The sequence below is a fragment of the Methylobacterium longum genome (genome assembly GCF_022179385.1).
In the GTDB taxonomy this organism is placed as follows: domain Bacteria; phylum Pseudomonadota; class Alphaproteobacteria; order Rhizobiales; family Beijerinckiaceae; genus Methylobacterium; species Methylobacterium longum.
The window spans coordinates 1-54,408 of the sequence record NZ_BPQS01000017.1 but is presented as its reverse complement, the minus strand read 5'-3'; the positions used below and the strand labels follow the sequence as shown (position 1 = coordinate 54,408).

Genomic DNA, 54,408 nt, shown 5'->3' with positions numbered 1-54,408 from the left:
GTCGTGAGAAACAAGGCGGCATTGCAAGATGCGACTTGATCGGCCGGTACGGCAAGCCGTGTGCGACGACGGCCGCCTCATTGATGCATGTGCCGCCGTCAGGGCCCGGAAACGGATGTGAGCCGCGCTTCAGCGTCCAGTTCAGGATGTGGTCGAAGTTGCTCATGCAACGACTCCGCAATGCTCAAGAAGCGATGTTCCTCCTAAGGGCGCGGTTCTGTCAATGGCCGCCGAATTAGAAAGATAAGCTTCGCTGCGAAAGCTTAGCTTTGAAGTCGAAGGCACGGGACTGGCAGCGTCGATGCGCCCCCTCGCTCCCGCTACCGAGCGCAGCTTCGCTGGATAGACTTGGCAGCTAAGCTCCGACGCGATCCCCGCGGCTGGACGATGCGAAATGCTTCCGCCCTTTGATTGAGGTCGAGCGCCCAGCTAGGTAGCCGATAGCGGCTACAGCAGCGCAGACGGTGCAAGCCCGTGCAACTCTGCCCAACGTCAGTTTGCCCGATCTGCGACTGTATCGTGCCCTCAAGGTCTGCATCTTCGCACGAACGAAGGCGTGGGCGGCGGCATCGACTTGCGTTGAAGAGAGAAGCTCTCGAGCCGCCGGAATCAGCTCCTGAGTGTAACGGCGAAGGTGCTGGCCGATCAGGGCAACGTCGAGGACCATGCCCGGTTGCGGAACAAAGTCGCCCTGCCGCGATCTCGCGAGGGCATCGAGTTGCCCGATGAACTGCGCATGCTCACGGTGCAGGTCTTCGGCCAACTGCCGCGTCCGATCCAGTTGGCGCAGCGGCGCATAGAGACTGGCTTCCAACGCTTCGGCATGAGCAGCAAGCTCATCGATCAAGCCGGCCAGCACCTCCTCACGGTCATGGATCACCGATCTACCGAAGGTGTACCGGCTCTCCGCGATCAAGTGTGCAAGGTAGGCATGATCATGGGCGATGAGCTGCCAGACGTTCATGCGCCGGATCACCTCTGCGGCTGGCCCTGGCCAACCCGGAGAAGGTCGGCTCGTTCCCAACGGACGAACCGTTGATCTGGCGTCGCGGTATCCGTGGTCGGCGTGGCAGTGCAGGGACTATGGGATCTGTTTCCAGCCTCGCGCCGGGTCAATCAGCACGAGAAGCGCGACCGGCTCCCATCGGCGGCGGCGCTTGCTCGGGCGCGCGAGCCGATCCTGACGTGGTGGCGTGCGGCCTGGGATGCTGCGGCGCTTGCCGACCGGTTCTGGGCCGAGGCTCGGGCAGCGCTGCCGATTGCAGCAGACACCTCATACGAAGCCGCGTTCGCCGGGCTGGAGTGGCGTCGCCTGCGCGTCAGCCAGGATCAGCAGCCGCCGGAATGGTCAGGACGAACGGCCGCTGGCCCATAAATTATTGCGACTCAGAAGCGTTTATCCAATCCGCAAGAGGCACAGTTTCATATGACCCAGCAAGTTTCGCCCTCGCGCGCGTGAGGCCGCAGTGTCCATCGTAGTCCGGGGACAACCGGTACAAGCCGTTCAAAAATGTGGGTTGCAAAGTGGGTTATGCCAGCAGGCCAAAACAGAAATATCATTCTGAGCAATGATTTATCGCGACTAACCGGCGGAGCCCAGGACCGCCTTCCGGAAATCCGGGGCGCTCCCGGCACGGGGAGCGACCGCGCCGGCCTCGTCCGGCCGCCTGGTCGGGGCTACGGGCCAGCGACCCGCGAGACGGCCGCCATCCTTCGGGGCGCGAGGCCCCGAGGGGAGGCGGACGGGTCCCTTCCCCGTCCTCAGCGAGACATCAGGCAGCAGACGGAGGCCTCCTCCAGCAGGTCGTGCGTGACCCCGCCGAAGAACCACTCCCGCAGGCGGCTGTAGCCGTAGGCACCGGTCACGAGCAGGTCGGCGCCGAACGCACGGGTCGTGCCCCTCAGGTCGTCGGCGACGGTCCAGCCGGAGGGCTTGGCCAGGTGCGCGCTGGCATTCACGGCGTGCAGGGCGAGGTAGCGGACCACGTCCTCGACTTCGGGGCGGTCCTCGCCTGGGCCGACCCGGAACACCTGGACCGCCTCGGCCCGACGCAGGATGGGCAGGGCGTCGGACACGGCGCGACGGGTCTGAAGGGTGTTCTTCCAGCCGATGACGACGCGCTTGGCCTCCAGGTGCTCGAGGCCGGCCGGAACCACCAGGACAGGCCGGCCCGACCCCATCAGCGCGTCGCCGACGTCGGCCGCCATGCCCCGCGTCACGCCCTCGTCGGCGTGGCGCCCGACAACGACGAGGTCCGCCACCCGGGATTGTCCCTCCAGGAACGGGCGCGGGGCCGCCACGTCGGAGCGCCATTCGACCCGGTCGATCAGGCAGGCCGCCGTGCGAAAGGCCTGCTCCGCCTTGTCGAGCCTGCCGAGGGCGGCCCGACGGATCTCCTCGATGACCATTCCCATGGGCACGGCGGTCTCGCCGTACCCCCGCGGGTAATCGGGCACGCAGGCGGCGACGCCGACGACGCGGGCCCTGTAGCGCTCCGCGAGCCCCGCGGCGAGCCGGACCCGAGCCGGGGCATGCAGCCCGTCGTCGACCGCGACCATGATGCTGGCAAAGGACATCGGAGCCTCCCTCGGCCCGGACTGGGCGGCCGTCACGGTGCGAGCACCCGGCCGGGACGGTGTTGACCTGCCTCAATCCGCCGGCCCCGGACCACGGCGGGGCGGAGCGTCGGCGTGACCCTCGATCCTCCGGTGACCGGGATCAGGGCGCGGCCGGCAGGATCAAGCTCGCCGGGCGTCAGGCTTGAGGCAGGTCAACGCCGCCCCCGGGAAGCTCGGGCACGATCCCCCGACCCCCGAGGACAGAAGCCATGTTCGTCGTCCTGGCCGCCAGCATCGTCCTCGTCATCGCCACCATCATCGTTCTCTACGAGACCCTTCGCCTGACTTCCGAGCACCTCGCGGCGCTGCCGGTGCCACCGCGCTGGCGCATCGTCGTCGTGGTCCTCGCCGCGTTCGCCGGGCACACGGCCGCGGTCTGGATCTACGCCGCGGCCTACTGGCTGCTCGTCCTGCAGCTCGGCCTTGGCGCCTTCTCGGGCGTTCCTGTGACGTCCCTCGAGGACTGCGCCTTCGTCTCCGTGGTCGCCTACTCCTCGCTGGGCTACGGCGACCACGCCCCCGTCGGCCATGCCCGCCTGCTCACGGGCGTCGAGGCGCTCAACGGCCTCCTCCTGATCGGCTGGTCCGCGTCGTTCACCTACCTCGCCATGGAGCGCTACTGGCCGCTGCACGGGAAGGCGCACGCCCACCGCGCCGCGACCGCCCGCCACCCGGCGGACGGGGAGGCCGGTCGCAAGCCCCTCTCCCCGCCGGCGGCCGGCACATGAGCCCGTCGGCACCCTTGCGCTGGATCAAGGCCGGCCGGCCCGGCGGGTCCCAGGGTGCCCCCCGACCGGCAAGCGGAGGCGAGCGATGCGCGAATACTTGGTCACCTTTCACAAGACCGTCCCGGACGACACCGGGCACGACCATCGCGTCCTGCAACGGCAGGCGGTCGTCGTCGCCTGCTCGGACGTCGCCGCCGCCTACACGGCCAAGGCGATGCTGTGCGAGGCGGACGGCGTCGTCGACTGGCGGCTGCGGGCGGACACCTGCGAGGTCTCCGAACTCAGCGAGCGGGCGGCCTGAGGAGGCGCGGATGGGCCATGGACTGACCGAACCCGTGCACTGGCAGGGGCGACAATGGGCCGTCACCGGCTACGGCATCGAGGCGCTCGGCGGGAGGTACCACATCCCGTTCGCCGACCTTCCGGATACCGGGACGGCGCGACCGGATTGGCTGGACGCCCTCTTCCGACGCTACGGCACCGACGGGGACGACCTGTCGGAGGCCCTGAAGGTCGCGCGTACGGTCCGGTCTGGAGCGAAGGCCACGGCATCGAAGCCGGCGGCATGAGTGCCCCGTCCCTCACAGTCGAGGAGGCGGACGACCCCGAGGCTCAGAGCCCCGCCGTCGGCCCCTCGAAGCCGCGCCTGCTCCGGGTGCTCGGGCCCGGACTGATCACCGGCGCCTCCGATGACGACCCGAGCGGCATCGCCACCTACGGGCAGGCCGGCGCCCAGTTCGGCTACGGCCTGTGCTGGACCATGCTCTACACCCTGCCGCTGATGGCGGCGGTGCAGATGGTCTCGGCCCGGATCGGCCGCACCACCGGCCACGGCATCGCCGGCGTCCTGCGCGAAACCTACCCGAACGCCCTGCTCCAGGGCGTGGTGCTCCTGCTGCTCGCTGCCAACGTCCTGAACCTCGGGGCCGATCTCGGCGCCATGGCGGATGCCCTCGCCCTGCTGCTGCCGGGCCCGCGCTGGCTGTACGTGGCCCTCTTCGCCGGCACCTGCGCGTTCATGCAACTCGCCCTGCAATACACGCGCTACGTCGCCGTCCTGAAGTGGCTGACGCTGAGCCTGTTCGCCTATCTCGGCGTGGTGATCCTGGCCCGGGTCTCCTGGTGGGACCTCGGCGTGGCCCTGGTGGTGCCGCGCATCGACCTCGGCGGCGGCGGCCTCACCACGCTGGTGGCGCTCTTCGGGACCACGATCAGCCCCTACCTGTTCTTCTGGCAGGCGGCCGAGGAAGCCGAGGACCTGCACGCCTACCCGCGCCGGCGCGATCTCCTGCACGCGCCAGAGCAGGGCGGGGGCGCCCTGCACAGGATCGAGGTCGACACGCTCGTGGGCATGACCTTCTCGAACCTGGTGGCGCTCGCCATTCTTCTGGCAGGCGGCCGAGGAAGCCGAGGACCTGCACGCCTACCCGCGCCGGCGCGATCTCCTGCACGCGCCAGAGCAGGGCGGGGGCGCCCTGCACAGGATCGAGGTCGACACGCTCGTGGGCATGACCTTCTCGAACCTGGTGGCGCTCGCCATCATGGTGACCACGGCCGCCGTCCTGCACGCGAACGGCGCCACCGACATCCAGACCTCCGCCCAGGCCGCGGAGGCGCTCCGCCCCCTGGCCGGCCCGTTCTCCGCGACGGTCTTCGCCCTCGGCGTCATCGGCACCGGGCTGCTGGCGGTCCCGGTTCTCGCGGGCTCCGCGGCCTACGCGGTCGGGGAGGCCCGACGCTGGCCCGTCGGCTTCGGCCGGCGCCTGCTGGAGGCGCGCGCCTTCTACGGCACGATCGCGCTCGCGACCCTGGTCGGCATGGCCGTCAGCCTCGGCGCGGTCGACCCGATCCGGGCGCTCTACTGGAGCGCGGTCGTCAACGGGGTCATCGCGGTCCCCATCATGGTCGTGATGATGCTGGCGGCGGCGCGCGTCGACGTCATGGGCGCCTTCGCCGTGCGGGGATGGCTCAAGCTGCTCGGCTGGGTTGCCACGGCGTGCATGCTGCTCGCGGTCCTCGCCATGCTGGCGACGGCCGCGCTTCCCCTGATCTAGCGCGCCGCGGCCCGGCGACCGCCCGTCAACCGCGTCCCGTTCCAACGGGGTTCGGGCGACGGAGAGGGAGCGCGTGAGAGCCGATCGTGCTGCCCGCGCAGCCGCGGGCGCTGCCCGGCCTGCGCGGTTGGCGGACGTCCTCACCGACGCCGCCTGCCCCCCGACCGGACGGATCGCGGCGGGCAAGGCCGTTGCGCTGGATCAATGTCCCTCCGCCCGCCGGGCCTAGCGTCTGCCGAGACCAGGCATGACCGAAGCCGGATCGAGGAGACGAGCGATGGGCGACCAGCAGATCCGCCAGAACATCATCGACGAGCTGGACTTCGACCCGAGCATCGACGCCGCCCATGTCGGCGTCGCCGTGGAGAACGGCATCGTCACGCTCACCGGCCATGTCGGCAGTTACACGGAACGGGTCGCCGCCGAGAAGGCCGCCCAGAAGGTGCGCGGCGTGCGCGGCGTGTTCGAGGAGATCAAGGTCCGCTTCGGCGACGAGACGCCGCCGCGCGACGAGGACTTGGCGCGACGCGCCGTGCAGATGCTCGACTGGTCGGTGACCGTCCCGCAGAACGCCGTGCAGGTGAAGGTCCAGGACGGCTGGGTGACGCTGTCCGGCACGCTGGGCTGGCAGTACCAGAAGGAGGAGGCCGGTCGGGCGATCCGGCGCCTCGCGGGCGTGGCGGGCATCGTGAACACCATCGCGGTGGCCCCGGAGGCGAGCGTTTCCGACGTGCGCGCGAAGATCATGGCGGCGCTCAAGCGCAGCGCCGAGATCGAGGCGGACGCGATCAAGGTGACGGTCGAGGACGGCAGGGTCGTCCTGGAGGGCAAGGTGAACGCCTGCCACGAGCGCCGGCTCGCCGAGAGCGCCGCGTGGTCGGCCCCGGGCGTGCGCGCCGTCGAGGACCACCTCACGCTGGCCTGAGCCGGATGGGCCCGGCGGCGCCGCAAGCCGCGCCTGTCCGGTGAAGGCGGTCCGATCTCGATATCGATCAGGCTGGAGAGATCCATGTCCTACACGAGCGTCATGGTAGCGGTCGATCCCGGCGAGCCTGCGCGGGAACGCGTCCGGCTGGCCGCGCACGTCGCCGACGACTTCCAGGCTCGCCTGATCGGCCTTGCGGCCGAGAGGCCTGCCTATGAGCCTGCACCCGCAGGCCCCACCCCGGGTGGCGGGTACTGCATCGCCTCGGTCCAGGAAGCCGCCCTGAACGACCTCCGGCTGGCACACGCGGCGTTCAAGGAAGCCGTCGGGGGCCGAAGCCGGGTCGAATGGCGCTCCACGCTCGCCTGTCCCTCGGCATTCCTCGCGGCTCAGTCGGCCGCCGGCGACTTGCTGGTCACGGGGCGGGGCGACGTCGGCGGCCCGCTGACGTCGATCGACCCCGGGGATGCCGTGATGCGGCTCGGCCTGCCGGTGCTGGTCGTTCCGCCCAAGGTCGAGCACCTCGAAGCCCGGCGTGTCGCGGTGGCGTGGAAGAACACCCGTGAGGCGCGTCGCGCCGTCCGCGACGCGTTGCCATTCCTGAAGCGGGCCTCGCGAGTCGTCCTGATCTCCATCGACGACGGGAAGGGAGCTGACGACGCGCGGGACCTGATCGGTCTCCTGCAGTCACACGACGTCGACGCCACGGCGGTCCAGAGAGACGCCTACGGCGCTTCGACCGCCGAGGCGTTGGTCGAGGCGGCTTCCGAGCAGGCCGCCGACCTCATCGTCGCCGGCGGCTACGGGCATGGCCGGCTTCGGGAATGGGCCTTCGGCGGCGTCACCCGCGACTTGCTGGCGGATTGTCCCGTCTGCTGTCTGATGAGTCATTGATCCGGCGCAGGCCCTCATGGGAGCCGCGCACGGAGCGGGTCGGCGACAGCCCGCGCCGGCGGGCCGGATGAAGCGCCGCGGGCCGGCGCCCGTCGGTCGTGCGGTTGGGACGGCAGGCGTCGGCATCCCTCGAGGGTCCGCCCACGAGGCCTGTCCTTGTGCGCGGATCGACCGCGTGCGCTGATCGGTCGAGCTGGGGCCGATCGCCTAACCCCGCGTCCGGCCGCCCGCCTCCCCGGGTGATCGCCCGCCCGCGCCCGTCGCCGGCCCGGATCTGGCGTTCCCGCTCCCCAGGGGGGCGGCCAGCCCGCGATCCCCCATGCGGCCCGGTCCAAGATACCGGCCGGGTCACGGCCGAGAGCAGGCTCTCGGTGCCGGGGCGGCGCACCAGAAGGCCGGTGTGGCAACGCTCGGTGGAATGCTGCCGGGCGCGATTCGCTATTTCTCCGGTGATTTGCCCGGCCGCCGAAGCCCTCTCCGGACGCCCCCTTGAGCCGGCGCCGGAGTTCGAAACGGCAGCGGACGCGAGGACAGGGGTGACGCGCAGCGCCGACGCAGGGAGAGAGGGTACGGAGCCGCAGAGCAAAGCGCCTGCGCAGTCCCCATCTGAGGGAAACAGGCAGTCCACGGAGGAGCGATATGGGGACCGAGAGAGCGGTGTTGGCAGGCGGCTGCTTCTGGGGCATGCAGGATTTGATCCGGCGCCGGGAAGGCGTGGTATCGACCCGGGTCGGCTACACGGGCGGCGACGTGCCGAACGCGACCTACCGCAACCACGGCACGCACGCCGAGGCCATCGAGATCACCTTCGACCCGGAGCGAACCAGCTTCCGACGCATCCTGGAATTCTTCTTCCAGATCCACGACCCGACCACGCCGAACCGGCAGGGCAACGACCGGGGCCTCAGCTACAGGTCCGCGATCTTCTACGTCGACGACGCCCAGCGTCGCGTCGCCGAGGACACCATCGCGGACGTCGACGCGTCCGGGCTCTGGCCGGGCAAGGTGGTCACCGAAGTGGCGGCGGCCGGGCCGTTCTGGGAGGCCGAGGCCGAGCACCAGGATTACCTGGAGCGTCGTCCCGACGGTTATACCTGTCACTTCGTCAGGCCTGGCTGGATGCTACCGGTCCGCTCACCAGCCAAGCAGGAAAGCTGAGGCTGGGCCCTCCCGGTCCCGAGGGGTTTGTCCAGAATCGGGGGCACGGCTGCGATGTCGCGGCCGCGCCCCCGCCAGGCTGACCGAACTACGTCCCGCAGCAGAACGCCTGCTTCGTCGCGGGGAGGCTCGGCGGCCCGCGATGCGGGCGAGAATCCGGCGTGCCAAGGCTGACGCCGGCTCCGCCCCAGATCGCGCATGCGGGGGCGAAGCCGGTCGGACGGGCCTGTCCGGTGAAGCGATCACCCCGGCCGTTCGGGAATTCCGGCTGCGCTGCGTGCCTCAGGCCGGCGCGGCCGGATCGATGCCGTCGGTGACGGCGCTCCTCCTGGCACGCCCCTCCTTCGATGCGGCGAAGCGGGCCCTGGCCTCCAGCCTCCCCGGCGCTTCGATCCCGGCGAGCCGCGCCACCCCGTCCTTCCCGCTGTCCGACGCCATCCGGTACCGGGCCTGCAGGTGGGACGCGGCCGCAGGTCATCGGGCCGGCGCCCCGCGGTGCGCAGCCCCGGCCGAAGCCCCGGCCGGAGGCTCGCCTGGCCGCGGCGTGCCGCCCGCCGACCGTCGTCGCGGCGCGATCAGCGGACGAGGCAGGGCTTCTTCGGATCGAAGGTCCAGCCGGGGATCAGGAACTGCATCGCCGCCGCGTCGTCCCGGGCGCCGAGCCCGTGATCGCGGTAGAGGGCGTGCGCCGCCTCGACGGCCGCCCAGTCGATTTCGATCCCGAGGCCCGGCCGCTCCGGCACCTGCACGAGGCCGCCGCGGATCGCCAGGGGTTCCCTGGTGAGGGGCTCGCCGTCCTGCCAGATCCAGTGGGTGTCGATCGCCGTGACGTTGCCGGGGGCCGCCGCGGCCGCGTGCGTGAACATGGCGAGCGAGACATCGAAGTGGTTGTTCGAGTGCGAGCCCCAGGTCAGGCCGTGGTCGCGGCAGAGCTGGGCCACCCGGACCGAGCCGGCGAGCGTCCAGAAATGCGGGTCGGCCAGCGGGATGTCGACGGCGCCGAGCTGGATGGCGTGGTTCATCTGCCGCCAGTCGGTGGCGATCATGTTGGTCGCCGTGGGCAGGCCGGTGGCGCGGCGGAACTCGGCCATGATCTCGCGACCGGAGAATCCGCCTTCGGCTCCGCAGGGGTCCTCCGCGTAGGCCAGCACGTGGCCCTGCCCCTTGCAGAGCCGGATCGCCTCGGCGAGGGACCAGGCGCCGTTCGGGTCCAGCGTCACCCGCGCCTTCGGGAAGCGCGCGTGGATGGCGGTCACGGCGGCGATCTCGTCCTCGCCGCGCAGCACGCCGCCCTTCAGCTTGAAATCGTTGAAGCCGTACTGCGCGTAGGCCGCCTCCGCGAGGCGGGCCACGGCCTCCGGGGTCAGCGCCTCCTCGTCGCGCAGCCGGAACCAGCCGTCCTGGGCGCTAGGCGCCCGGTAGCCGAGGTCGGTGCGCGTGCGGTCGCCCACGTAGAACAGGTAGCCGAGCATCTCGACCGCGTCGCGCTGCTGGCCCTCGCCGAGGAGGGCGGCCACCGGCACCCCGAGGAACTGTCCGAGCAGATCGAGGAACGCCGTCTCCACCGCCGTCACCGCGTGGATGGTGATGCGCAGGTCGAAGGTCTGCAGGCCGCGCCCGCCCACGTCGCGGTCGGCGAAGCGGGTCCGCATGGCGTTGAGGACCGCGTTCCAGGCCCCGAGCGGCCGGCCGATCACGAGGTCCCGGGCATCCTCCAGGGTCCTGCGGATGGCCTCGCCGCCGGGAACCTCGCCGAGCCCCGTCGCGCCGGTGGAATCGGTGAGGATCACGAGGTTGCGGGTGAAGAACGGGCCGTGCGCGCCCGAGAGATTGAGGAGCATGCTGTCGTGGCCGGCAACCGGCACAACCTTCATGTCGGTGACCGTCGGCGTATGGCGCGCGGCGTGGCCCTGATCGTTCAGCATGGCGTCCTCCTCAAAGCATCGGGTCGGGGAGCGGCACGGCCGGTCTCCGCCGAGCGCGCGCAGCAGGGGCGGAACGGGACCGGACCGTCCTGGGACCGGTCTCGTTCCGACGGTCAGCTCGCCTTGAGCTCGACGCGGCGGATCTCGCCAACCACCACAAGGTAGCAGAAGCAGGCCACCAGGGCGTTCAGGCCCACGAAGACCAGGGCCCCGTCGAACGATCCGGTCGTCTGCACGATGTAGCCGATCACGATCGGCGTGGTGATGCCGGCGGTGTTGCCGAAGGTGTTGAACAGGCCGCCCGAGAGGCCGCCGCTCTCCCGCGGGGAGGTGTCGGCGACGACGGCCCAGCCGAGCGCACCGATGCCCTTCCCGAAGAAGGCGAGCGCCATCAGCCCGACCACGACCGCGTCGGTCTGGACGTAGTTGCAGCCGATGATGCTCATCGAGAGCAGCATCCCGCCCACGATCGGGATCTTCCGGGCCGCCGTCAGCGAGAAGCCGCGCCGCAGCAGCAGATCGGAGATCACGCCCCCCAGGATGCCGCCGATGAAGCCGCACAGGGCCGGCAGGACCGCGGCGAAGCCGGCCTGCAGGATGGACAGGCCGCGCTCCTTGACGAGGTAGACCGGGAACCACGTCAGGAAGAAGTACGTCAGCACGGTGATGCAGTACTGGCCGATATAGATGCCGAGCAGCATCCGGTGGGCCAGGAGCTGGCGCAGCGTCTTTCCGGCATTCCCCTGGGTCTTCGTACCCTGGCCGTCCATGTCGAGCAGCGCGCCGCCGGCCTCGATGTAGTCCCGCTCCGCCTGGTTCATGGACGGATGGTTCTTCGGGCTGTCGACCACGCGCAGCCAGAGGATCGCGAACGCGAGTCCGAGCACGCCCATGCTGGTGAAGACGTGATGCCAACCGAAATTGTGGACGATCCACGCCATCAGCGGCGTGAACAGAACCGTGGCGAAGTATTGGGCCGAGTTGAAGAAGGCCGAGGCCATGCCGCGTTCGCGCGTCGGGAACCACGCTGCGACGATCCGGGCGTTGGCCGGGAAGACCGGAGCCTCCGTGAGACCGACCGCGAGGCGCAGGGCGAACAGCATGACGACGGCGGTGAGGCCGGTGAAGAAGCCTACGGCCCCCTGGACGAGGGTGAAGCCGGACCAGAGGGCGACGGCCGCCGCGTAGACCCACTTGACGCTGTAGCGGTCGAGCAGCCAGCCCGCCGGGATCTGGGCGAGGACGTAGGACCACGCGAAGGCCGAGAAGACGTAGCCCATCTGAACCGGGGTCAGACCGAGCTCCTTGGCCATGCCGGGCCCGGCGATCGAGATGGTGGCGCGGTCGGCGTAATTGATCGTGGTCGCGGCAAACAGCATCAGCACGATCAGAAAGCGGACGCGGGTGCGGCGCGCCGCCTCGGCCGCGTCGAGCATGGTGCTCGCCGTGCCGCTCGTCATGGCACTCATGGACGTTCTCCCTGGATGGATGCCGCCCTGTTGCGCCCGGGCGTCGGGTCGGGCCGCCGTTGGTTCGGCCGCTCCGGTCTTGGCGCGGATGCGGAAGCTCAGCGGCGGTCGCCGATCAGCGCCTTCAGCTCGGCGTGTTCCGCGGCGGCGAGTTCGACGAGCGGCGGCCGAACCGGGCCGGCATGGCGGCCGACGGCGGTCATGCCGGCCTTGACGATCGAGACCGCGTAGCCGCGCCTGCGGTTGCGGAGCGCGATGTAGGGCAGGACGAAGTCGCGCAGTTCCCGGTAGACGGCGTCGCGGTCGCGGCGGCGCACCGCCTCGTAGAAGGACAGCGCCCATTCGGGCAGGAAATTGAAGATCGCCGAGGAATAGGTGGTGACTCCCATCTCCAGATACGGGAGTGCGAAGGTCTCCGCGGTCGGGAGGCCGCCGACATAGGTCAGGCGGTCCCCGAGGCCGGCATAGATCCGCGTCATCAGCTCGACGTCACCGACGCCGTCCTTGAACCCGACGAGGTTCGGGCAGCGCTCGCACAGGCGGGCCAGGGTGTACTCATCGAGTTGGGCGTTGGCCCGGTTGTAGACGATGACGCCGAGTGCAGTCGCGCGGCAGACCGCCTCGACATGGGCGGCGAGGCCGGTCTGCTCGGATCCGACGAGGTAGGGCGGCAACAGCAGGAGGCCGTCCGCGCCGGCGGCCTCGGCCGCCTGGGCGAGCTCGATCGCGAGGGCGGTGCCCTGACCGGTCGGAGCGATGACGGGCACGCGGCCGCGGGTCTCCTCGACGGCCGCGCGCAGGACGCGATCGATCTCGGACGGCGTGAGCGAGAAGAATTCACCGGTGCCGCCGGCCGCGAACAGGCCCGACACCTTGTAGTCAGCCAAGCGACTGAGATTGTCCCGGTAGGCGCTCTCGTCGAAGCTGAGATCGTCGCGGAAATGGGTGACCGGGAAGGAGAGCAGCCCGGAGCCCAACGCGCGGGCCATCTCGGACGGGTGCATCGTGGCCATCCGTTTCACTCCCTGATGTGCGCCATTCGGCGTTGCGTCAGGGCTAGGACAGGCGATTAAATGCGTCCAACGCTAATTCTGGCTGGATTATCCCGGATCCTGCATCAATGTTCGATCTCGGCCATGCCCGCAGCTTCGTCGCCGTCGCCGAGGAGATGCATTTCGGTCGGGCCGCGGCGAAGCTCAACCTCACGCAGTCGCCGCTGTCGCGGCAGATCCAGATGCTGGAGCAGTCGCTCGGCGTGACGCTCCTCGATCGCACCACCCGTACGGTCCGGCTGACCCCTGCCGGACGAACGTTCCTGGCGGAGGCCTATCGGGTTCTGGGAGCGGCCGAGAGCGCCACCCGCATCACGCGCCGCGCCGCGCGGGGCGAGAGCGGCGTGATCCGTCTCAGTTTCACCGCGGCCTCGGCCTACCGCACGCTGCCCCGCGTCGTGGCCCATGTCCGGGCGATGCTGCCGGAGGTCGATCTCGTGCTGGCCGAGATGGTCTCGGACGAGCAGATCCTGGCGCTCGAAGAGAACCGCACCGATCTCGCGATCCTGCGGCCGGCCCCGATCCTTCAGGATTCCCGATCGTCGATCGCGACGGCCCCGCTGGTGAGCGAGCGGCTTCTGCTCGCGGTGCCGCGCAGCCACCGCCTGGCGAACGGCACCGCCCCGACACTTCAGGATCTCGACGGCGAGGCTTTCGTGACCTGGTCGCCCAAGGGCGGCCGGTACTTCATCGATCTGCTCGACAGGCTGTTCGAGACCGGCGGGGTGGCGCCGCGGATCGTGCAGCGGGTGAATCAGGTCCACGCCATGCTGGCCCTCGTCGGCGCTGGCATCGGGATCGCGCTGGTGCCAGCCAGTACCCGAGGGAACAGCATGGCGGATATCAGGTTGCGCCCGATCGCGCTCCCCGCGATGGCCCGGCCGGAGCTGTTGCTCGCGTGGCGCCGTGACAATTCCAATCCCTGTCTGGTCTCGGTCCGCACGATCGCGCTCGAGACGGTCGAGGTCTGACGCGCCCCCGCGGCGACGGCGGCGCCCGCTCCTCAGGCGCCGCCGCACATGTGCTGCGAATCCGGGAGCGTCCACGATTCGAGCGTGCGGAGGTTCGTCGTCTTGTAGAAGCGCCCCCTGTCATCGTCCTTCGGGCAGCCCTTGGGGATCGAGACGAGGCAGGTCGTCACCGGATCGCCGATGCGGGAGTTCCCGATGGCTTCGACATACGCGTACGAGATCCCGTACACGCCGTTTTTCAGTTCAACACTGGTGCCCTCGCCGGGTGTCCCCTCGGCGGGCTTGGTCAGCGTCGCGCTGAAGCGCGTCCCCAAGTGGGTGATCGCGCTCTGCGCGCATGCGCCGACCGTGGTCGGCGGCGTTTCCCCCGCCCGAGCCTGAGCCATCAGGCTCAATGGAACCAGTGCGGCGAGACCGATCACGCTCATCCTGCCCACGATCTTCCTCCCTGCTGTCCACCTCTCGCTCCGCCCGCGCCGGGCGGGCGGAGGCCGGACGGGCCGGATTGCGGCTGCGCGTTTCGGACCATGACGGCGTCCGGGAACGCGGTCGAGCACGGCATCCGCCGGGCCGATCAGCGCGGGGCGGATGCCGTCGAGGATCTCGGCTCCGGCCCGACCGGTCGCCGCGACGTCCCCCGCGAGCCCGCCGGCCGTCACCACGACCGATATGTCCGCGCGCCCTCCGGCGACTCAGCCGGGATGGGGACCCATGCGACGGCGGTCATGCTCGATGGCGAACACATGACTGTAGAGGTTGGCAACCCAGCTCCGCCCCTCGACCGTGAGATCGAGACAGCGGACCGCGTCCCCGATGACCGGCTCGATCTTGCCCCAGAAGAACGCCGGATACCGCTCCGCGAGGTCGGCCGGGCCGGCATAGCCAAGCTGGTCCGCGAGGCCGACCTCGGCGAATTCGTGGAACAGCGCGTTCAATTTACGGGGGTAGAGCGGATCGCCGAGTTGCCCGATCAGGTCGGCCGCGCGCATCAGGCCCGCCTCGGTCCCGGTCTCGCGGTGCTCGTCGTCCGCGGGCACGGGGAAACGGGTCAGCTCGATGGCGCGCATCACCCGCTGCGCATCGACGAGGTCATTCGTGCCGAAGCGCTCCTGCACCGCCAGCTTCGAGCGCTCGATGTGGTAGGGCGCCAGCGCCGCGTCGGAGGCGCCGCGTGGCAGACTGATGGTGGTGCCCTGGGCGTCGATGACGAAGGCGTTCGCCCGGTCGCCCGAGCAGACGCCGCGCACGTAGCCGATGTCGTGGTACAGGGCCGCCAGGATCATGTGCAGCCAATCCTCCGGCGTGATGCCCTTGTCGAGGAACCGGCCGCGCAGGATGTCCTGAGCGACGAGGGCGACGAGGGCGGTGTGGTCGCCGTCGTGGTAGAGCGCGTCGCTGCCGACGATGCGCTCGATGGTCAGACGTGCGGACGCCTCGATCACCTCGGCGAAACGGGGCTCGCGACTGCCGAAGGTGCGCTGATAGGTGAGCGCGAGGTGCTCGCCGAGCGCGTCGGCCAGCATCTTCGTCACATCGAACATGACCGGTATCCCGCACATCGAGCGAACGCCGACACGGGCTGCCGTGTCGATCGGCATCATGACATCAAGTCAGCGGCAGCCCATACTGCGGAAAACGCCGCGCCGGTGTCGAGGCGTTGATCTTCCAGGCTGGCGCGTAGGATTCCATGGCCGTCGCGGTGGCGGGCATTTCCCGGCTCGACCGGTCTTCGAGAGCGAAGCGCGGGCCGGTAGAGTCGAGGGCCGCTCTGGCCGCCCCGGTCGGGTGCCGAAGAACCACGGGGCCAATCCGACGTTCCAGTTCCTCACAGGCCTGCGCACCGGCCCCCGCCGGGGCGGTCGCGAGGTCCTTCCCAGATCGCATGTCACCAACCCGATAGGATCACCCATGGCCGGCCTCAAGGACAAGCGTGGCTTCATCGATAAGGACCGGCTCGACCTGTCGGAACGCAAGGCTGTCGAGTTCTGGATGAAGCGCTGGGGCGTCACGCAGGACCAGCTGACGGCGGCTCATCGCAAGGTCGGCCGGATGACCAAGGACATCGCCGCCGAGTTGGGCAAGAAGCGTTAGGCGCGCCCGCGGGTCTGCGGCACGAGCGATGCCGCAAAACCCTCCCCGTCGCCCTCCTGATCGCCCTGCTGATCGCCCTCCTGCAGGCCGTTGAGGCTGGCGACACGGGCGGTGGCGCGGGATCTCGCCGGCGCGTCGGCCGGCCCCGGTAGGCTCTTCGTCCAGGGGGCCGGCTGCATCACCGTCGACGCGGGGCCGGGGCTCGCCCACGGCAGCCGCGACGGGCTGTTCGGCAGCTTCTCCTCGGCCCGGGTCGCGGTCTCGGGATCGACTGCACGATCGTCGCGGGCCGGGGGCCCGATCGAAGCGGGCCGTCGGACTGGCGGGCCGGGGCCCGGTTCCGCCGTCTGCCCGCGGCTCAGGCGAGGGTGAGGCGCACCGGGAACCCGGTCACGGGGCAGATCCTGGCGCCGGGACCGGCAAACCGCACGCGTCGACCCCGCCCACTCGGCGTGGGCGAGGTCCTGCTGCGTCGACACGGCGCGGGTGCGCGGTGACGGTCCGGCTCCGATCGGAGCGGCGTCGACGCCCCCTCAGAGGGCACCGAGCTGGACGGTGACCGAGCTGGCCGCGACCGTGGCCGGGGCATCGTGCAACCAGCGAACGACGCCCGCGGTCGCGAACCCGCCCTGTTTGAGAACCTGGGCGGCATCCGTCGCGATGCGGGGATCCCGATACGCGACGGTGAACGCGGCAGGCGTCCTGAAGGGTTGAGCCGACGCGCTCGCATCGCGCCCCCGCCGCCAACGCGTCAGGTTCGGCACGAGGAGACCGCCCTGCGAGCGAACCTCCGCGGCGCCGAGCGCGACGCCCGGCACGTGGTAGGCCGCACCGAGAACGGCCGGCATCGGGAAGGCGCCGCCGGAACCGGTGGAGGTCGCCTCGGGGGCGGCCGCGAGCGCCCCGACGCTCAGGGCCAGGGCGGCGGCGAACGGAATGGCGCGGGTGGCGGTACGGCGGGTCATCGATGGATCCTCTCGGTGAGACGGGGGCCGTCGTTCGATGAGGCGTAGATGCGGGCGCGCCGCGCATTGATCAAACAGATGTAATCGATAACGGTTATCGATATCAGCGATGAAGGGTGGGGTTACGGACCGCGCCCGACGCCTTCCACCCGGTCGAGGGCGCTCGGTCGGCTCGCCCCCGGTTTCGTGCCGCCCGCCCCTGCCGCCGTGCGCGCGTTCGACCGGACGGGGTGGCCGTTCCCGTGTCTGGCGCGTTGTCCTCCTGCCCCACGGCCGATGAACCGTCGTGGCGACCGGGGAAATGCGCCTGATGTCCGACACACCGCGTCCCGGCGATGTCCCGACGCCCCCCCCCCTCCGCGCCCCACCCTTCGACGTCCCTGCGCCCCAGCGGCCAGGTCCACCCGACCGCCGTTGAACCGTGCCCCGCGGGCGGCGTGCCTGCCGGTCGCGGTTCGGAGGCCCGTCGAGGCGACGGGCGATATCGAGACCTCGGAACCATCGGATGCCGATCCAGCGCACCTTAATCCATGCCGCCTCCAACGACGACCGTTGGTACCTCTGCCGGGGCGACGACCCGGCGGACGTGTTCGTCTTCCACGAACCGAACGGACCATCCGGCGGTGCCGCCTCCCGCATCGAACTCGCGGCATTCCTCGCCGCTGGTCGGGGCTCGCCCGAACATCGTGCGCTCCTCACCAGGATCGGGAGCCTCGTCGGACCGGCGCGGACCCGCGCGGCCGAGGATGTCGCCGGCCCCGAACCGGGTGCCGCCGGCGCCGAGCCGTCACCGGGCGAGGCCGTCTCGCCGGTCCAGCTGTCGGGGTGACGCCCAGGGCGGGCGCCAGCCCCCGGGGTTTCTCCGCACGGCGCGGTTTGGCCCGCCGATCCCCTCAGGCGCGCCGGCCGCGATCGGCCCCGAGATCTGCCCCGAGATCATCGGCGCGCTTGGTCGTCGGGTGCCGCAGGATGCGGGCGGGCTGCTCGACCGAGGACGGCTTGTGCAGAAGCTCGAAGCCTTCCACCCCGTCCCGTGCCAGCACGTGGCTGTAGCCGGAGGCCAACAGGACCGGCAGGCCGGGAAAGCGGCGGCGCAGGCTCTTGGCGAGGGCGATGCCGCCCATGCCGGGCATGACCACGTCGGACAACACGGCGTCGAACCCGGCCCCGTCCGCCCCGAGCTTGTCGAGCGCGTCCTCGGCGTTGGCCGCCCAGGTCGTGCGGTCGCCGAGATCCTCCCGGATCTGCGCGGCGAGGCGCCCGGCCTCGACGTTGTCCTCGACCACCAGAAGGGACTGCCCCATCCCCAGGGGCGAGCCGGCCTCAGCCTCACGGTCAACCTCCGGTCGCTGGTCCGGGGCGACGTCGACCTCGGGCAGGCAGAGGGTGAACGTCGTCCCCGGCCGAGTTCGGTGTCCACGTCGACGTCGCCGCCGGACTGCTTGGCGAACCCGAAAACATGGCTCAGGCCCAGGCCCGTCCCCTTGCCCACCGCCTCGGAAGAACCCGTCGCTGGGGGCTTGGTTGAAGGCGATCCGGCCATAGGCCGTGTCGAAGGCGCAGGTCGGCGCGGCGCTCGACGCGATGATGTCGCGCGAGAGCCTGAGCGCGGCGGTGCGCTCGGCGACCTGACGCTCCAGGTCCTCGTCGAGGGACGGGAGCGCCCGCGCACCGGCGCGGCGGCCGCTCTCGGCCTGGGAGCGCTCCGTGATGTCCCGGGAGAGGGCGACGAGCTTCGTCTCGCCCGCCTTCTCGGAGAGGAACGGTGCGAAGCTCACCTCCCACCAGCGCGGCTCGCCCCTGGCCGTCGGACCGTAGCCCTCGATCCGGACGGGCTCGCCCGCGGCCGCCCGCCGGGCCCGAACATGCCGACGAGGCCGGGGCGCTCACTTGGGAAGCGCACCCTCGATTACAGCGGCGTACCGGGATGCATTCCGGCGAATGGTCGGAATGGCAGTCCTCGCCGCGAATTGATGGGACAACTTCAGCTTTGGTCCTGGCTGGGGAAACCGCAGGCCGCTACGGTCGGCGGTGCCATTGGAGGTCTTCCGTCGTGCGTACGCTTGCTCTCGCCTCGGCCCTCGTCCTCGCCTGCACGGTGTCGGTCCCGGCGCAGACCGCCGCCCCCTCCGCGGCTCAAACGGCCCAGCGGGACCGGATGAAATCCTGCAACCTGGATGCCGGCACGCAGAAGCTGACGGGCACCGCCCGCAAGGGCTTCATGGCAGATTGCCTCGCGGGCAAGAGCGCCGCGCCGGCCAAGGAGCTGACGCCGCAGCAGGCCAAGATGAAGAGCTGCAACGCGGATGCCTCGGCCAAGAGCCTCAAGGGCGCCGAGCGCAAGGCGTTCATGAGCACTTGCCTCAAGGGTTAGGCCCCCGGAGCCGCAGCGCGTTCGGCCTGACGCCGCGGCCCCGCGCGAGGGGTCGCCCGCGCGTGGGACCGCATCGGACGGAGGCCTCCGGCTTCCGCGTGCGGGAAGACCGGGTCGATCCGGCAGCCTCCTGCGGCAGCCGCGCGGATCGTCACGGACGCCGTGTGGAGCTTGGCGATCGCTACCACCAAGCTGAGCCTGAGTCCGTTGCCGGAGGCCTCGCGGGCCAGCCCGGAGCGGTAGAAGCGTGGGAACGCCTCGGCGGGCTCGCCGGGTGGCAGGCCCGGACCCGTATCCTCCGCGGTGACGGTCTTCGCGCCGCCGATCCGGCCCGCGCCCACGCGCCCCGGCGGTGCGATCGCCGGGCGCGAGCGCGCGGCGGGGCGGAAGCCCCTCTCCGCGGCGGCGCCGGCCGCGTCCCCGGTCGTGCAGCCGTGAGGTGACGCTCCCGTCCGCCTCCGGATGATCGGGCGCGGGCGGACCGCCTCGTGAGGACGGAATCCCCGCCCTCTCCGCTCCGGCCGAACCGGCGGGCTCGGCGGGCGTTGGCGGAGCGACGGGAGACAGAGCCACATGCAGCAGCGTTGGCCGAGCCGGTTGTGGATCGTGCGGCACGGCGAGAGCGCCGGGAACGTGGCGGCCGAGGCCGCCCACGGGGCGAGCCTCGCACGGATCGACATCGCCGAGCGCGACGTGGATGTCGCCCTCAGCGCGCGCGGCGAGCGCCAGGCCGACGCGGTCGGGCTCTGGTTCGCCGACCAGCCGCCCGAGGCGCGGCCCGAGATCGTGCTGACCTCACCCTACCGTCGGGCGCGGCAGACGGCGGACCGCATCCGCGCCGCCGGCGGCCTGGTGCAGGATGCGCCGGACCACCGCGTCGACGAGCGGTTGCGCGAGCGGGAGCTCGGCATCCTGGACCGGCTGACGCGGAGGGGCGTCGAGCAACTGCACCCCGAGCAGGCCGAGATGCGCCGACGTCTCGGCAAGTTCTACCATCGCCCCCCCTCCGGCGAGAGCTGGTGCGACGTGACCCTGCGCCTCCGGAGCGCCCTCGATACGGTCTCGCTGCACGACGGGGAGCGGCGGGTGCTGATCGTCGCGCATCAGGTCGTGGTCCTGTGCCTGCGCTACCTGATCGAGGACATGACCGAGGCGGAGATCCTGGCCATCGACGCCGCGGGCGACGTCGCCAACTGCTCGGTCACCGAATACGCCTTCCGTCCCCGCGAAGGCACCACCGGTCGGCTCGGGCTGGAGCGGTACAACTTCGTCGCGCCGATCGCCGAGGCGGGCGCGCCCATCACCTCCGAACCCGACGCAAACGTGGCGGCTCGATGACCCAGGACATGCTCACCGCCGCCCGGCTCAAGGAGCGCCCGCTCCCGGTTCCCCAGGAGGGCAGCAAGGACGAGCGCGGCAGCGCGCTGGTCCTCGGCGGCTCCGCCTCGGTCCCGGGCGCGGCCCTGCTGGCCGGCGTCGCGGCCCTGCGCGCGGGAGCCGGCAAGCTGAAGATCGCCACGGTCGGCAGCGCGGCCATGGGCATGGCGCTGGCGGTGCCCGAAGCCATGGTGATCGGGCTTCCCGAGACGGCGGAGGGCGGCGTCGACGGCGCGGGGGCGGCGGAGTGCCTGCGCAAGGCCGCGAAGGGCTGCGACGCCCTGCTGGTCGGGCCCGGGCTGATGGAGAACGGACCCACGACCGCGCTGGCGGTCGAATTGCTGGAGGCCTTGCCGTCCGCCGCCTTCATCCTCGACGCGGCGGCCGTCTGCGGTCTGGCCGCGCATGCCGATCAGATCCGTCGACACAAGGGGCGGGTGGTGATCACGCCCCATGCCGGCGAGATGGCGCAGTTGCTGGACCGGAGCCGGGACGCGGTGGAGGCGGATCCGCTCGACGCCGCGCGCACGGCGGCCAACCTGCTGCAGGCCGTGGTCGTGATGAAGGGAGCACGGACCTGGATCGTGGACCCCGAGGGCGCGCGCTGGCTCTACGAGGGCGGCGGCGTCGGCTTGGCGACCTCGGGCTCCGGCGACGCCCTGGCGGGCATCGTCGTCGGCCTGCTGGCGCGCGGCGTGGCGCCGCTGAATGCCGCCCTGTGGGGCGTCTTCCTGCACGGCGAGGCCGGCAAGCGCCTGGCCGCGTCGGTCGGCCCGATCGGATTCCTCGCCCGGGAACTCTCGGCCGCGGTGCCGGGGCTGCTGCGTGAGGCGGACGCCTGACGGCTCCCGGGGATGCCGTATCTGGCGGCCCGCCGCGCGAGGCGCGGGGGCCGGTCAGTCCTGGAACGCCGCCCCGAAGGCGTCGAGGGCGGCGCGGCCGGCCACCTGCGCGTCCTGGGCCGAGGCATAGGTCTCCGGCGACATCCGGATGGATACGCCGTCGGCGTCCGTGAGGTGCCAGCGGAACTGCCCGCGGCGCGCGCCGCAGGCCTCGACCGTGACGGCTACGGGTGTGGGATCGTCCATGTCGAGCGGCTCCTCGGAAGGCGCGTCCCCGCCTGGCGGCGGGCGCGGTGGGGTCTCAGGCTGCCTCCGGTCGACGGCTCCGACGCCGCCTCGGACTCCGGCCTCGACGGCCCTGCGGGCAGAGTGAAGGGCTCCGGCAGCGCCGCGCCGAGCGGCCTCGCGCCGCCCAGGGTCACACCGCGGTGCCGTCGGGGGCCGAATCGACCGGGGGCCTCGACCGGAAACCGTGTCAGCTGTCGGCCTTGGCGCCGCTCAACGTCAGGTCGAGGTAGGTCTGCGTGACCGGCTCGATCAGCGCCGCGATCTCCTCGGCCGCCTTGGTCTCCTGCTCGACCGCCGTGCGGAACATCGACGCGTGATCGGACTTGCCGGCCCGCTCGGCGATGACGGCCAGCGAACGGTAGGCGGCGATCTGGTCGTACTGGTAGGCATAGCCGGCGTAGAGGTTCTTGAGCGTCTCGTCCTGAGCGGTCGCGTGGACGGCGGCGCCGATCGACCCCGCGACGCTCGTGACCGTCTCCTTCAGCGTCGAGGGGCTCTCGCCGAGCGAAGCCAGCGCCTTGTCGAGGTGCTCGATCTGCGTCCGCGTCGTCCCGACATGGCGGCGCAGGACGGCCGCGTAGTCCGGATAGCGCTCCAAGCCGGACAGCTGGCGCTCCATCTGCTCCAAGCCTTGCTTCTCAAGGGCGCGGGTATTGCGCAGGGCGCCCGCGTAGATCGAGGCGATATCCGTGCTGGCCATTCAGTCATAGCTCCATTTTTCAGGTAGTTCTCGCCGCAAACGCCATCACGATACTGCTGTTCCTCCCGCGCCCTGCGGCGCAATCGTCGCACCGCGGGTCGCGGCCCCGACAAGATCTTCGCCTCTGTCCCGCACATGGGAGAAGACGGCGTCGCCATGCTGGCACCGCCCTGCGTCAAGTGGCGCCGCAACCCGGGCGCCCGGCCCGCGGTTGCCGCTCGGAACCGACCCCGACATTCCCAGGCGACGCGCGCATGGCCCAGACCCGACACAGCCAGACCGCGGCGGCCCGGGAGGTCGCCGAGGACACGGCCCCGACGCCGGGCCAGGAGAGCCGTGGCCGACGCAGGGCCGCGAAGCTTTGAGCCGGATCGGTCGGTCGCCGTGACCACTCTCGCCGCCCACGGCGCCGCCTTCGCCCGGGCGACCGCCGGCTTCGGCCCGGACGCGCCGGTGGTCCTCTGCCACGACGACGCCGACGGCCTGTCGGCGGGCGCCCTCCTCGCCCGGGCCCTGGCCCGCGCCGGACGATCTCCCGGCCCCGTCCGCGTCATCGGCCGCGGCGCGTCGCCCTGGTCGGCCCCGATCCGTGACGAACTCGCCGCCCGGCGGCCCGGCGGCCTCGTGGTCACCGACCTCGGCGTGCAGGCCGGCGCCATCCTGCCCGGCATTCCGACCGTGCTGGTGGATCACCACGTGCCGCGCTCCTGGCCCGACCCGTCCGAGGCCACCGTGATCAGCGGCCACGCAGATACGCCGATCCCAACCTCCAGCCTGCTCGCCCTCGCCTGCGCGACGGCCCTCGGCGCGTCCGAGGATCTCGCGTGGCTCGCCGGGATCGGGCTCGTCGGCGATCTCGGCGAGCGCAGAGCCGGCAGCGACTTCCCCGACATCATGGGCCCCCTGCGCAAGGCCCACACCGCCAAGGCGCTGCGCGAGGCCGTGAGCCTCGTCAACGCGCCCCGGCGCTCGGCCTCCGGCGATGCGACACCGGCCCTGCGGCTGCTCCTCCGGGCCACGGGCCCCGCCGACATCGTGGGCGGGACGGATCCGGAGGCCGCCGCCCTGCAGGCGGCGCGCGCTGAGGTGAAGGCCGCGCTGGATGCCGCGCGCAGCGTGCCGCCGCTCTTCGCCGGTCCGGTGGCGCTGATCCGCTGCGCCTCGCCCTGCCAGATCCACCCGCTCGTCGCGCAGTCCTGGACAGGGCGCCTGCGGCGGCAGGTGGTGATCGGCGCCAATGCGGGCTTCCGCTCCGGATACGTGCACTTCGCCGCCCGCAGCGCCGCGGTGCCGGACCTGATCACCTTCCTTCAGGAACGCGCGCCCGCCCTGGGGCCGGACGATCAGTTCGCCCAGGGGCATCGCCGCGCCACCGGCGGTCAGGTGCGGGTCGAGACCTGGAACCGCTTCGTGGCCGGCCTCGGCTTCGGGCCGGAGGCTCAGGTCCCGTGAGCCGGCGCCGGGCGCTGATCGTCGGGGCGTCGCGGGGGCTGGGCCTCGGCCTCGTGGCGCGCCTCCTCGAGCGGGGCTGGGACGTCACCGCCACGGTGCGCCGGCCCTCGGCGGCCCTGGCCGATTGCGCCGGCATGGGCCCCCTCCGGATCGAGGCCGGCGTCGACATCGACGACGATGCCGCCGTCGCCGGTCTCAGGGCCTCGCTCGCCGAGCAGCCGGACTTCGACCTCGTGTTCGTCGTCGCCGGCGTGGCGACGCAGGCCGGCATTCCGGCCGGTCTCATGCCCCGCGCCACCGCCGCTGCGGTATTCCAGACGAACGCGCTGAGTCCGATCCGTTTCGCAGAAGCGTTCCACAAACGCGTCGCCCCGGACGGCCTGATCGTGCTGATGACGTCGAAGCTGGGCTCGGTCTCGCTGAACCGCGGCGGCGGCTGGGGGAGCTACCGCGCCAGCAAGGCGGCGCTCAACACCCTGGCGCGTTCCTTCGCGGGGCAGCATGGCGGGGCGGCCTGGGGCCTGCTGCTCATGCATCCGGGCTGGGTCCGGACGGATCTCGGCGGCCGCCGCGCCACGCTCGACGTCGAGACCAGCGTGCGCGGGATGGTTGCCGTCATCGAGGCCCGGTCCGGCCAGCGCGGCTGCGTGTTCCTCGACCACACGGGCGCGACCGTGCCCTGGTAGCCCGGCGTCCCGGCCCGCCCGGGGTCCGCCAAGCCGCAGGAGCCGATCGCGCGGCGGTCGGGGCATCGGTCCGTCCCGACCTCCGGGGCACCACGGCGCGCGGCGCGTGGACGCGCGGCCCACGAGGATCGAGGGGAAAGACACGCGGGCATGGCCGGGCACCCCGTCGATGAACGATCCGCGGACCACGACCCTGGCGCAGCCGCTCTCGATCCAGCCCGGCCTGACCGGCTGGTCCGGCGCCGATCCGCCGGCGCCGATCATCCGGACATGCGGATTTCTGCCGGACCGCTCGTCATCGGGGTGCCCCTCCGGGTGGCCCGTCCCGGGCCCGGACGCGCCCGCGGCGGTCCGGGAGGGCAGCGCGGTCGGTGTGGGCCCTGTCCGGGCCCGCCGCCTCAGAACCGCACCGTGAACGAACCGGTGATCCGCCGCGGCGATCCCGGATAGACGCGGAACACGTTGAGCGAACTCTCGTAATAGACCGTGTTGAAGATGTTCTCGATGTTGAGCCCGAGGCGCAGGTTCTCGATGCGGTAATAGGCCAGGGCATCGGCCGCGACGTAGGCCGGCAGCACGAAGCCCGTCCCCGCCGCGTCGCCCGGCCGCGCGCCGACACCGCGCACGCCGCCGCCGAGGCCGAGGCCCTTCCAGTCTCCGGCCTGCACCTCGTAGACCGCGAGCAGGCTGCCCGAATGGCGCGGGACGTTGATCAGCGGCGCCCCCACCGGCAGCACGTTGTCCCGGGTCACCACCGCGTCGGCGTAGACGTAGCCGGCCAGCAGCCTCAGCTCCGGCGAGAGCTGCCCCTGCGCGGTCCCTTCGAAGCCCTGGCTGCGCACCGCGCCCGCCGCGAGGGAGAAGCCGCTGTTGGTCGGATCCGGCGTCAGGACGTTCTGCCGGTCGATCCGGAAGGCCGCCGCGGTCAGCAGCAGGTCGCCGCCGAACAGCTCCGCCTTGGCGCCGACCTCGTAGCCCTGTCCGGTCTCGGGCTTGAGCGGCTTGCCGGGCGAGGCGGCCGCGGCGTCCGGGCCGATATTGGGCCGGAAGCTCGTGCCGACGTTGGTGTAGAGCGACAGCTCCGGGACCGGCTGGTAGACCAGCCCGGCCCGCGGCGAGGCCGCGACCCGGGACTGGTCCGCCTGGCTGCGCGGGACGCGCTCGCGGAAGGATTCCTCGAAGATGTCGAGGCGCGTGGCCACCAGGGCCTTCCATTGCGGGCTCAGGGCGATCTGGTCCTGGGCGTAGAGGGCGGTGTTGGTGACCCGCTCCAGGTTGTTGCGCGGCAGGGTCAGCGGCGGCAGGGCCTGCCCGTAGACGGGCGCCAGGATGTCGAGGGCGTAGGGATTCGTGCGGAAGTTGGAGCGCAGGTAGAGCGTCCGGCTGTCGGTGCTCTCGCGCTCGAAGCCGAGGAGCAGCGTGTGGCCGATCCCGCCGGTGTCGAAGCGCCCGGTCAGGTCCGCCTGCCCGACCGCCACGTCCCAGCGGTAATCGCGCACGTTCCGGTCGCGGGCCACCGTCCGGTTGTCGGAGGCGATCGCGCGGATCTCGGCCGATTCACCGTCCAGCGTCCCGGTGGCGAAGTGCGTCGCCAGCCGCATCTGCCAGTCCGCGTTGAAGCGGTGGTCGATGCGCGCCTGGAGGATGTTCTGGGTCTGGACGGTGCTCTGGCCCGGCTCCCCGAGGAAGCGCGAGACCGGCAGGAATCCGAGCTGCCGGTTGAGCGCGATCACGCCCCGGTCGAAAACGGTCCGGTTGCGCTGGATGTCCGCCTCGACCGTGATCCGGGTGTCGGGCGTGACCTGCCAGCTCACCACCGGGGCGACGAGCAGCCGGTCGCTGTCGACGAAGTCGCGGAAGCTGCCGGCGCCCTGGGCCGCGAAATTGAAGCGGTAGAGGACCGTGCCGTCCTCGGTGAGCGGGCCGCCCGCGTCGATGGTCCCTCGGGTCAAGCCGAAGGAATCGACCTGGTTGCCGAACTCGACGAAGCGCTGGACGGTCGGCTGCTTGGTGATGATGTTGACGAGGCCGCCCGGATCGCTGCGCCCGAACAGGCCGGCCCCCGGCCCTTTCAGAACCTCGATGCGCTCGATGTTCTGGGCGTCGGGCGGGGGCGGGGTGCCGCGGTTGAGGGGGAAGCCGTTCTGGTAGATCTCCGAGGTGGTCACGCCGCGGATGGCGTAGCTGAAGAGGCTCAGGCCGCCGAAGTTGTTCTGCTGCGCCACGCCCGGCAGGTAGGTGAACACCCGGTCGACGCGGGTGGCGGCGAGGTCGGTGATGACCGCCCGCGGGGCGACCGTGACGATCTGCGGCACGTCCCGCTGCGGCGTGTCGGTCTTCGTGCTGCTCACCGCCCGGCCCGCGCCGTAGCCCGGCGTCGGTCCGATCAGGCCGATCGTGCCGGAGGCGGTCGTCGTGCCGGCACGGGTGCCGGAGGGGCCACCGGTGCCGACCTGCTCGACCGACAGCTCCTCCAGCGTGACGCTCTCCTGCGCGTGCGCCCCGGGCGTCGCCGCGCCGGCCGAGAGCAGGGCCGCCACGGCGAGGCCCGTGCCGCGCCGCGGGCGGGATCGCCGAAGGGCCGAAGGCCGGGGGCGGCGGACGCGGGTCGGGTCCAACGCGGGCACGGCTCAGGTCCGGATGTGTTCGTGGGGATGGGGGGCGTGGCCGTGCGGATGGTCCACCAGCTCGATCCGCGCCGGGATGATCGACAGGCTGTCGTGGCGCACGCCGCGCTGGGTCGCGATCGCGTCGGCGAAGTCGTGGATGTCCCGGACGCGCCCGCGCAGGACGAGGGTGTGGAGCGCGGCGGCGTGGTCGAGGGGCACCTGCACCTGGGTGATCACGAGGTCGTGCCGCCCCCGCTGGATCTCCGCGAGCCGCTGCCCGAGATCGCGCACGCCGGCCTCCGCCACGAAGGTGAAGGTCGCCACGCAGGCGAGATCGGGGTCCAGCTGGCGGCGGGATTCCGCCAGCCCCCGGCGCAGGAGGTCGCGCACGGTCTCGGACCGGCCGGCATAGCCCCGGACCTCGGCGAGGCCGTCCACGGCCTCGATGAGGTCGGCGTCGAGGGTGACGGTGATCCGCTGCATCAGCGCGCCCCTTCCGGGTAGGCCGGGAGGACGGCGTCGACCAGCGCGCGCGCGGCCGGGTGGGTCAGGTCGAGGCGCGGCCGGCACGGGGCGGCGTCCACGATGCGTCCGCCCTCCAGGACGAGGACCCGGTCGGCGAACCGGCGCGCGAGGCGCACGTCGTGCGTGACGAGGAGGAAGGCGGTGCCTTGCTGCCGCCGCAGGGCGGCGAGGCGGTCGAGGATCTCGACCTGGAGCGGCGCGTCGAGATTCGAGACCGCCTCGTCGAGCACCACCAGCGCGGGCCGGGTGGCCAGCGCCCGGGCGAGGCCGACGCGCTGCACCTGCCCGCCGGAGAGCTGGCCGGGCAGACGCCCGCTCGACGCCGGGTCGAGCCCGACGAGGGACAGCATCGCGCCGACGCGCGCGACCCGCTCCGCGGCCGGCAGGTCGGTGAGGTGCCGCAGCGGCTCCGCGACGATGCGGCCGATATCGTGGCGCGGGTTCACCGCCGAGAGCGGATCCTGGAGCACCATCTGCACGGCCGCCCGGAAGCGCCGCTGTCCGGCGCGGTCCAGCCCGGCGAGATCCTGCCCGCGGAACCGGACGGCGCCCGCGTCGGGGCGCTCCAGCCCCAGCAGCAGGCGGGCGAGGGTGCTCTTGCCCGAGCCGCTCCGGCCGATCAGGGCGACGCATTCCTCCGCCGCGACGGCGAGTTCGATTCCGGCCAGGACGGTCCGGGGGGTGCCGCGCCGCCAGCCCGTGCCGGCATAGGCCTTGCCGAGATCCCGGGTGGACAGGAGGGATGGGGTCGGGCGGGCGGTCATGACGCCTCCGCGGACAGGGCGTGATGGGCGGCGAGCAGGGCCCGCGTCTCCGGGCGGTCCGGTCGGGCGAAGAGCGCCGCCGTGTCGCCCCCCTCGACGATCCGGCCCTCCGCCATCACGGCGGTCCGATCCGCGAGACGGGCGACGACGCCCATGTCGTGCGTGACGATCAGGAGCCCCAGGCCCCGGTCGCGCACCAGGGCGGCCAGCAGGTCGAGGATCCGGGCCTGGGCGACGAGGTCGAGGTCGGTGGTCGGTTCGTCGGCGACGAGGAAGGGCGCCCGCGCGAGCAGCGCGAGGGCGATCATCGCGCGCTGGAGCATGCCCCCCGACATCTGGAACGGGTAGAGGTCCGGCACGCGCGGATCGTCGCCGAGCCCGACCGCTGCCAGCGCCTCGCGCATCGCCGCCCGGGCCCCGGCGCGCCGGAGCCCCGCGGCGGCCCCGGTCTCGCCGGCATGGTCGGCGATCGTGCGCAGGGGGTTGAAGGCCGAGCGCGGCGCCTGGAGCACGCTGGCGACCGTCCGGCCGCGGAGCGCGGCGGGCGCCACCGCGACGCCGTCGAGGCTGACGCGCCCGGCGCTGCGCCGCGTGCCCGGCGGCAGCGTGTCGAGGAGCGCCGCGCAGGCCAGGGACTTGCCCGAGCCGCTCGCGCCCACCAGGGCCAGCACCTCGCCGGTGCGCAGCTCGAACGTGGCGTCGGTGACCAGCGGCACCGCCGCGCCGTCCCGGCGCGTCTCGACGCGCAGGGTCTCGGCCCGGAGCACGCGCGGGCACGGGGGCGGGCACGGGGGCGGGCTCGCGGGCGGGCTCACAGCCCGCGCTCCGCCACGAGCGTCGGGTCGAGGCGGTCGCGCAGGGCGTCGCCGAGCCGGTTGAAGGCCAGCACCGCCAGGGCGATCGCCAGGCCCGGCCAGACGACCAGCAGGGGCCGGGTCCAGAAGAAGGCGCGGGCCTCGTTGATCATCACCCCCCATTCCGGGGTCGGCGGCTGAACCCCGAGGCCCAGGAAGGAGAGGCCGGCGACGTGGAGCGCCATGTGGCCGATGTCGAGGGTGGCGAGCGCCACGAGCGGCGGCAGGACGCCGGTCAGCACGTGCTCGACGAAGATCGTGGGCGGCGCGGCGCCCGCGATCCGCGCCGCCAGGACGTAGTCGCGCGTCTTCAGTTCGAGGACGAGGCCCCGGACGATGCGGGCGTACCAGGCCCAGTGCGACAGCGCGATCGCCGCGATCACGTTGACGAGGCCGGTGCCGAACGCGCCGATCAGGAACAGCGCCAGCACGAAGGTCGGCACGGTGAGGAACACGTCGCACAGGCGCATGAGCACGGCGTCGGTCCGGCCCCCGAGCATGCCGGCGACGGCACCGACGCCGAGGCCGAGGGCCACCACCAGGGCGAGGGCGGCCGCGACGGCGCCCAAGGTCGTCCGGGCCCCGGCGATCAGGCGGGACAGGATGTCCCGTCCGAGGTGGTCGGTGCCGAGGGGATGGGTGAGGCTCGACGGCTCGAAGCGGGCCGTGAGGTCCACCGCCAGCGGGTCGTGCGGCGCGGCCAGCGGGCCGAGGAGCGTCAGCAGGAGGATCGCGACGGCGAGGGCACCGGGGACCGCGAGCGGCCCGAGGCCCGGGCGGGCCGCCCGGAGGGATCCGGAGGTGGTCATGCCGCCTCCTCCCCGCCGAGCCGCAGGCGCGGATCGAGCCACGCATAGGCGATGTCGACGGCGAGATTGCACAGGACGAACACCGCGGTCATGACCAGCGTGAAGCACTGGATGACCGGGTAGTCGCGGTTGTAGATCGCCGAGACCGCGTAGCGGCCGACCCCCGGCCACGCGAAGATCGTCTCGACCACGAGGGCGCCGCCCAGGAGCTCGCCGACATGCATGCCGGTCGCGGTCACGACCGGGACGAGGGCGTTGCGGAACACGTGCCGGCGCCGCACCGCGCCCTCGGAGAGGCCGCGCAGGCGGGCGTAGACGACGTGGCGCGCCCCGCCGACCTCCAGCATGCTCGCCCGCAGGAGGCGCGCGTTGACCGACAGCGACATGAGGCAGATCGCCAGCGCCGGCATGATCAGGTGGGTGAGCGTGCCGCGGCCGGTGCCCCGGCCCATGGGGGGCAGCCAGCCCAGGGTGACCGAGAAGAGCGCGACGAGGAGGAAGGCGATCCAGAAGTTCGGCAGTGAGACGCCGAGCACCGCGATCCCCCGCACGAGGCGGTCCTGCCAGCGGCCGCGATGGCCGGCCGCCCAGGCGCCCAGCGGCAGGCTGACGGCCAGCGTGATGGCCAGCGCGGTGCCGGCCAGTTCGAGGGTGGCGGGCAGGAAGCCGAGGAGTTCCGGCAGCACCGGCCGGCGCGTGACGTAGGAGAGGCCGAAATCGCCCTGCAGGGCGCGCCGGAGCCAGTCGAGGTATTGGACGACCAGCGGCCGGTCGAGGCCGAGTAGGACGCGCGCGTCCGCGAGGGCCGCGTCGGTGGGCGGGATCTGCGAGAGGCGCAGGTAGTCGAGGGCCGGGTCGCCCTGGCCGAGCCGCAGCATCACGAACACGAGGATCGACACGCCGAGCAGCATCGGCGGGATCAGCGCGAGGCGGACGGCGGCGAAGCGGAGCATCGGGGAGCGGGTCACCGGGCCGCCGGCCGCATCGCCACGAAGGGGATCTCGTTGATCGTGGGCCCGAAGCCGACGCCCGTGATCGAGGGGCGATGGACCTCGATGGCCACCGCATGGGAGATCGGCAGGTAGATCGCGGCCTCGTGCAGGGTGGTGAGGAGCTCGGCATAGAGCCGCCGCCGCTCGGTTCCGTCGGTCGCGGCGAGCGCCGCCGCGATGGTGGCGTCGAGGCTCGGCTTCTCGGGAAGCCCGGCCTGCGCCTGGTAGTCGGCATGGGACGGCGCGCGCATGGAGCTCACGAAGGAAGCCGGATCGTAGGGCGGCCCCCAGGTCTCGCCGAAGATCAGGCCGAAGCGGCCGTCCTTCTGGCGGGCCAGGATCGAACTCTCCTCCTCGCCGATCAGCCGAACCTCGATGCCGACCCGGGCGAGATCCGCCTGGAGCACCTCCGCGATCGCCCGCTGCTGGGCGTTGGTCCCGACGAAATCGACCTCGACCGCGAGGCGGCGGCCGTCCTTCATGCGCACCCCGTCACGCCCGGGGAGCCAGCCAGCGGCGTCGAGGAGGCGGGCGGCGGCCGCCCGGTCGAACCCGTAGGGTCTGAGGCCGAGATCGGCGTAGGGCACGCTCGGCGCGAACAGGAAGTCCGCCCGCGGCTCGAGCCCGTCGAGGACGGTCCGGACCAGCGTGTCCTTGTCGACCGCGTGGTTGATGGCGCGGCGCACGGCCCGCTCGTCGGTCGGGAAGCGCGCGGAGTTCATCGCCAGGACCCGGGTCGCCAGCGGCGGCGACACCGCGGCGGCGAAGGCCGGCGCCATGTCCCGGAGCCGGATGAAGGCCTCGGACGGGATCTGCCCGGCCGCGCCGTAGACGAGGTCGATCTGCCCCGTCTGCAGGGCGACGACGCGGGTGTTGGGATCGGGGATGACCTTGACGACGAGCTGCTCGAAGGCCGGCTTCGTCCCCCAGTAGAGCGGGTTGCGCGCGAACGTGTCGGAGACGCCGGGCTGCGTGTCGACGAGCCGCCAGGGCCCCGTGCCGACCGGCGCCTTGATGCCTGCGGCCGTGGTTCCATCCGCCCCCATGGCGCGCGGCGACAGGAAGCGGAAGGGCCGGGGCAGCGCCAGTTCGAGCAGTGTCGGGTCGTGCGGCGCCTTCAGGACGAGGCGGAAGGCCAGGGGGCCGAGGATCTCGGTGCCCTCGATCTGCCGGGCGAGGTCGAGCCACGCGTGCCGCGGGCGGTTGGCCAGGATCGCGTCGAAATTGGCCTTGACGGCGGCCGCGTCAAAGGGCGCCCCGTCGCTGAAGGTGACCCCGGGGCGCAGGGCGAAATCGTAGGTCCGCCCGTCCTCCGAGAGGCTCCAGGATTCCGCGAGCCACGGCTCGACCGTCCCGTCGCCGCGGACCTTCACCAGCGGTTCGTAGACGCTCGCCTGCGCGAACATCTGGTTGGGCGCGTAGAGATGCGGGTTCAGCGGGCCGACATTCGACGGCCAAGAATAGGTGAGTTGCCCGGCCGCCGCCGGGCCGAGGAAGCACGCCACCAGCGCGGCGACGGCGCGGGTCGCCGGCTTGAGCATGAACGGACCACGGTATGAGGATCGTCGCGAAACCTCATACACGGCCCCGGCCCGGCCGTGAACCGGGCCGCACACTCGTTGAGGACGACCGGGAACACGCTTCTGCATGGGCCACGGCCCCTCGCCAAACCGCGTCCGCGGGCCCGGACACGGTGCCTGCTGAGGCGATGACCCGTGCGCGTGTGCCGCCTCCGGGCGCGCCGCTTTTTAATCCCCGCCGCTGCGTGCGCGCCGGCACGGCGCGCACGGCGGCGACTGCCTAGACTGGCCTCATGAACAACACGACACTGTCAAATGCTTGAGGACGGGCCCGCAGGACTTGTGACGTCGCCACGATCACTTGCGGTTACCGCGGCTGATCGCGTCCGGCCCGCGGATGCCGGCATCGGTCCGCGTCCCGCCGGCCGGCCCGGCGCAGCGCCTGGCCCCGCCGAGGGCCGCGGGGACGCGGCAAGCCCATCCCCGATGCAGACGAACCGGATCGTCGCAGGAGATCGCCCGATATGCCCCTCGGAAAGCTGAAGCGCGCAGGACTGATCCTGGGCCTCATCGTGGCGGGCGCCAGCCTGGCTGCCGCGCAGGCGGGCCCGTACACCGGCACCGGCGGCGGGCCCGAGACGACGATCAACGCCCCCTACCGCTCGGCCGTCGGGCAGACGGTGCCGCCCGGCGCGGCGGCCGCTCCCCAGCACGACCCGAACCGGCGCACGCAGCGGCAGAAAGACCTCGACGCCGTCCTCGGCAGCATCTGCGACGCCTGCTGAGACGGTCGCCGGACTCCGCCCCACCCATCGATCGGCACGAACGGGATTGCTCATTTGGATTGTCTGCACGACGCCTGCATCCTCAGCCAGGTCCGCTGCCATCTCGGCGAAGGGCCGAGCTACGATCCGCGCACCGACACGGCGTGGTGGGTCGACATCCTGGAGGCGCGCCTGTTCGAGAAGCCGGTCTCCGGCCGCCAGAAGGCGCTCGTCCACGTCCTGCCGGTCCAGGTCAGCGACGTCGCGGCGATCGACGGCGGGCACCAGCTGCTCGCGGCCGAGGACGGCCTCTACGTCCGGGCGATCCGCGACGGGGACATCCGGATGCTGTGCCCCCTCGAGGAGGACATGCTCGGGAACCGCTCCAACGACGGCCGGGTCCATCCCAGCGGGGCGCTCTGGATCGGCACGATGGACCGCGCCGCCGCCAAGGGGCGCGGCTCGATCTACCACGTGGCCGGCCCGCGGGTGCGCCGCCTCTTCGGCGGCCTGACGATCCCGAACGGCATCAGCTTCTCGCCGGACGGCGCGACCGGCTACTTCGTCGACACCGACGTCGGCGTGCTGCGCCGCGTGGCGCTCGATCCCGGAACCGGGCTGCCGAAGGGCCAGCCCGAGACCCATTTCGACCACCGCGGCGGGGAGGGCGGCATCGACGGGGCCGCGGTCGATGCCGAGGGCCTGATCTGGACCGCGCGCTTCGGCGCCGGTTGCCTGGACGCCTACAGCCCCGCGGGCGAGCGGGTCCGCACCGTGCCGGTGCCGATGCGGCAGCCGACCTGCCCGACCTTCGCGGGCCGCGCCCTCGACCGGCTGCTGGTCACGTCCGCCTACGAGGGGATGGACGAGGCCGACCGCGCCGCCGATCCGGAGCACGGCCGCACCGTCCTGGTCGATGTCGGCGCGCGCGGCCTGCTGGAGCCGGCCTTCCGGCTCGGGGCCTGATCGGGCCGACCCCTCATCGCTGCCCCGGTCCGAGCACCGGGGTGCGGCCACCAGGAGATCGCATGTCCGAGCCGGGCCAGCGCCCCCATCAGCCGATCGAAGCCTACGCCCTCATCGGCAATTGCGAGGGCTGCGCCCTCGTCGCCCGCGACGGGTCGATCGATTGGGCCTGCCTGGAGCGCTTCGACGCCGGCCCGGCCTTCTCGCGGCTGCTCGACCGCCGGCGGGGCGGCCATTTCTCCATCCGCCCGGCGGGCCGGTAGGAGGCGACGCGGCGATACCTGAGCCGCAGCAACATCCTGGAGACCACCTTCACCACGCGGGACGGCTTCGTGACCCTGCACGACTTCATGGTCGGGCCGGCGAATGCCCAGGCGGACGGGCCAGGGGACGAGCCGCACCGGCCCCGCCTGGTCCGGCTGGTCAGCGGCGTGTCGGGCCGCGTGCCGATGGTGCTCGCCTACCGGCCGCTGGCGGGCTTCGCGGAGGATTTCGCGGTGCCCGAGATCGCGGGGGGTCGGGTGACGGCGCCGGGCTGCCCGGGCCTCGTCGCGGAGGTCGGGCTCGTGCGGGACGGCGCCGGCGCGGCGGCCCGCTTCACCCTGGAGGGGGGTCAGGCGCGCAGCTTCAGCCTCTATGCCGGCGCCCTGCCGGAGACGCCCCCGGACGCGCGGGCGCTGATGGAGCGGACCCGCAGCGCCTGGGTGCTGTGGACCCGGGAGGCCGCCTATACCGGGCCGCTCGCCGATGAGCTGATCCGCTCGGCCCTGGTCCTGAAGGCGCTAACCTACGCGCCGACGGGTGCGATCGTCGCGGCCGCCACGACGTCGCTGCCCGAGGCGGTCGGCGGCATCCGCAACTGGGACTACCGGTTCTGCTGGATCCGGGACGCGTGCCTGTCCCTCTAAGTGCTGAAGAAGTTCGGCATGCCGCGCGAGGCGGAGGCGTTCTTCGGGTTCGTCGCGGATCTCTGCGCGCGCGAGGGGCCGGCTGCGGCCGCTCTACAGCGTCTCGGGTGAGGCCGGGCTTGCCGAGACCACGATCGCGCATGTCGAGGGCTGGCGGGGCAGCGCCCCGGTCCGGGCCGGCAACGAGGCCGCCGAGCAGCACCAGGCCGACGCCTACGGGCAGGTGCTCGACCTGCTCTACCTCTACACGCGGCTGGGCGGCACGCTGCCGGAGGCGATGCACCGCCACGGCGCCCGGCTCGCCGACATCTCCGCCGCGCATTGGCACCGCCCGGACGCGGGCCTGTGGGAGCGCCGCAAGCCGGAGCAGCGCTACCTCCACGCGGCGATCATGAACTGGGTCGCGCTGGACCGGGCGATCCGCCTGTTCGGCCCGCGCGAGCCCTGGTGCCGGGAGCGCGACCGCATCGTCGCCTTCGTGAACGGGCCCGGGATCCACCGGGACGGCTACCGCCCGCAATATCGCGGCGGGGACGACGTCGACGCGGCGCTGCTGATCGCGCCCATGGTCGGCTTCCCCGTGGACGAGGCCGCCTTCGCGCGGACCGTCGACGCCATCATCGAGCGCCTCGGGCACGGCCATCTCGTCTACCGCTACCGGACCGACGACGGCCTGCCGGGCCACGAGGGCACGTTCCTGCTCTGCGCCTTCTGGCTGGTCGACGCCCTGCTGTGGCTCGGCCGCGACGCCGAGGCGCGGCTGCGCTTCGACGCCCTGCGCGCCCTGCAGAACGACGTCGGGCTCTACGCCGAGGAGGTCGCGGAGGACGGCACGTTCCGGGGGAACTTCCCCCAGGCCTTCAGCCATCTCGGCTTCATCCACAGCGCCCTGATGCTGGACCTGTTCGACCACGGCGGCCGCGCCGCCGTGCAGGGCACCTACGCCGACCGTTCCCTGCGCGAGACGGCCCTGCGCCGGGCGCCCGATTTCGGCGGCACCGCCTGACCGCCGCGCGGCGAGACCCACCCTTCCGCACCGCCGGATTTACTGCAAGAATCACCGCCCGGAGGAATGCCCATGTCCGTATCGAGCCGCCAGGAAGCCCGCCTCCTGAACGCCGACGAGGCCGACCTCGTCGCGCGCTCGCATCACCCGAGGCTGCGCGAGGCCGATGACGACGGTCTCGCCGACCTGATCGCCCGGCTGCGCGAGCGCCGGGACCGCGCCCGGGACGTGTCGCGCCGGCAGCGCCGGGAAGTGCGCGGCAAGGCGGCCCCATCCGGCACGCGCCCGGCCACGGACGATACCGGAACCCGCGAGAAGGCGGCGCTGCTGGCGGCCGCGGTGAAGCGCGCCAGCAAGGAGCGCGAGCGTCGGCGGACCGTGCAGGCGCGCGGGCGCCTCGTCGCGAGCTCCCGCCGGGCCCTGGCGCTGAAGCAGGCGGCGGGCGCCCGCGGTGCCGGGCGACCGTCCTCGCGCACGGCCCATGACGGCATGCATCCGATCCCGAACGAGGGCCTCGCCCCATCGGGTGCCCTGGACAGCCAGGGGCAGGAGATCGCGATGCGCCGGGGCGGCGGCCCGCGGTAGAGCGCCCGCCGCGGCGGCGGACGCCGGGCCGGACCCGTTAAGGGGACGACAGCCGGACGGCCACCTCGTTCCGGCGCAGGAACGGCAGGGCGAAGGGCGGGTCGTAGCCCATGAACATCGGGGCCTCGCCCGCCGTGTGGCCCGCGGCCGCCAGCACCCGGGTGAGGACGCCCTCCCGCTCCGCGCGGACCTCGGGCGTGACGCGGCCGGAGAAGCCGAGCGCCGCCACCCGCTCGGCCGGGACCTGGACCAGCCGGACGCCCGCCTCGGTCGGCTCCGGGGCGCCCGCCTCGGCGACGGCGCGCGGCAGGAAGAACCGCATCGTGCCGCCCGCCCCCTGCTCGACCGGCACCGTCATGGCGATCCGCTGGCCGCCCGTCTCGACGGGCGCCGTCATGGCGATGCGGCTCCCGGCCCGGTTCGCGCCGGTGATGTAGCGGAACAGCCGTCCGAACGCCGCGCCGTCGCCCTGGCCGCGCGCGTCGGTCTCGACGGCGAGCCGCGGCGCGTAGGCGCGGATCTCGACACCGCGGTCCAGGCGCGCGACCACCGTGTAGGCGGGCTGCTCGTAGAGCGCCCGCACGCCGAAGATCCCGAGGGCCGACTCGACCAGCGTCACGAGGAAGTACACGACCTTGTCCATGGCTGACGCGTCCGGGTTCGGAGGGGGCGGTTGAGCGTGCGGCCGGCCGGATCCGTCAGGCCGCCATCAGGTCCGGGATGGCCCGCTTCAGGCGGAAGAACCCCCGGGTCGCGAGGGGCCACGCCCGGGCGTCCCAGTCCCGGCGCAGCCGGAGGCAGTCCGGCGGCAGCGCCGCCGCGGAGGGGCCGAGGGGCGCCCAGGCGGTCACCACCGGGAGATCCCCGGCCCAGCCGTCGCGGAACGGGGCGGCCTCGCAGCCGAAATGCGCGGCGGCGCGGGCCAGAGCATCCGCCAGCGCGGCCCCGTCGGCGCCGCGGACCCGGTCGGTGACCCCCTCGGCGTGAGCGAGCAGGCCGGAGATCCGGGCCACGCGGGCGCCGCCGACGGGGAGGCTCTCCGGATGCAGGTCATCGACGTGCAGCAGCAGCGCGACCGGCCCATCGGGCGCGGCGTCGGCGGGGCGCAGCGGGACCTCCCGGGGCGGCATCGCCTCCGCCAGCGGGGACGGGTCCTCGTCGAGGCCGGCCGGGTCGTGGCGGTCCTCCGTGAAACGCCGGATGTTCTCCGCCCGCGCGCGGTAGGGCTTGCCCCGGGTGTGGAGGCCAGCGACCCATCGCCAGGAGAGCGTGTTGCTGGCCGGATCGCCGTCGAGCAGGTGCCGCAGGAAGAAGTCCGCGCCGAGCTGCCAGGGGAGCCGCAGGGTGAAGATCCAGATCGAGGCGAACCACATCCGGGCATGGTTGTGCAGCCAGCCGGTCGCGGCGAGGTCACCCGCCCAGGCGTCGAAGCCGTCGATCCCGGTCCGGCCGGCGACGGCCTTCTCGTAGGTGCGCCGGAGGCCGGGCTCGCTGGCCAGGCGCGCCCGCTGGTCGGCGGCTTCCGACAGGTAGCGGGTCCAGGCCTCCGGGTGGGTCTCGAGGTGCCCCTTGAAGTAGGTCCGCCAGAAGACCTCGCTCACGTAGCTCGCCGCGGCCTCCGCGCCGAGGGCGGCGGTGGCCGCCGCGGCGACCTCGGCCTCGGTCAGGAGCCGGCGGCGCAGATAGGGCGAGAGCACTGACGTGGTCGCCGGCTCGTCCGGCCCGCGATCGGTGTTGCGGGCCTGCGCGTAGGCCGTGCCGGCCTCGGCCAGGAAGGCCGACAGGCGTTCGAGCCCGGCATCCCGGGTCATGGGAAACGTGCGATCCATGACCCTGAGGTAGGGCGGCCGCGGCGCGCGGGCGTGCGGCTTTTCCGTCCGCCCGCGCGCCGCGCCCCGCAGCGGGCCCGGGGAGATCCGCCGCGGACCTCCCCCGGGCCGTCAGGCCGCGTCCGGCATCCGGTCGAGGAGCTTGTCGAGGGTGAGGGGATAATCCCGCACCCGGATGCCGGTGGCGTTGTAGACCGCGTTCGCCACCGCGGCGGCGATGCCCGAGATGCCGAGCTCGCCGACGCCCTTCGCCTTCATGGGCGACGACCTGGGATCGACCTCGTCGAGGAAGATCACCTCCTGGCGCGGGATGTCGGCGTGGACCGGCACCTCGTAGCCGGCGAGATCGTGGTTGGCGAAGAAGCCGCGCTTGGTGTCGACCGCCAGTTCCTCCATCAGCGCCGCCCCGGTGCCCATCACCATCCCGCCGATGACCTGGCTGCGGGCGGATTTCGGGTTGAGGATGCGCCCGGCCGCGCAGACCGCCAGCATCCGCCGCACCCGGACCTCCGCTGTGTAGGCGTCCACGCCGACCTCGACGAAATGCGCCCCGAAGGTCGAGACCTGCTGCTCCTTCGAGACCTTGCCGAACTCGATCGTGTCCTCGGCGACGAGGTCGCCGCCGGCGGCGGATTCCGCGAGGGGGATGGCGCGGTTGCCGGCCCGGACCTCGCCCGCCTCGAACACCGCGTCGGTGGCGTTGAAGCCGAGCTTCTGCGCCACGGCCTCCCGCAGCTTCACGCAGGCCGCGTAGACGCCCGCCGTCGACGAGTTGGCGCCGAACTGCCCGCCGGAGCCCGACGAGACCGGGAAGTCCGAATCCCCAAGGCGCACCACGACCTGATCGAGGGACACGCCCATCATCTCGGCGGCGGTCTGGGCGATGATCGTGTAGCTGCCGGTACCGATGTCGGTCATGTCGGTCTCGACCGTGACCGTGCCGCGCGAGTCCAGGCGTACCCGGGCGCCCGACTTCATCACCATGTTGTCGCGGAAGGCCGCCGCCATGCCGAGGCCGACAAGCCATTGCCCGTCCCGGACCTGACCGGGCTTCGGGTTGCGCTTGGCCCAGCCGAACCGCTCCGCGCCGAGCGTCAGGCAGCCGACGAGGTCGCGCTGCGAGAAGCGCAGGTCCGGCTGGGTCGGGACGACCTGGCTGTCGTTGCGGATGCGGAACGCCACCGGATCGAGGCCGAGCTTCTCCGCCATCTCGTCCATGGCGATTTCGAGCACCGCCAGACCCGGGGCCTCGCCGGGCGCGCGCATGGCGTTGCCCTCGGGCAGGTCGAGATGCGCGAGCTTCATGGCGGTCAGGCGGTTCGCCCCCGCGTAGAGGAACTTGGTCTGGTTCACCGCCGTCTCGGGATCGCCGTCCGGCAGGTTGCCCGACGTGCTCTCGTGCGCGATCGCCGTGATGGTGCCGTCCCGCGTGGCGCCGATCCGGACCCGCTGGATCGTGGCCGGCCGGTGGGTGGTGTTGTTGGCGATGAGCGGGCGCGTGAGCGCGACCTTCACGGCCCGGCCGGTCGCCTTGGCGGCCAGCGCCGCCAGCACCGCGTCGGCGCGCACGAACAGCTTGCCGCCGAAGCCGCCGCCGACATAGGGCGCGTCGAGCCGGACCTTGGCCTTCGGCAGGCCGAGCATCTTGGCGATGCTGCCGTGGCCCCAGCCGATCATCTGGTTCGAGGTCCAGAGGGTGACCCGGTCGCCGTCCCAGGCCGCCGTCGTGGCGTGCGGCTCCATCATGGCATGGCTCTCGTCGGCGGTCGTGTAGGTCGCGTCGAGGGTCACGGGGGCCTGCGCGAAGGCGCCTTCGAAATCGCCGACCCGCTCCTCGCCGTCGCCGCCGCTGCCCTCGCCGCTGTCGGCCGGGACCGGCTCGGCGGTCTTCGCCGCCGCCGCGAGGTCGAACGCGCCGGCTTCCGGGGCGTAGTCGACCTGGACGAGGAAGGACGCGGCCCGGGCCTGCTCGAAGGTCTCGGCGACCACCACGGCGATCGCCTGGTGGTAGTGCTGGATGACGTCGCCGCCGAACAGGTAGGCGACGTTCATCACGCCCCGCTCGATGCGGGGCGTGTCGAGGGTGGTGACGACCGCGATCACGCCCGGGGCCTGCCGGGCCGAGGCGGTGTCGATGCTGCGCACCCGGCCCTTGGCGATGGCGGAGCCCAGCACGTAGCCGTAGGCGGCGTCGGGCGCCGCATCGTGGCGCTCGTAGGCGTAGGGCGCGGTTCCGGTCGTCTTGTACTTGCCGTCGATGCGGTCGGTGGGCCGGCCCACGACCTTGAGGCGGTCGATCGGGTTCGGGCCCGCGGGGGTATCGAACTTCATGGCTCAGGCCCTCGCTTGGTTGAGCGCGGCGCCGAGGGTTCGCTCGGCGAGCTTCAGCTTGTAGGCGTTCTCGTGGGTGGGCTTGGCGTCGGCGAAGACCTGGGTCGCCACGGCCTTCGCACCCTTGGGCAGGTCGGCCTCGGCCGCCTCGACCCGCCACGGCTTGTGGGCGACCCCGCCGAAGGCGACGTGGCCGCTGCCGTTCTTGCCGAGGATGGCCGCCACCGAGACCAGCGCGTACGCGTAGGAGGCCCGGTCGCGGACCTTGCGGTAGATATGCGTGCCGGGGACCGGCTTCGGCAGGGTCACCGCGGTGATCAGCTCGCCGGGCTTCAGAGTCGTGTCGCGCTGGGGCTCGTCGCCCGGCAGGCGGTGGAACTCGGCGATGGGGATCCTGCGCTCGGTTCCGGCGCCGTCGACCGTCTCGACGGTGGCGTCGAGGACGCGCATGGCCACCGCCATGTCGCCCGGATGCGTGGCAATGCAGGCCGCGCTGCCGCCAATCACCGCGAGCTGCCGGCTCACGCCGTCGAGCGCCGAGCAGCCGGAGCCCGGCTGGCGCTTGTTGCAGCCCTGCGCGGTGTCGTAGAAATACGGGCAGCGGGTCCGCTGAAGCAGGTTGCCGGCGGTGGTCGCCTTGTTGCGCAGCTGGCCCGAGGCGCCCGCCAGCAGCGCGCGGGCGAGGACCCCGTAATCCTTGCGCACCCGCGGATGGGCGGCGAGGTCGGTGTTGCGCACCAGCGCGCCGATGCGCAGGCCGCCCTCCCCGGTCGGCTCGACGGTGTCGAGGCCGAGACCGTTCACGTCCACGAGGTGGCGGGGGGTCTCGATCTGCAGCTTCATCAGGTCGAGGAGGTTCGTACCGCCGGCGATGAACTTGGCGTCGGGGGTACCGGCGACGGCGGCGGCCGCCTCGGCGGGCGTCGTCGGGCGCTCGTAGGTGAAGGACTTCATGCGCGGCTCCCGGCGACCTCGGTCATCGCCTCGACGATGTTGGAGTAGGCGCCGCAGCGGCAGATGTTGCCGCTCATGCGCTCGCGGATCTCGGCCTCGGTGACCTGGGGCGCGGCCTCGAGGTCCGCCGTTACGTGGCTCGGGATGCCGGCCTCGATCTCCTCCAGGACGGCGACGCCCGAGCAGATCTGGCCCGGCGTGCAGTAGCCGCACTGGTAGCCGTCGTGGCGGACGAAGGCGGCCTGCATCGGGTGGAGGTGGTCCGGCTGGCCGAGCCCCTCGATCGTGACGATCTCGGCGCCCTGGTGCATGACCGCCAGCGTCAGGCAGGCGTTGATGCGACGGCCGTCGACGATCATCGTGCAGGCGCCGCACTGGCCGTGGTCGCAGCCCTTCTTGGATCCGGTCAGGTGCAGGTGCTCGCGCGCGGCGTCGAGCAGGCTGGTGCGGGTGTCGAGTTCGAGGTCGCGTCGCTGCCCGTTCACCGTGAAGGTGACCCTGGCCAGGACCGGCTCGTCGGTCCGCGCGGCCCTGGCGCCCGCGGGGGCCGCTGCGGCGGTAGCTCCCACCATGAAGTCTCTCCGGTTCAGATCAAGGCTGTGAGGACGTGGGATCCCGGTCTCCGAGGCCGCGGCGGGACCGGCGGCCGGTGCGGATCGACCCATCGAAGGCGGGATGCCCCAGGGAAACGCCGACACCCTGGATTGGGTCCAAGGTAGCGCGGCGCGGCGCGACGATCAGGGGGGCTTCGCGTCCCAGGCGACGCCGCCGCGGGTGGCCGTCCCGAGGACCGGCCAGGCGGACGCTTTCCGGCCGCGGCCGAGATCGGGTATCGCGGGCTCCAGGGAGCCCGCTACGCCGCCGGCTTCATCGGGGGACTTCATGCGCCGCGCGCCGCTCGCCGCCTTCCTCGGCCCCTGCCAGAGCACCTTCCCGGGTGCTGTCCGGGGCACCTTGCTCGCCGCCTGCATCGCCGCCTTCGCCGTCGCGACGCCGGCCGCGGCGGGACCGGATCCGAGCCGGGACGTCCTGTGGGCCGCCCTGAAGACCTGCGTCCTCGCCAAGCGGGTCGCGAACCGGACCTTCCCGTGCCTCTCGGTCGATCTCGGCGACCGGGACCGGCCCGGCTCGGCGGTGCTGCGCGCCCCCGGGGAGCCGACCCACATCGTCGTCATGCCCACAGACACCGTCGCGGGCCTCGAAGCCCCGGTCCTGCGCGGCCCCCCGGGCGTCGCCTACTGGCGGGCGGCGCTCGCCGCGCGCCCCTTCGTGTCCGGCGTGCTGGACGGGAAGCTGCCGCTCGATGCGGTCGGGCTGGCCGTCAACTCGGCCCGGGGCCGAAGCCAGGACCAGCTCCACATCCACCTCGACTGCCTGAGGCCCAGCGTGCTGAAGGCCGTCCGCGCCCATGGACGCCACGTCCGCCGGACCTGGAGCCGCTTCCCGGTGCCCCTCGCGGGCGATCGCTACGAAGCGCTGCGCGTGCCGGAGGCGGAGGCCGCGCAGTTCAACCCGTTCGCGGCCCTGCGCAGCCTGCCGGGAGCCCGGCCGGACCTCCACCGGACGAGCTTCGCGGCGCTCGCGACCCCGCCGGGCGACCCCGAGCCGGGTTTCATCCTGCTCGCCTACCGGGCACCCAGCGCCAGCGCCGAGGACGTGATGGACCACAGCTGCGCCGTCGCGTCCGGCCGCGGCGCCTGACCGGATCCCGCGCGCCTATCCGGCGGTGCTCGGCGGCGGCAGCGCGTCGGTGAGCTGGCGCAGGAAGGCCCGCACCGCCCGGGGTAGCCGCCGCTCGCGCATGGCCTGGACCTGGATGCCGCGGGACAGGCTCGCCCGGGCCTGGATCGGCAGGCTGACCAGCTCGTTCAGGCGCAGGGGCGTCGTCACCGACAGGGCCGACATCAGCGCCAGCCCGCGGGAGCGCCGCACGAAGGGCAGCAGCGCCGAGAGCTTGTTGGCGGTCAGGACCGGCTCGACCGCGAGGCCTTCGAGGGCGCAGGCGGCGTCGAACACCTGCCGCAACGTCGTGTCCCGGGTGGGCAGGGCCAGCGGGTAGCTCGACAGGTCGGCGAGGCGCAGGGCCGGCGCCCGCGCGAGGGGATGATCGGGGGCGGCGAGCGCCAGCATGTCCACCTGCCCGTCATAGAGCACCTCCACCTGCGGGCTGGGGGCGAGCGCGAAGGTGATGCCGAGATCGGCGTCCCCCACCGCCACCGTCTGGGTCACCTGCGCGGGCGGCAGCACCGTCACCTCGAAGCGGATGCCGGGATGGGCCGCGTGGAAGGCCGCGATGGCGTTCGGCACGATGTCGAGGGCGAACCCCTCGGAACTCGCCACCCGGATCAGGCCGCGGGCGAGCCCCTCCAGTTCGCGGATCTCCGTGACCACCTGCTCGGAACGGATCAGCACCTGATGGGCGTGCTGCGCCAGGAGCTCCCCGGCCGGACTCGGCACCATGCCCCGCGGGCGCCGCTCGAACAGCACGCAGTCGAGTTCCGCCTCCAGGTTGGCGATCTGCCGGCTGATCGCCGACGCCGCCACGTTGAGCTGGTCCGAGGCGGCGGCGATCGAGCCCGTCCGGGCCACGGCCAGGAAGTAGCGCAGCCCGGTCGTCTGCATTATCCTGCCCCTAAGCAGCTATTTCGCCGCATCCGTTGCCGAAACGGCAAGGCAGCACTCGCCAAATTCTACTTGTTGCGATCCCAGATGCACAACACCATGGCAGGGTGAAAAAGGCGGCAGCCGCGGAACCATCCGCCGGGCCTGTCCGCCGCGCCGTCGGAGCCTCCATGCCGCTACGGACTCTCACCCGGGCCGCCACCTTGGCCGCCACCTTGGCCACCTCGCTCGCGACCCTGATCGCCGCGCATCCGGCGCTCGCCGGCAAGGCCGACGACACGCTGGTCTACGCGTCGGACAGCGAGCCCGAGAACGTCAGCCCGTACCACAACAGCGCCCGCGAGGGCGTGATCCTCGCCCGGAACTGCTGGGACACGCTGCTGTACCGGGATCCCAAGGACTGCACCTACAAGCCATTTCTGGCGACCGCCTGGACCTGGACGGACGACACGACGCTGGATCTCACGATCCGCGAGGGCGTGGTCTTCCACAACGGCGACCCGCTGGGGCCCGAGGACGTGGCCTTCACGTTCAACTACGTGCTGACGCCCGAGGCGCGCACGGTCACCCGCCAGAACGTCGACTGGATGAAGTCGGTGGAGGTCACCGGCCCGCACAGCGTGCGCATCCACCTCAAGGCGCCGTTCCCGGCGGCGCTCGAATATCTCGCCGGCCCGACGCCGATCTTCCCGGCGGCCTACTTCAAGAAGGTGGGGCTCGACGGCTTCGCCAAGGCGCCGGTCGGCAGCGGCCCCTACCGGATCACCAAGGTCGACAGCGGCCGCGGCGTCAGCATGGAGCGGTTCGACAGGTACTGGGCGGAGAGCCCCCTCGGGAAACCGAAGATCGGCAAGCTGCAGTTCCGCGTCATCCCGGACGGCGAGAGCCGGATGGCCGAGCTGATGACCGGCGGCGTCGACTGGATCTGGCGGGTGCCGAGCGACCAGGCCGAGCAGCTGCGCGCCGCGCCGAACATCACGGTGCTCAACTCCGAGACGATGCGGGTTGGCTTCCTGCAATTCGACACGCTGGGTCGCGCCAAGGAGAACTCGCCCCTCAAGGACGTGCGCGTCCGGCAGGCGATCTCCTACGCCATCGACCGCAAGGCGATGGTCGACAACCTCGTGCGCGGCGCCTCGCGGGTGATGAACGCGCTGTGCTTCGTCGACCAGTTCGGCTGCACCGACCAGGGGGTGACGCGCTACCCCTACGATCCGGCCAAGGCCAAGGCGCTGCTCAAGGACGCCGGCTACCCGAACGGCTTCGAGATCGATCTCGGCGCCTATCGCGAGCGGGACTACGCCGAGGCGGTGATCGGCTATCTCGGCGCCGTCGGCATCAAGGCGCGGCTTAACTACCTGCGCTACGCGGCGTTCCGAGATTCCCTGCGGGCCGGCAAGACCTCGATCGGCTACCAGACCTGGGGCTCGTTCTCGGTCCTGGACGTCTCGGCCTTCGACGGGGTGTATTTCCGCGGCGGCGAGGAGGACCTGACCAAGGATCCGAAGGTCATTGCCGACCTTCAGGAGGGCGACGGCTCCACCGATCCGGAGACCCGCAAGGCCGCCTACGCCAAGGCGCTCCAGCGGATCGCCGCGGAGGCCTACGCCCTGCCGATGTTCTCCTACTCGACCAACTACGCCTTCACGTCGGACCTGACCTTCACGGCCCAGCCCGACGAGGTGCCGCGCTTCTACGCGGCGTCGTGGAAGTGAGGATGGCCGCGAAGGCGCGACGCCTTTCCCCTCCCCCTTGCGGGGCGGGGTCAGGGGTGGGGGTGGCGCAGACGGCACCGCACCGCTCGATTCTGCGCCACCCCCACCTCCGGCTCCTCCCCACAAGCTTGAGCGATCCCGGGCAAGCCCGGGATCGCCGGGGGAGGAGAGGACGCTTCGTCCTGATCCGGCGCGATCTGCATCGCCAGGAAGGAGCCTGAACCCATGCTGGCCTTCACGTTCCGGCGCGTGCTGGTCGCCCTGGCGGTGGCCCTCACGGTCTCAGTGGCGAGCTTCCTGCTCCTCCACCTCTCGGGCGACCTCGCGACCGCGATCGCCGGCCCCGAGGCCACCGGGCCGCAGATCGCCCAGATCCGCCAGGATTACGGGCTGGACCAGCCGCTGCTGACCCAGTTCCTCACCTGGGGCTGGCGGGCCCTGCACCTCGATTTCGGCAACTCCTTCTATTTCCGCGAGAGCGTGATCGACCTGCTCGCCGCCCGCCTGCCGATCACCCTGTATCTCGGCATCATCGCGCTCGCCGTGGCCCTGTTCGTAGCGATCCCGCTCGGCGTCGTCGCCGCCGTGAAGCGGGACACGTGGATCGACCGGACGGCGCTCGCCGTCTCGGTGCTCGGCCAGGCGATGCCGAGCTTCTGGTTCGGCCTGACGCTGATCCTGATCTTCTCCGTCAACCTCCGCTGGCTGCCGGTCTCGGGCAACGCCACGTGGAAGAACTTCGTCCTGCCGGCGGTCGCCCTCGGCTACTACGCGATGCCGGCGGTGATGCGCCTCACCCGCAACGGCATGCTGGAGGTGCTGGCCTCCGACTACGTCCGCACCGCCCGCGCCAAGGGCCTGCCGCCCCGGAAGATCCTGGTGCGGCACGCCCTGCGCAACGCCGTGATCCCGGTGATCGCCCTCTCGGCGGTGCAGTTCGGCTTCATGCTCGGCGGCTCGATCGTGATCGAGGCGGTGTTCTCGCTCCAGGGCCTCGGGCAACTCGCCTGGGAATCCATCGCCCGCAATGACTTCCCCGTCGTCCAGGCGATCGTGCTGGTTCTGGCCATGATCTACATCGGCCTGACACTTGCGGCCGACCTCCTGAACGCCTTCCTCGATCCGCGCCTGCGCCAGGCCTGAGGATGGAGCCCGCCATGAGCCTCCCCCCCGACACGGCGGCCCTCGCCGCCCCGGCCCTGCCCCCGGACGTGCCGATCGCGCTGGCGCCGGTCCCCTCCCCCACCCGCCTGATCCTGCGGCGGGGCCTGCGCCACACCGGCTTCCTGATCGGGGCCGGGATCCCTCGGGCTGATCGTGCTGGCCGCACTCGCCGCCCCGCTCATCGCCCCGCACGACCCCTACGCGCAGGACGTGTCCCGCCGTCTGATCCCGCCGATCTGGCAGGCCAAGGGCACCTGGGACCATGTGCTCGGCACCGACAAGCTCGGCCGCGATTATCTCAGCCGCCTGCTCTATGGCGGCCAGATCTCCCTCCTGATCGGGATCTCGGCGGCGCTGATCTCCGGGCTCATCGGCACGGTGCTGGGGCTCTGCGCCGGCTATTTCGGCGGCTGGGTCGATTCGGTGGTAAGCTACATCGTGACCACCCGGCTCGCCATGCCGGTGGTGCTGGTGGCGCTCGCCATGGCAGCGCTGGTCGGCGGCTCACTGAAGGTGGTGGTGCTGGTGCTGGGCTTCCTGCTCTGGGACCGCTTCGCCGTGGTGACCCGGGCCGCGACCCAGCAGATCCGCAACCAGGATTTCGTGTCGGCCGCCCGAGCCGCGGGGCTCACGGACCTGCGGATCATCCGCCAGGAGATCCTGCCCAACATCATGAACGCGCTGATCGTCGTAGCGACCCTGGAGATGGCCCACGCGATCCTGCTGGAGGCCGCCCTGTCGTTCCTCGGCCTCGGCGTCCAGCCGCCCCTGCCCTCCTGGGGCCTGATGATCGCCGAGGGCAAGCAGTACATGTTCTTCCAGCCCTGGGTAATCACCATTCCGGGCGTGGCGCTCCTCCTCCTCGTGCTGGCGATCAACCTCCTGGGGGACGGCCTGCGCGACATCACGGCGCCCGAGGCGCGCAACTGACGGCTCCGCCAGGCCGGGACGTTAACGAAATGTTTCACGGGAAACACACCATGACGCGAGACGCCGCCATCGCGCGCGCCACGGACGCCTTCGATTCGGGCGCGTTCCTCGCCCTCCTGCGGGAGGCGGTGGCGATGCCCACCGAGAGCCAGGCCCCCGGCCAGGAGGCGGCGCTCCGCGCCTATCTCGACGCCTTCGTCGCGCCGCTCGTCGCCCGGCTCGGCTTCGAGACCCCGAAGATCTTCCCGAACCCGGACGGGGTGCACGGCCCGTTCCTGATCGCCGAGCGTCACGAGGGCGCGGACCTGCCGACCGTCCTGATCTACGGCCACGGCGACACGGTGCGGGGCTATCCCGAGCAGTGGCGCGAGGGCCTCGGCCCCTGGGAGATCGTGGTCGAGGGCGACCGCTGGTACGGGCGCGGCACCGCCGACAACAAGGGCCAGCACGTCCTCAACCTCGCCGCCCTGGAGCAGGTGATCGCCGTGCGCGAAGGCCATCTCGGCTTCAACGTGAAGCTGCTGATCGAGATGGGCGAGGAATCGGGCTCCCCGGGCCTGCGGCCGTTCTGCCGCGAGCAGGCCGAGGCCTTGCGCTCCGACGTGCTGATCGCCTCGGACGGGCCACGCCTCAACGGCGAGCGCCCGACCCTCTTCCTGGGCTCCCGCGGCGCCTACAATTTCGAGCTGAGCCTCAACCTGCGCGAGGGCCCGCACCATTCCGGCAACTGGGGCGGCCTGCTGCGCAACCCCGGCACGGTGCTGGCCTCGGCCATCGCCTCGATGGTCGACGCGCGCGGCAGCATCCTGGTCGAGGCCCTGCGGCCGCCTCCGATCCCCGAGGGTGTGCGCGCGGCGCTGGCCGACATCCGCGTCGGCGAGGACCCGACAGCTCCCACGATCGATTCCGACTGGGGCGAGCCGGGCCTGAGCCCCGCCGAGCGGGTCTTCGCCTGGAACACGCTGGAGGTGCTGGCCTTCAAGACCGGCGATCCGGACGGCCCGCTCAACGCCGTGCCGCCCCACGCCAAGGCGACCCTGCAGCTGCGCTTCGTGGTCGGCACCGACTGGCAGAACCTGATCGCGAACGTCCGTGCCCATCTCGACGCGCACGGCTTCCCGATGATCGACGTCCGGCCGGCCCGCGCCGCGGAGGTGTTTCAGGCGACGCGTCTGCCGGTGGAGGATCCCTGGGTGGAGTGGGCGCTAGGATCGATCGAGGCGAGCAGCGGCAAGAAGCCGGCGCTGCTGCCCAATCTCGGCGGCTCGCTGCCGAACGACGCCTTCTCGGAGATCCTCGGCCTTCCGACCCTCTGGGTGCCGCATTCCTACCCGGCCTGCCGCCAGCACGGGCCCGACGAGCACATGCTGGCCTCCGGTACCCGCGAGGGCCTGGCGATCATGGCCGGCCTGTTCTGGGATCTGGCCGAGGCCGGACCCGAGATCCTCCGCCGCCGCACCGCGAGGGCCTGACACGATGAGCGAGCCGGTCGTCCGCATCCGCGATCTGACGATCGCGCTCCCCAAGGGCGCCGACCGCCCGCACGCGGTCGAGGGCCTGAACCTCGACCTTGAGTCCGGGAAGATCCTGTGCGTGGTCGGGGAATCGGGCTCCGGCAAGTCGATGAGCGCCTACGCGCTGACCGGCCTCCTGCCGCGGGCGCTGAAGCCGACCGCCGGCACGATCCTGTTCGAGGGCCGGGACCTCCTGGCCCTCGACGAGCCCGCGTGGCGGTCCCTGCGCGGCGGGCGCCTCGCCATGGTGTTCCAGGAGCCGATGACGGCCCTGAACCCGGTGATGCGGATCGGCGACCAGATCGCCGAGATGTTCGAGGCGCACAACCTGCTCACCCGGAGCGAGCGCTGGACCCGGGCGGTGGCGCTCGCCACCGAGGTCGGGCTGCCGAATCCCGAGGAGGCGGTGCGGGCCTACCCGCACCAGCTCTCCGGCGGCCAGCGGCAGCGGGCGATGATCGCCATGGCGCTGGCGCTGGAGCCCTCCGTGCTCGTCGCCGACGAGCCGACCACGGCGCTCGACGTCACCACCCAGGCCCAGATCCTCCGGCTGATCCGCGACCTGCAGCGGAAGCGCGGAATGAGCGTCCTGTTCATCACCCACGATTTCGGCGTGGTGGCGGAGATCGCCGACCACGTGGCGGTGCTCCAGCGCGGGCGGCTCGTGGAATCCGGCACGGCCGAGGCGGTGCTGCGGAACCCGCAGGCGCCCTACACGAAGGCGCTGCTCGCCGCCGTCCCGAGCCTGACGCCGCCGCCGCGCGCGGCCGTGGAAGCGGCCCCGGTCGCTCTGTCGGTCACCGGGCTGTCCAAGACCTATTCGGGCCGCTCCGGCCTGTTCGGCAAGCCGCGGATCGTGGCGGCGGTCAAGGAGGTGTCGTTCGACGTCCGCCGCGGCGAGACGCTGGGGCTGGTCGGCGAGTCCGGCTCCGGCAAGTCGACCACCGCGCGGCTCGCGATCCGGCTGATCGAGCCCGACGGCGGCACGGTCCGGCTGGGGGCCCTCGACTACACGGCCCTCGGCAAGACGGCGCTGCGCGACAAGCGCAGCCGCATCCAGATGATCTTCCAGGACCCGTTCGCCTCGCTCAATCCGCGCCGCACCGTGGAGCAGATCATCACGGCGGGCCCGATCGCCCACGGGGTCCCGGCCGCCGAGGCCCGCGAGCGGGCGCGGTCCCTCCTCGACCTCGTCGGCCTCGATCCCAAGGCCGCCGCCCGCTACCCGAACGCCTTCTCGGGCGGCCAGCGCCAGCGCATCGGCATCGCCCGGGCGCTCGCCATGGAGCCGGACGTGCTGGTGGCCGACGAGGCGGTCTCGGCGCTGGACGTCTCGGTCCAGCGGCAGGTGCTGGACCTCCTGGAGGACCTGAAGCAGCGCTTGTCCCTGGCGATGCTGTTCATCACCCACGACCTGCGGGTGGCCGCCACGATCTGCGACCGGATCGCCGTGATGCACCGGGGCGCCGTCGTGGAAATGCGCGGGACAGCGGATCTGTTCGCCGCGCCGGAGCACGCCTACACGCGCAGCCTCCTGGCGGCGGTGCCGGGGGCGCGCGCATCCTGAGCCCGCGCGCCGCGTCCTCCCGTTTGGGACGCAGAGACAAGTTTTTTGGACGCTGCCGCCCTATCCGGTTGCGCGCAACCCGGTAGGATACCGCCGGTCTCGAGGGTCAAGCACCCCGGCGGAGTCACGGCCGAACCCGCTATCCGTGTCCCGCTCGAGCCTCGAAAGCCGACGGGATTCGTTCAGCGTGCCGATCTCAGACAAGCCAGACGATCTTCGGACGGTCCGCGGCCGATCCGAACCGGCGACGCCCCCGGTGCTCCGCCGCGGACGCGAGCACCGGATCGTGCGCTGGATCGGTGCCGGCAACCAGAAGCTGCCGAAGTCGAACGCCGACGCCGCATCGGAGACGGCGCGGGGGCATGTCATCAAGCTGTGCTGGTCCGACACGTTCGGCCGGCCCGTCCGCCCCGACCTCACCGGGTTTGCCCGATCCGCGCCCGGGCAGGTGCTGCCGTTCCGTGGCGAGCGACGCGGCGCCGGTTAGCCGCCGGTGCCGGTGCGGCGCTGATCGGCCCGTCCGCCCGGGACACCGAGACCGATCGCCTTCGCGAGCGCCGAGCGTTGCGCCGCGTAGCCGGGGGCGGTCATCGGGTAATCGTCCGGCAGGCCGTAGCGCTCGCGGTACCGCTCCGGCGTCAGGCCGTGGGCGGTGAGATGACGCTTCAGGGTCTTGTAGGACCGGCCGTCGATGAAGCTGACGATGCCGTCCTGCTGAACCGACTTGCGGATCTGCGCCGCGGTCGCCGGCTCGACGGTTGGCGCGGCCTCGGCGGGGGGCGCCCCAGCGAGGGTCGCCAGCGCCGCGTGCACGCCCGTCATCAGCTCCGGCAGGGCCGTCGGGGGGACGGAGTTGTTCGCCACGTAGGCCGCGACGATCTCGCCGGTCAGTGTCACGAGCTTGATCGAGCTCTCGGGATATTTTTCAGGCACTACGCGAGTCCACTCAAAGCTTCCGAGGATGACGCCGGGGGTTCCAAAAGCAAAAACCACCGCAGTGTCAAGGTGCCCGCGACAGCCCGCGGGGCACGGACGGCGCATCGTGATGCAGGAAGATCGAAGCCCGCGCGAGAAAAAGCTCGCTCACCTGCCGATGATCATCGATCGAGAAGCCTTTACAGCCACAGGTCGCGGATCGAACCGGGAATACCTACCGCACCGCGGGGTCGTCAGCCGCTGCCCGCATCGCGGCGTCACCCGATTCCGAGGGCGCGGATCAGCACCAGGCTGAGGGCGACGAGGACGGCGAGCGAGGCGGTGACCGCGAGGGTGACCCGGCCGCCGACCCGGGCGAGGACGCGCACGTCGACACCCAGGCCCAGGGCGGCCATGGACAGGACCGTGAGCACGCCCGCCAGCTGCGTGAGCGGCTTCACCGCGGGATCGGGGACGAGCCCCAGCGAGCGCAGGGTGGCCAGGGCCAGGAAGCCGAGGATGAACCAGGGCACCAGCTTGGTCAGGCCCGGCCGGGCCGGCGCGGAGGCCGCGCCCCCTGTCCGCGGCAGGCGCGGCGCGATCAGCGAGAACGCCACCACGACGGGGCCGAGCATCAGCACGCGCACGAGCTTGACCAGGGTGCCGACCTGGGTCGACAGCAGGCTGACCGGCACGGTGGCGGCCAGCACCTGCGGCACCGCGTAGACGGTGAGCCCGGCCAGCACCCCGTACTGGTTGTCGCTCAGGCCGGCGAGCGGCACGAACAGCGGCAATCCCAGCACCATCAGCACCCCGAGCACCGCGGTGAACGCGATGGCGGCGGCGATGTCCTTGGGCTCCGCCCCAATCACCGGCGCCACGGCGGCGATCGCCGAGTTGCCGCAGATGGCGTTGCCGCAGGCGACCAGGATCGCCATCCGGGCCGGCAGGCCGAGCAGCCGGCAGAGCGCCATGCTGGCGGCGATGCCGAGGACCACGGTGCCGACGATGCCGGCGAGCAGCGCCGGGCCCGACGCGAGGATCGCGCCGAGGCTCAGGGAGGCGCCGAGCAGGACGACCGCGACCTCGAGGAATTGCTTGGCCGAGAAGGCGATGCCGGTCCGGAACCGCGGATGCGGCGTCCAGGCGGTGCGCACCGCGATGCCGATCAGGATCGCCAGGACCAGGGCCTCGACGTAGGGGTGGCCGGCGACGCGCTCCTCCAGGGCCTGCGCGGCCATGGCCAGGGCGGTGATGATTGCGCAGAGCCCGATCCCGGGCAGCAACGAGGCGCCGGGACTCGACCGGCCGTCCCCGCCGGGGACGGCCGCCGGCGCGGCGCGGGATGGGACGTCACGACTCACGTGTCGGGGCTCCGGAACTCATCCCGGAGCCTATAGGAAGAAAACGGCTGCCGCACGCCGCCATAGCAGCATTTTGATCTCTAATCTGGAATGGCGGAAGGATATTTACCCATGGGCGGGCGCCTGAGCGCGCTCCGGGCCGCAGGTCCGGTCGCCGAGCGACCCCGCGGAGGGAAGGCCGGCATCGCAGCGGCTCGGGTACCGATCCCCCGTGGGGGGGAAGAACGGTATCGGCGGTGTACGGCGTTCGAAACGCACACCCGAAAGGCGCGCCCGAAACGCGCGTCCTGGGCCCGCCGGATCCTCACGCGCCCGGACGCGGGGACCGTCGCGCTGGGGCGTCAGCCCCGCTCACCGGCTCCGGAGCCAGCCCGTCCTCACGCGCAGCGCAGGCCGAGGGCCGGCACCACCGCAACGGCCCGCCGGCATCAGCCGACTTGGCGTCAGCCGACTTGGCGTCAGTCGATCATGCCGGATGCCGTCCAACCCACGCCCCGCGCGGGTCGGAAGATGCCCGCATCCGGCCCCGGACGTGGGGCGGTTCAGGCCTGCATGCCCCAGCGCTGGAGGGTGCGGCGCTCGATGGTCTGGAAGATCAGGTTCTCGACCACGAGGCCGATCAGGATGACGG

Annotated in this window: 53 protein-coding genes and 6 pseudogenes (1 of these 59 only partly in view); 27 read left to right on the top strand and 32 right to left on the bottom strand. The window is 72.2% G+C overall.

Annotation, left to right across the window (positions count from 1 at the left end):
- The 3 genes from MFF58_RS16245 to MFF58_RS16235 all read right to left on the bottom strand — a co-directional run.
- On the bottom strand, positions 1-166 hold the start of the coding sequence (locus tag MFF58_RS16245; RefSeq protein WP_238289779.1) for a hypothetical protein. It extends 377 nt beyond the left edge of the window; the window shows 166 of its 543 coding nt (coding positions 1-166); the start codon lies at positions 164-166; its stop codon lies off the left edge, out of view.
- 189 nt (positions 167-355) lie between these two features.
- Complete coding sequence (locus tag MFF58_RS16240) at positions 356-964, bottom strand: hemerythrin domain-containing protein (protein WP_238289778.1); 609 nt, start codon at positions 962-964, stop codon at positions 356-358.
- A 797-nt stretch (positions 965-1,761) separates the two neighbouring features.
- Positions 1,762-2,577: a universal stress protein gene (locus MFF58_RS16235; RefSeq protein ID WP_238289777.1), complete on the bottom strand. Its 816-nt coding sequence runs from the start codon at positions 2,575-2,577 to the stop codon at positions 1,762-1,764.
- Between the two features lie 251 nt (positions 2,578-2,828).
- Between MFF58_RS16235 and MFF58_RS16230 the strand changes: the two genes are divergently transcribed.
- From MFF58_RS16230 to msrA, 8 genes and pseudogenes are all read left to right on the top strand, one after another.
- The gene (locus MFF58_RS16230) at positions 2,829-3,347 is read left to right on the top strand and encodes an ion channel (protein ID WP_238289775.1); all 519 of its coding nucleotides are present in this window, start codon (positions 2,829-2,831) and stop codon (positions 3,345-3,347) included.
- An 85-nt stretch (positions 3,348-3,432) separates the two neighbouring features.
- On the top strand, positions 3,433-3,648 hold the full coding sequence (locus MFF58_RS16225; protein WP_238289773.1) for a hypothetical protein: 216 nt from the start codon (positions 3,433-3,435) through the stop codon (positions 3,646-3,648).
- A 10-nt stretch (positions 3,649-3,658) separates the two neighbouring features.
- Positions 3,659-3,916 carry a hypothetical protein gene (locus MFF58_RS16220; protein ID WP_238289772.1) on the top strand — a complete coding sequence of 86 codons (258 nt, stop codon included), beginning with the start codon at positions 3,659-3,661 and terminating at the stop codon, positions 3,914-3,916.
- A pseudogene (locus tag MFF58_RS16215) lies at positions 3,913-4,722 on the top strand (NRAMP family divalent metal transporter); the annotation flags it as partial. The gene MFF58_RS16220 and the pseudogene MFF58_RS16215, both read left to right, overlap by 4 nt.
- A 7-nt stretch (positions 4,723-4,729) precedes the next feature.
- A pseudogene (locus MFF58_RS16210) lies at positions 4,730-5,401 on the top strand (NRAMP family divalent metal transporter); the annotation flags it as partial.
- A gap of 277 nt (positions 5,402-5,678) precedes the next feature.
- Positions 5,679-6,326 (top strand): BON domain-containing protein, encoded by a 648-nt coding sequence (locus MFF58_RS16205; protein WP_238289771.1) that lies wholly within the window; start codon positions 5,679-5,681, stop codon positions 6,324-6,326.
- Between the two features lie 84 nt (positions 6,327-6,410).
- Complete coding sequence (locus tag MFF58_RS16200) at positions 6,411-7,220, top strand: universal stress protein (protein WP_238289770.1); 810 nt, start codon at positions 6,411-6,413, stop codon at positions 7,218-7,220.
- Positions 7,221-7,859: 639 nt separating this feature from the next.
- A complete protein-coding gene (gene msrA / locus MFF58_RS16195) occupies positions 7,860-8,378 on the top strand; it encodes a peptide-methionine (S)-S-oxide reductase MsrA (protein ID WP_238289769.1) in 519 nt (172 codons plus the stop codon).
- 282 nt (positions 8,379-8,660) lie between these two features.
- Here msrA and MFF58_RS16190 read toward each other — a convergent pair whose 3' ends face one another.
- From MFF58_RS16190 to kdgD, 4 genes are all read right to left on the bottom strand, one after another.
- A complete protein-coding gene (locus MFF58_RS16190) occupies positions 8,661-8,816 on the bottom strand; it encodes a hypothetical protein (protein WP_238289768.1) in 156 nt (51 codons plus the stop codon).
- A gap of 137 nt (positions 8,817-8,953) precedes the next feature.
- Entirely contained in the window at positions 8,954-10,303 is a 1,350-nt protein-coding gene (gudD, locus tag MFF58_RS16185) for a glucarate dehydratase (protein WP_238289767.1), read from the bottom strand.
- A gap of 113 nt (positions 10,304-10,416) precedes the next feature.
- The gene (locus MFF58_RS16180) at positions 10,417-11,772 is read right to left on the bottom strand and encodes an MFS transporter (protein WP_283206443.1); all 1,356 of its coding nucleotides are present in this window, start codon (positions 11,770-11,772) and stop codon (positions 10,417-10,419) included.
- A gap of 98 nt (positions 11,773-11,870) precedes the next feature.
- Positions 11,871-12,785 (bottom strand): 5-dehydro-4-deoxyglucarate dehydratase, encoded by a 915-nt coding sequence (gene kdgD / locus MFF58_RS16175; RefSeq protein WP_238289766.1) that lies wholly within the window; start codon positions 12,783-12,785, stop codon positions 11,871-11,873.
- Positions 12,786-12,892: 107 nt separating this feature from the next.
- Here kdgD and MFF58_RS16170 point away from each other — a divergent pair, with 107 nt between their 5' ends.
- Entirely contained in the window at positions 12,893-13,795 is a 903-nt protein-coding gene (locus MFF58_RS16170) for a LysR family transcriptional regulator (RefSeq protein WP_238289764.1), read from the top strand.
- Positions 13,796-13,827: 32 nt separating this feature from the next.
- Here MFF58_RS16170 and MFF58_RS16165 read toward each other — a convergent pair whose 3' ends face one another.
- Together MFF58_RS16165 and MFF58_RS16160 are read right to left on the bottom strand one after the other, a co-directional pair.
- On the bottom strand, positions 13,828-14,457 hold the full coding sequence (locus MFF58_RS16165) for a hypothetical protein (protein WP_238289763.1): 630 nt from the start codon (positions 14,455-14,457) through the stop codon (positions 13,828-13,830).
- A 30-nt stretch (positions 14,458-14,487) separates the two neighbouring features.
- Positions 14,488-15,336, bottom strand: coding sequence for a metal-dependent phosphohydrolase (locus MFF58_RS16160; protein ID WP_238289761.1), 849 nt, complete (start codon positions 15,334-15,336; stop codon positions 14,488-14,490).
- Between the two features lie 367 nt (positions 15,337-15,703).
- On the opposite strand from MFF58_RS16160, the gene MFF58_RS16155 reads away from it, so the two are divergent.
- Positions 15,704-15,886 (top strand): DUF3606 domain-containing protein, encoded by a 183-nt coding sequence (locus tag MFF58_RS16155; RefSeq protein ID WP_003600567.1) that lies wholly within the window; start codon positions 15,704-15,706, stop codon positions 15,884-15,886.
- Here MFF58_RS16155 and MFF58_RS16150 read toward each other — a convergent pair.
- Positions 15,883-16,065, bottom strand: a complete 183-nt coding sequence (locus tag MFF58_RS16150; protein WP_238289759.1) for a hypothetical protein — start codon at positions 16,063-16,065, stop codon at positions 15,883-15,885. The genes MFF58_RS16155 and MFF58_RS16150 overlap by 4 nt on opposite strands.
- Positions 16,066-16,419: 354 nt before the next feature.
- Entirely contained in the window at positions 16,420-16,851 is a 432-nt protein-coding gene (locus tag MFF58_RS16145) for a hypothetical protein (protein ID WP_238289757.1), read from the bottom strand.
- A 505-nt stretch (positions 16,852-17,356) separates the two neighbouring features.
- Here MFF58_RS16145 and MFF58_RS16140 point away from each other — a divergent pair.
- Entirely contained in the window at positions 17,357-17,680 is a 324-nt protein-coding gene (locus MFF58_RS16140) for a hypothetical protein (protein ID WP_238289755.1), read from the top strand.
- Positions 17,681-17,744: 64 nt separating this feature from the next.
- Here MFF58_RS16140 and MFF58_RS16135 read toward each other — a convergent pair.
- Positions 17,745-18,355: pseudogene (locus MFF58_RS16135) on the bottom strand (response regulator); the annotation flags it as partial.
- Between the two features lie 205 nt (positions 18,356-18,560).
- Positions 18,561-18,713: pseudogene (locus MFF58_RS32285) on the bottom strand (PAS domain-containing protein); the annotation flags it as partial.
- 191 nt (positions 18,714-18,904) lie between these two features.
- Between MFF58_RS32285 and MFF58_RS16125 the strand changes: the two are divergent.
- Positions 18,905-19,225, top strand: coding sequence for a PsiF family protein (locus tag MFF58_RS16125; RefSeq protein ID WP_238289753.1), 321 nt, complete (start codon positions 18,905-18,907; stop codon positions 19,223-19,225).
- Here the strand turns inward: MFF58_RS16125 and MFF58_RS16120 are convergent.
- Positions 19,222-19,800, bottom strand: a complete 579-nt coding sequence (locus tag MFF58_RS16120) for an ATP-binding protein (RefSeq protein WP_238289752.1) — start codon at positions 19,798-19,800, stop codon at positions 19,222-19,224. The two genes, MFF58_RS16125 and MFF58_RS16120, sit on opposite strands and share 4 nt — an antisense overlap.
- Between MFF58_RS16120 and MFF58_RS16115 the strand changes: the two genes are divergently transcribed.
- Both MFF58_RS16115 and MFF58_RS16110 read left to right on the top strand, forming a co-directional pair.
- Positions 19,799-20,563, top strand: coding sequence for a histidine phosphatase family protein (locus MFF58_RS16115; RefSeq protein WP_238289750.1), 765 nt, complete (start codon positions 19,799-19,801; stop codon positions 20,561-20,563). The two genes, MFF58_RS16120 and MFF58_RS16115, sit on opposite strands and share 2 nt — an antisense overlap.
- Positions 20,560-21,444: an NAD(P)H-hydrate dehydratase gene (locus MFF58_RS16110; RefSeq protein ID WP_238289748.1), complete on the top strand. Its 885-nt coding sequence runs from the start codon at positions 20,560-20,562 to the stop codon at positions 21,442-21,444. The genes MFF58_RS16115 and MFF58_RS16110 overlap by 4 nt, the downstream gene beginning before the upstream one ends.
- 54 nt (positions 21,445-21,498) lie before the next feature.
- On the opposite strand, the gene MFF58_RS16105 is transcribed toward MFF58_RS16110, so the two are convergent.
- Together MFF58_RS16105 and MFF58_RS16100 are read right to left on the bottom strand one after the other, a co-directional pair.
- Positions 21,499-21,690: a YegP family protein gene (locus MFF58_RS16105; protein WP_238289745.1), complete on the bottom strand. Its 192-nt coding sequence runs from the start codon at positions 21,688-21,690 to the stop codon at positions 21,499-21,501.
- Between the two features lie 229 nt (positions 21,691-21,919).
- A complete protein-coding gene (locus tag MFF58_RS16100) occupies positions 21,920-22,432 on the bottom strand; it encodes a DUF892 family protein (protein WP_238289743.1) in 513 nt (170 codons plus the stop codon).
- 384 nt (positions 22,433-22,816) lie between these two features.
- Here MFF58_RS16100 and MFF58_RS16095 point away from each other — a divergent pair, with 384 nt between their 5' ends.
- Both MFF58_RS16095 and MFF58_RS16090 read left to right on the top strand, forming a co-directional pair.
- On the top strand, positions 22,817-23,884 hold the full coding sequence (locus tag MFF58_RS16095; protein WP_238289741.1) for a phosphoesterase: 1,068 nt from the start codon (positions 22,817-22,819) through the stop codon (positions 23,882-23,884).
- Entirely contained in the window at positions 23,881-24,570 is a 690-nt protein-coding gene (locus tag MFF58_RS16090) for an SDR family NAD(P)-dependent oxidoreductase (protein WP_238289739.1), read from the top strand. Before MFF58_RS16095 ends, MFF58_RS16090 begins: the two co-directional genes overlap by 4 nt.
- Before the next feature lie 398 nt (positions 24,571-24,968).
- On the opposite strand, the gene MFF58_RS16085 is transcribed toward MFF58_RS16090, so the two are convergent.
- The 7 genes from MFF58_RS16085 to nikA form a co-directional block, all read right to left on the bottom strand.
- Positions 24,969-27,110, bottom strand: a complete 2,142-nt coding sequence (locus tag MFF58_RS16085; RefSeq protein ID WP_238289830.1) for a TonB-dependent siderophore receptor — start codon at positions 27,108-27,110, stop codon at positions 24,969-24,971.
- 90 nt (positions 27,111-27,200) lie between these two features.
- Positions 27,201-27,662 (bottom strand): nickel-responsive transcriptional regulator NikR, encoded by a 462-nt coding sequence (nikR, locus tag MFF58_RS16080; protein ID WP_238289737.1) that lies wholly within the window; start codon positions 27,660-27,662, stop codon positions 27,201-27,203.
- Entirely contained in the window at positions 27,662-28,468 is an 807-nt protein-coding gene (locus MFF58_RS16075) for an ATP-binding cassette domain-containing protein (RefSeq protein ID WP_238289735.1), read from the bottom strand. The genes nikR and MFF58_RS16075 overlap by 1 nt, the downstream gene beginning before the upstream one ends.
- Complete coding sequence (locus tag MFF58_RS16070) at positions 28,465-29,235, bottom strand: ATP-binding cassette domain-containing protein (protein ID WP_238289734.1); 771 nt, start codon at positions 29,233-29,235, stop codon at positions 28,465-28,467. The genes MFF58_RS16075 and MFF58_RS16070 overlap by 4 nt, the downstream gene beginning before the upstream one ends.
- A 44-nt stretch (positions 29,236-29,279) precedes the next feature.
- Positions 29,280-30,131 carry a nickel ABC transporter permease subunit NikC gene (gene nikC / locus MFF58_RS16065; protein ID WP_238289732.1) on the bottom strand — a complete coding sequence of 284 codons (852 nt, stop codon included), beginning with the start codon at positions 30,129-30,131 and terminating at the stop codon, positions 29,280-29,282.
- Entirely contained in the window at positions 30,128-31,084 is a 957-nt protein-coding gene (gene nikB, locus MFF58_RS16060) for a nickel ABC transporter permease subunit NikB (protein WP_238289729.1), read from the bottom strand. The genes nikC and nikB overlap by 4 nt, the downstream gene beginning before the upstream one ends.
- A gap of 11 nt (positions 31,085-31,095) precedes the next feature.
- Entirely contained in the window at positions 31,096-32,664 is a 1,569-nt protein-coding gene (gene nikA, locus MFF58_RS16055; RefSeq protein ID WP_238289728.1) for a nickel ABC transporter substrate-binding protein, read from the bottom strand.
- A 503-nt stretch (positions 32,665-33,167) separates the two neighbouring features.
- Here nikA and MFF58_RS16050 point away from each other — a divergent pair.
- The 4 genes and pseudogenes from MFF58_RS16050 (at position 33,168) to MFF58_RS16030 (ending at position 36,872) form a co-directional block, all read left to right on the top strand.
- Positions 33,168-33,428, top strand: coding sequence for a hypothetical protein (locus MFF58_RS16050; RefSeq protein ID WP_238289726.1), 261 nt, complete (start codon positions 33,168-33,170; stop codon positions 33,426-33,428).
- Positions 33,429-33,482: 54 nt separating this feature from the next.
- On the top strand, positions 33,483-34,373 hold the full coding sequence (locus MFF58_RS16045) for an SMP-30/gluconolactonase/LRE family protein (protein WP_238289725.1): 891 nt from the start codon (positions 33,483-33,485) through the stop codon (positions 34,371-34,373).
- A 62-nt stretch (positions 34,374-34,435) separates the two neighbouring features.
- Positions 34,436-36,287: pseudogene (locus tag MFF58_RS16035) on the top strand (glycoside hydrolase family 15 protein).
- Between the two features lie 72 nt (positions 36,288-36,359).
- Complete coding sequence (locus tag MFF58_RS16030) at positions 36,360-36,872, top strand: hypothetical protein (protein WP_238289721.1); 513 nt, start codon at positions 36,360-36,362, stop codon at positions 36,870-36,872.
- A 37-nt stretch (positions 36,873-36,909) separates the two neighbouring features.
- Here MFF58_RS16030 and MFF58_RS16025 read toward each other — a convergent pair whose 3' ends face one another.
- The 6 genes from MFF58_RS16025 to MFF58_RS16000 form a co-directional block, all read right to left on the bottom strand.
- Positions 36,910-37,515, bottom strand: a complete 606-nt coding sequence (locus MFF58_RS16025) for an SOUL family heme-binding protein (protein WP_238289719.1) — start codon at positions 37,513-37,515, stop codon at positions 36,910-36,912.
- A 55-nt stretch (positions 37,516-37,570) separates the two neighbouring features.
- Positions 37,571-38,683, bottom strand: a complete 1,113-nt coding sequence (locus tag MFF58_RS16020; protein ID WP_238289717.1) for an FAD-binding domain-containing protein — start codon at positions 38,681-38,683, stop codon at positions 37,571-37,573.
- 129 nt (positions 38,684-38,812) lie between these two features.
- A complete protein-coding gene (gene paoC, locus MFF58_RS16015) occupies positions 38,813-41,032 on the bottom strand; it encodes an aldehyde oxidoreductase molybdenum-binding subunit PaoC (protein WP_238289716.1) in 2,220 nt (739 codons plus the stop codon).
- A gap of 3 nt (positions 41,033-41,035) precedes the next feature.
- Entirely contained in the window at positions 41,036-41,986 is a 951-nt protein-coding gene (locus tag MFF58_RS16010) for an FAD binding domain-containing protein (protein ID WP_238289714.1), read from the bottom strand.
- Positions 41,983-42,558 (bottom strand): aldehyde dehydrogenase iron-sulfur subunit PaoA, encoded by a 576-nt coding sequence (paoA, locus tag MFF58_RS16005; RefSeq protein WP_238289712.1) that lies wholly within the window; start codon positions 42,556-42,558, stop codon positions 41,983-41,985. Before paoA ends, MFF58_RS16010 begins: the two co-directional genes overlap by 4 nt.
- A gap of 165 nt (positions 42,559-42,723) precedes the next feature.
- A complete protein-coding gene (locus MFF58_RS16000) occupies positions 42,724-42,870 on the bottom strand; it encodes a hypothetical protein (protein WP_238289710.1) in 147 nt (48 codons plus the stop codon).
- Between MFF58_RS16000 and MFF58_RS15995 the strand changes: the two genes are divergently transcribed.
- Complete coding sequence (locus MFF58_RS15995) at positions 42,869-43,687, top strand: CDP-diacylglycerol diphosphatase (protein WP_238289708.1); 819 nt, start codon at positions 42,869-42,871, stop codon at positions 43,685-43,687. The two genes, MFF58_RS16000 and MFF58_RS15995, sit on opposite strands and share 2 nt — an antisense overlap.
- Before the next feature lie 15 nt (positions 43,688-43,702).
- On the opposite strand, the gene MFF58_RS15990 is transcribed toward MFF58_RS15995, so the two are convergent.
- Positions 43,703-44,608: a LysR family transcriptional regulator gene (locus tag MFF58_RS15990; RefSeq protein ID WP_238289706.1), complete on the bottom strand. Its 906-nt coding sequence runs from the start codon at positions 44,606-44,608 to the stop codon at positions 43,703-43,705.
- Between the two features lie 170 nt (positions 44,609-44,778).
- Here MFF58_RS15990 and MFF58_RS15985 point away from each other — a divergent pair, with 170 nt between their 5' ends.
- The 6 genes and pseudogenes from MFF58_RS15985 (at position 44,779) to MFF58_RS15960 (ending at position 51,985) form a co-directional block, all read left to right on the top strand.
- Positions 44,779-46,323 (top strand): ABC transporter substrate-binding protein, encoded by a 1,545-nt coding sequence (locus tag MFF58_RS15985; RefSeq protein WP_238289704.1) that lies wholly within the window; start codon positions 44,779-44,781, stop codon positions 46,321-46,323.
- A 225-nt stretch (positions 46,324-46,548) separates the two neighbouring features.
- Positions 46,549-47,466 (top strand): ABC transporter permease, encoded by a 918-nt coding sequence (locus MFF58_RS15980; protein WP_238289702.1) that lies wholly within the window; start codon positions 46,549-46,551, stop codon positions 47,464-47,466.
- A 14-nt stretch (positions 47,467-47,480) separates the two neighbouring features.
- Positions 47,481-48,417: pseudogene (locus tag MFF58_RS15975) on the top strand (ABC transporter permease).
- Positions 48,418-48,467: 50 nt separating this feature from the next.
- Complete coding sequence (locus MFF58_RS15970) at positions 48,468-49,889, top strand: M20 family metallopeptidase (protein WP_238289700.1); 1,422 nt, start codon at positions 48,468-48,470, stop codon at positions 49,887-49,889.
- A gap of 4 nt (positions 49,890-49,893) precedes the next feature.
- Positions 49,894-51,498: an ABC transporter ATP-binding protein gene (locus MFF58_RS15965; protein WP_238289698.1), complete on the top strand. Its 1,605-nt coding sequence runs from the start codon at positions 49,894-49,896 to the stop codon at positions 51,496-51,498.
- A gap of 256 nt (positions 51,499-51,754) precedes the next feature.
- Positions 51,755-51,985: a hypothetical protein gene (locus MFF58_RS15960; protein WP_238289696.1), complete on the top strand. Its 231-nt coding sequence runs from the start codon at positions 51,755-51,757 to the stop codon at positions 51,983-51,985.
- Here the strand turns inward: MFF58_RS15960 and MFF58_RS15955 are convergent.
- Entirely contained in the window at positions 51,982-52,431 is a 450-nt protein-coding gene (locus MFF58_RS15955) for a Ros/MucR family transcriptional regulator (protein WP_238289694.1), read from the bottom strand. The genes MFF58_RS15960 and MFF58_RS15955 overlap by 4 nt on opposite strands.
- 260 nt (positions 52,432-52,691) lie before the next feature.
- A complete protein-coding gene (locus tag MFF58_RS15950; protein WP_238289692.1) occupies positions 52,692-53,777 on the bottom strand; it encodes a YeiH family protein in 1,086 nt (361 codons plus the stop codon).
- Positions 53,778-54,408 lie beyond the last annotated feature (631 nt).

What these genes read in the sequence shown, in the direction of transcription:
- MFF58_RS16240 (WP_238289778.1), bottom strand. Translation starts at nt 964, where the DNA reads ATGAACGTCTGGCAGCTCATCGCCCATGATCATGCCTACCTTGCACAC.
- MFF58_RS16235 (WP_238289777.1), bottom strand. Translation starts at nt 2,577, where the DNA reads ATGTCCTTTGCCAGCATCATGGTCGCGGTCGACGACGGGCTGCATGCC.
- MFF58_RS16230 (WP_238289775.1), top strand. Translation starts at nt 2,829, where the DNA reads ATGTTCGTCGTCCTGGCCGCCAGCATCGTCCTCGTCATCGCCACCATC.
- MFF58_RS16225 (WP_238289773.1), top strand. Translation starts at nt 3,433, where the DNA reads ATGCGCGAATACTTGGTCACCTTTCACAAGACCGTCCCGGACGACACC.
- MFF58_RS16220 (WP_238289772.1), top strand. Translation starts at nt 3,659, where the DNA reads ATGGGCCATGGACTGACCGAACCCGTGCACTGGCAGGGGCGACAATGG.
- MFF58_RS16205 (WP_238289771.1), top strand. Translation starts at nt 5,679, where the DNA reads ATGGGCGACCAGCAGATCCGCCAGAACATCATCGACGAGCTGGACTTC.
- MFF58_RS16200 (WP_238289770.1), top strand. Translation starts at nt 6,411, where the DNA reads ATGTCCTACACGAGCGTCATGGTAGCGGTCGATCCCGGCGAGCCTGCG.
- msrA (WP_238289769.1), top strand. Translation starts at nt 7,860, where the DNA reads ATGGGGACCGAGAGAGCGGTGTTGGCAGGCGGCTGCTTCTGGGGCATG.
- MFF58_RS16190 (WP_238289768.1), bottom strand. Translation starts at nt 8,816, where the DNA reads ATGGCGTCGGACAGCGGGAAGGACGGGGTGGCGCGGCTCGCCGGGATC.
- gudD (WP_238289767.1), bottom strand. Translation starts at nt 10,303, where the DNA reads ATGCTGAACGATCAGGGCCACGCCGCGCGCCATACGCCGACGGTCACC.
- MFF58_RS16180 (WP_283206443.1), bottom strand. Translation starts at nt 11,772, where the DNA reads ATGAGTGCCATGACGAGCGGCACGGCGAGCACCATGCTCGACGCGGCC.
- kdgD (WP_238289766.1), bottom strand. Translation starts at nt 12,785, where the DNA reads ATGGCCACGATGCACCCGTCCGAGATGGCCCGCGCGTTGGGCTCCGGG.
- MFF58_RS16170 (WP_238289764.1), top strand. Translation starts at nt 12,893, where the DNA reads ATGTTCGATCTCGGCCATGCCCGCAGCTTCGTCGCCGTCGCCGAGGAG.
- MFF58_RS16160 (WP_238289761.1), bottom strand. Translation starts at nt 15,336, where the DNA reads ATGTTCGATGTGACGAAGATGCTGGCCGACGCGCTCGGCGAGCACCTC.
- MFF58_RS16155 (WP_003600567.1), top strand. Translation starts at nt 15,704, where the DNA reads ATGGCCGGCCTCAAGGACAAGCGTGGCTTCATCGATAAGGACCGGCTC.
- MFF58_RS16150 (WP_238289759.1), bottom strand. Translation starts at nt 16,065, where the DNA reads ATGCAGCCGGCCCCCTGGACGAAGAGCCTACCGGGGCCGGCCGACGCG.
- MFF58_RS16145 (WP_238289757.1), bottom strand. Translation starts at nt 16,851, where the DNA reads ATGACCCGCCGTACCGCCACCCGCGCCATTCCGTTCGCCGCCGCCCTG.
- MFF58_RS16140 (WP_238289755.1), top strand. Translation starts at nt 17,357, where the DNA reads ATGCCGATCCAGCGCACCTTAATCCATGCCGCCTCCAACGACGACCGT.
- MFF58_RS16115 (WP_238289750.1), top strand. Translation starts at nt 19,799, where the DNA reads ATGCAGCAGCGTTGGCCGAGCCGGTTGTGGATCGTGCGGCACGGCGAG.
- MFF58_RS16120 (WP_238289752.1), bottom strand. Translation starts at nt 19,800, where the DNA reads ATGTGGCTCTGTCTCCCGTCGCTCCGCCAACGCCCGCCGAGCCCGCCG.
- MFF58_RS16110 (WP_238289748.1), top strand. Translation starts at nt 20,560, where the DNA reads ATGACCCAGGACATGCTCACCGCCGCCCGGCTCAAGGAGCGCCCGCTC.
- MFF58_RS16105 (WP_238289745.1), bottom strand. Translation starts at nt 21,690, where the DNA reads ATGGACGATCCCACACCCGTAGCCGTCACGGTCGAGGCCTGCGGCGCG.
- MFF58_RS16100 (WP_238289743.1), bottom strand. Translation starts at nt 22,432, where the DNA reads ATGGCCAGCACGGATATCGCCTCGATCTACGCGGGCGCCCTGCGCAAT.
- nikR (WP_238289737.1), bottom strand. Translation starts at nt 27,662, where the DNA reads ATGCAGCGGATCACCGTCACCCTCGACGCCGACCTCATCGAGGCCGTG.
- MFF58_RS16075 (WP_238289735.1), bottom strand. Translation starts at nt 28,468, where the DNA reads ATGACCGCCCGCCCGACCCCATCCCTCCTGTCCACCCGGGATCTCGGC.
- nikC (WP_238289732.1), bottom strand. Translation starts at nt 30,131, where the DNA reads ATGACCACCTCCGGATCCCTCCGGGCGGCCCGCCCGGGCCTCGGGCCG.
- nikB (WP_238289729.1), bottom strand. Translation starts at nt 31,084, where the DNA reads ATGCTCCGCTTCGCCGCCGTCCGCCTCGCGCTGATCCCGCCGATGCTG.
- nikA (WP_238289728.1), bottom strand. Translation starts at nt 32,664, where the DNA reads ATGCTCAAGCCGGCGACCCGCGCCGTCGCCGCGCTGGTGGCGTGCTTC.
- MFF58_RS16050 (WP_238289726.1), top strand. Translation starts at nt 33,168, where the DNA reads ATGCCCCTCGGAAAGCTGAAGCGCGCAGGACTGATCCTGGGCCTCATC.
- MFF58_RS16030 (WP_238289721.1), top strand. Translation starts at nt 36,360, where the DNA reads ATGTCCGTATCGAGCCGCCAGGAAGCCCGCCTCCTGAACGCCGACGAG.
- MFF58_RS16025 (WP_238289719.1), bottom strand. Translation starts at nt 37,515, where the DNA reads ATGGACAAGGTCGTGTACTTCCTCGTGACGCTGGTCGAGTCGGCCCTC.
- MFF58_RS16020 (WP_238289717.1), bottom strand. Translation starts at nt 38,683, where the DNA reads ATGACCCGGGATGCCGGGCTCGAACGCCTGTCGGCCTTCCTGGCCGAG.
- paoC (WP_238289716.1), bottom strand. Translation starts at nt 41,032, where the DNA reads ATGAAGTTCGATACCCCCGCGGGCCCGAACCCGATCGACCGCCTCAAG.
- MFF58_RS16010 (WP_238289714.1), bottom strand. Translation starts at nt 41,986, where the DNA reads ATGAAGTCCTTCACCTACGAGCGCCCGACGACGCCCGCCGAGGCGGCC.
- paoA (WP_238289712.1), bottom strand. Translation starts at nt 42,558, where the DNA reads ATGGTGGGAGCTACCGCCGCAGCGGCCCCCGCGGGCGCCAGGGCCGCG.
- MFF58_RS15995 (WP_238289708.1), top strand. Translation starts at nt 42,869, where the DNA reads ATGCGCCGCGCGCCGCTCGCCGCCTTCCTCGGCCCCTGCCAGAGCACC.
- MFF58_RS16000 (WP_238289710.1), bottom strand. Translation starts at nt 42,870, where the DNA reads ATGAAGTCCCCCGATGAAGCCGGCGGCGTAGCGGGCTCCCTGGAGCCC.
- MFF58_RS15990 (WP_238289706.1), bottom strand. Translation starts at nt 44,608, where the DNA reads ATGCAGACGACCGGGCTGCGCTACTTCCTGGCCGTGGCCCGGACGGGC.
- MFF58_RS15985 (WP_238289704.1), top strand. Translation starts at nt 44,779, where the DNA reads ATGCCGCTACGGACTCTCACCCGGGCCGCCACCTTGGCCGCCACCTTG.
- MFF58_RS15980 (WP_238289702.1), top strand. Translation starts at nt 46,549, where the DNA reads ATGCTGGCCTTCACGTTCCGGCGCGTGCTGGTCGCCCTGGCGGTGGCC.
- MFF58_RS15970 (WP_238289700.1), top strand. Translation starts at nt 48,468, where the DNA reads ATGACGCGAGACGCCGCCATCGCGCGCGCCACGGACGCCTTCGATTCG.
- MFF58_RS15965 (WP_238289698.1), top strand. Translation starts at nt 49,894, where the DNA reads ATGAGCGAGCCGGTCGTCCGCATCCGCGATCTGACGATCGCGCTCCCC.